Origin of the sequence: uncultured Pseudoteredinibacter sp., assembly GCF_947500695.1 — a bacterium.
Classification (GTDB): Bacteria; Pseudomonadota; Gammaproteobacteria; order Pseudomonadales; family Cellvibrionaceae; genus Pseudoteredinibacter.
The window spans coordinates 57,672-115,342 of record NZ_CANMSS010000001.1; the positions used below are offsets into that span (position 1 = coordinate 57,672).

Sequence of the window (57,671 nt, forward strand, 5' to 3'; positions counted from 1 at the left end):
AGTGCATCCCTGGGTGATTTTGTTTAAGTATACCTCTATTTACTATGGGAATATGTTATATAGGGCGTCAAATCCACCTTAATCGTTTAACGGCAAAATTGAACTGATAGTCGCATTGCGACTATCAGTTCAAAGTTAATCCAGGGTTCATTAAGCTTTCACCCAGCTCCTTTGAGGCCACTCTATTGAGCAAGTAGCGCGGCAGTTTTACGGTAATATGGTACCGGCAGGCTCGTTTGAAATTAGCTAACTATACCTGCCTATGCCTTGGAAGTTTCCGTAAAACAGCGACTTATACTGAGCGATAAGTGGAGCATTTAATTGGGGGCTGGAACATAGTCTGGAACTTTATCCCCCCAGACACCGCCCCAAAGACGACCGCCTTCATAATATAGAATGCGATTATCAAAAAGAATAGAGCGCCCCCGTAATACTGTATCTTGTGTTTTCCAGTGAACCTGTTGTTGATCCGTGTAGGGGAATAGTTCGCCAGCTCTTGCAAAGTCTGAATAATCGTCATTGAGTTCAAACTCAACTAGGCCGCTGGCTTGCCAATTTGTTTTAAGGTGGGGCAGGCCTATTGGTGCGTCATAAATCCGCATTGGGATTGCAAAGCGAGCCTCTCGATTTTCTCCCTTGGGAAGATAGCTAAAACCGTGATGGCTAAGTACAGTTGCATTATCACTGTTGGCTTTGCCAATAACGACCCTCTTAATTAAATAAGGTTCTGTAGGGTTGCTAATATCGAAAAGACTAACTTGGTTGCCATTAGTTCGGCCTTCCCTATCCGCTGCATAGCCTACGCCCACTAACTTGTCGTTGGGAAGCGGATGTAGATATTTGGAAAAGCCGGGTACTTCTAGGACACCTTCTATAAAAGGGTCGCTATGATCTTCTAAATTGACCACATATAGCGGGTCGCTCTGTTTAGACGTTACGGCATACATTTTATCGTTAATAAACCGTGTCGCTGCTAGTTTCTTATTGATTTCCCCCAAAGGTTCAGGGCGTCGCTCATTGGGTAAAACTGATTTATAGGTCAATATGCCTTTTCGTATTTCCGAAGGGCCGATAATAGAAAGCTTGTAGCGTAGATCTGAATTGTCACCGTATTGGGTAACAACGGCTAGGTTACCCTTGGATTCGCTGAATCGGAATGACGCTAGCTCTGAGCTATCTTCAATAAATCCGTCAACACTGCCGCTGCCCTCATAGTTCATTTCTTCTTGCAAACTAAACTTATGGATTTGGGTGCTATAAAAGTAGCGACTAAAACCAGAAGGAGAACCGTTGCGATAGGGTTGAGTGCTGGACGCGATATAGACAGCATTTGCTGACATATAAAATGCTTCGCTTTGGCCAGCTATCGCAATGGTTTTTACATTTTCGGGGTTGTTTAGATCGATTCGCGAAAGCAGTAAAAAGTTGCTTGCTGGATTGGCCTGCCCACCTAGTAGGTAGGTATTGTCTTTATTTAGCACGGGTTGCCAATAACCGCCACCCAAGCGAATATGGGGGACTAAGTCTCTAAGGGGGCGATTGGCCACGGCCTGTTGCAATTCTTCTTTAGTCGACGAGGTTAAGCGGACTCCTATATCAGGGACGCTGCGCCATAAAACATACAAAGCGTTATCGATACGCCGACTGTCAACGGTGTACCCACCTAATGAAACTAGTTCTGACGATTCAAGCTGGCACTCATTACGCTGGTGTATATCAATATAGCTTGTACCTCCTTGCCAGCTTTGGTCTTCATTCCAGCCATTTTCATAGTAGCGCAGGTAACGGGTACTTATTGTTGCTAGGTGAGACTCAGTTAGGTATAGCCCCAGATCATTGAGGTCGGTTAAGCGTGTATTATCAGCACTGAAATAGGAACGCTTGCCAAAATATGTTTTGCTATTGATATGCCCTTCTTTATCAATCTCAAAGCTAGCGACTGAGTTCCTACTGTCACTTGGAAAGGTGAAAGCGCAAGCGCCATCACTCTTGAGATAATCTATTTCATCTACACCTTTTTCTTGAATATTAGTATTAGAGATGGCTGGGCTCGACGACTGGGTTCCAGGCCCTGCTGAAAAGTCTAGCGTTCTGCCTACGGTCAAATTACTAAAACCGTCACGCAAATATTGCGTAAAGTTATCGCTATCTTTAAAACGGCTTAGTCTGATAAAAGAAGGTCGATCGCTTTCGGCTTGGCTAAGCATTTGAATCTCAATGTTTTGCAATGCCCATTGGCTTTCTTGCTCTAGGTCGATTTTGATCCGTGCCTGCTTTTGACTACTAAAATCGAAAGTCGCGGTACCAGTTTTAGAGGATAACCTACCTGTGAGTCTGTCTGGGCAGCTGAGGCAGTTTCCTTTATGGCGATCTAGCCTGATGTTCTCATTACTGCGGCCGCTGCCCCAATACCAGATAGGTTCACCTTTTTCGTTATAGAAATAGAACAAACCAAATTTCCAACGTTGCTGTTCAATATAGCTAAAGCCATAGCCTGGGTTTTTGGGGTTAAACCATAATCCTGTTCGAGGTAGTATATCTTCACTAACATTACTCTGAGCAAAAGGTTCTAAGTCCACCTGCACGGGGCCTGTTATCACCTGAATATTGGCGCTAATTGATAGTGGGCTGTTGATCTGAAATTGGATACTGCCTTCTTTAATATAGCCGTCGTGCTGATGGGTTTTTGTGTTCCAGCTGTGTTTAAGTAAATCAGCCGAAAATTGCCCATCAACAAGCGGGCCTTGAGCGGTATACCAGATAGGATCGTTGAATCGGTCGAAGGTATACAAGACAATAAAGACAATATCCTCTGCGAATTGGATATCCAAACCATTACCGCTGTGTTTTGGTGACCACCAAAGACCAGATTGAAACTCAGGTAGCTCTTCATAATGACTGGCTGCATCCTGAGGGCTTTGAGCGTGGAGCTTGTGACCGCATAAACTCGCCAGGACTATGCTTAGGCCTAGAAAAAGAGCATGGGATTGGCTTTTAAACTGGAGGCTAGACAGCATAATATCTTCCTTGGGCTGTATTGGTCGGACAGGAATTCAATGTTACCGTGGACTAATGGCTCGTTATTATACACTGCTTGATAAAACTTGTGAGGCACCTAGGAAGTATAAGGTGCCAGCTTGCGGCTATTCCACATGTAGATGCACGGCTGAATAATGCACAACCGTACTTGGGCTTTATACAGAGAGAAGTTTCTCTCGAAGCTCTTTTTTGGCGACTTTATTGAGCAAAGAGCGTGGTAACTCTTCGACGATATGAAACTCACGGGCCTGTTTAAAATCGGCTAGCTGACTAAGTTGGTGCTGCTGTAGCTTTTTGATCAGCTCTTGATCGCTTAGCTCGGTCCCGAGTAGTGGACTTCTTATGATAAAGGCGGCTGGAACTTCGTCCAACATATCGTGGGGTTTACCTACCACAGCCACCTCGTCTACCAAGCCGCTAGCCATAATAACGGCTTCAACTTCAGAGGCAGCGACATTCTCACCGCCGACTTTAAGCATATCTTTGGCTCTATCGGCAAAGAAATAGTTACCCGCGTCATCTAGAGTGATTCGGTCACCCGTTTCAAACCAACCATCCACAAAACTCTTGGCTGTAGCCTCCGGGTCGCCTAAATATTCTTTAAATAGATTAATACCGGCAATGCCACGAATAAACAAATCGCCAGTTTCACCTGCTTTAACCGGATCCCCATGCTCGTTGCGAACGCTAATCTCATAGCCATGGCAGGGGCGTCCAATACACATTTCAGGCCCTGGGTGGTTTAAATCTCCGGTGATTGCTTGGGTTATGGTTTCGGTCATGCCGTAAAGTCCGAAAGTCTTCACCTTAAAATGTTCTTCAATGCTGGGTAGGGCAACGGCGGGTGTCCAAAAACGGAAGTGATGCTCAGGAACCGCTTCTTCCATTAAGGCTTTAATGCAAAACGGGATCATCGATGCCCAGCTGGCTTTGTACTGCAGAGCGGGTCGCCAGAAGTGTGTTTTAGAAAAGCGTGGTTGTAAAATATAAGTACCACCCACCCATAAACTACCTAGTAAGGAATAGGACTGGTTATTGGTGTGAAAGAGCGGCAAAAAGGCTTGGCAAACATCATCGTGATGCAGGGCAAAGTTTCGAGCGTTGGTTTGAGCGCCCCAGATTGCATTGGCGTGGGTCCAGAGTACAGCTTTCGGGCGAGAAGTGGTGCCGGAGGTAAACTGGATAGACAGATTCTCATGAGTTTGCGGTTGAGCATTCAGCGGCAGCTCTTGATCTGCGATTAGCTCATCAAAGGCTAGCAGCTGATCGTTATCGACATTGTCAGTGCAGGCAATAAATTCTAACGATGGAGCATCTTTTGGAAGGCTATCAATGAGACTGGCTTGGCTAATGATCGCCTTGGCTGAGGTCTTCTCAATAAAATAGTCCATATCCGCTGCGACACTGCGGGTATTGGTCGTGACGGCTACAACACCCAGCAAAGCACAGGCGTACCAGCTAAACAGAAATTCCGGGCAGTTTTCCAAATGAATAACAACGCTATCCCCTGGCTTGATACCTTTATCGGCTAGGCCTTGGGCGAGACGCCCACCTTGTTGGCAGAAATCCTCGTAACTCCATTGTTTATCTTCACCTTCAAAGGCGGCCCAAATCAGAAAGGTTTTATCGGGGCACTGTTGACGCCAGTGCTGAAACAATCGCGGTAGATCTCGGCCAGCGACGGCCTGTTCGAGGGTTTGTGAGCTTTGGCTGTTTGTGTTCATTGTTATCATTATCCATCCAGTGAAGAAACCCTTGAAAGTATATCGGTATAGGGCTTGGCCTTACTTGCCAAATTCTTGGTTGTAAAGTGACAATTGCAGCATTTCTATAGGATGATATTGATCTGTGCTCTAACAAGCCATCGCTTTATTTAGTACAGTAAGTTGCTAATTTATCGGCTAGCACGGGTGGAGAGTGTAAATGACTGAGCATGAAGAGCTACTGCAGGAAGTTCGTGCTTGCCAGCGTTGTGAAGCTGAGTTACCAATGGGCCCCAGACCAGTAATTCAGCATCATCCAGATGCAAAAATCCTAATTGTCGGCCAGGCACCTGGGCGTAGAGTGCATGAAAGCGGTAAGCCATTTGATGACCCCAGTGGTGTGCGTTTGCGTCAGTGGATGAATATTAGCGCTGAGAAATTTTACGACCCAATACAACTGGCTATTTTGCCAATGGGCTTTTGTTATCCGGGAACGGGGCGTTCAGGAGATCTGCCACCGCGTAAAGAATGTCTGCCCTGGCGCGAGCCGTTGATGGGAATGCTACCTAACATCAAGTTAACAATATTGTTAGGTCAATACGCCCAGCGCTATCATTTTCCAGATCATAAAGGCAGCTTGACTGATTTGGTAAAACAAGCCGATGTGAAAAACGATCTGATGATTCCTTTACCGCACCCAAGCCCGAGAAATAACCGATGGTTAAAACAGCAGCCTTGGTTTGAAAGAGATTTTATTCCTTTATTCCAACAACGGTTGTCGAATATATCTCTCTAGTAAGTCTCCGGCACAGATTTTTTAAGGATATAAGCTAGCAATGGCTTCGGCAAAATTCGCGCTAGGCGAATTAAGCTCGCAGTAACAAAAGGGAACAGTACATCGCTCTTTTCTTTTTCAATGCCGCGAATCATATATTGGGCGGCCGCTTGTTCTGAGATTTCAAAAGGAGCAGGAATCCCATCATCAGCTACCCGTTCAGTCGCGACAAAGCCAGGGTAGAGCGAGATAAACTTTAAGCCCGCGTCGGCCAATTCGATACGACAACTGTCCATCAGGATTCGGCAAGCGGCTTTTGCGGCGCTGTAGGGTCCTTGCATGGGAAGCCCTATAAATCCGGCTAATGAGTTGGTGTGGGCAATGGTGCCATAGCCTTGGCTTTTCATGAGCGCAATAAGTGGAATGAGAAAGTTCACCAAGCTTTGATAGTTTAAGGCTAGGTTTTGCTGTACCTCATCAACACTGACATGGTTCATATTAAAAGATGGGCCATCTCCAACATTCAATAGGGCCAGGTCGAGAGCTTTTCCTCGTGAGGCAATTTTATCGATCAGCTCTTGAGCTTGCTGCTGATTTAGAGCGTCTATGATATGAAATTCGGCAGTGGAACCATTGCCTTCAATTTCCTGAACCAGCGATACAAGTAAATCTTCGCGGCGAGCGCAAATAATCAGGTGATTATTTCTCTTGCTTAACTCCACAGCGAATGCTCGCCCAATACCTGAGGAAGCGCCGACGACTAAAATATTTTTATTATTGAGCTGCATAGGAATTCCTTTGTGTTAATGCTAGTTATAACTAACATTGTGGTTTCAGGCAAGCTCGAATTGATGGTTGTGATAATGGATTCAAAGTCTAAGGTGATTTTGGAAGAGGTTTGGAAAGTGATTTAAAAAGCGAATCGGCGCAATCTTTATTGTAAAAGAAACCCAATTGCACATGCGCCCCTTCAAACTGAGATGGAGAAAAGCTTAGCTTTTCGTGGAGCTGATACTCTTCGAGTTTTAGATGAATACTGTAATTATCACCAAAGGCATAGTCCACGCGCTTGTTCAGAAGCATTAGCAAGCCCTGACGAATACTGTCTACCATAACAAGTTTAGCTCCTGCGTCTGTTAGGCTTTGATGGACTGGGCCCAATTCTAAGCTTCGTAAAATGGCAATTCTTTTATTATCGAGAATGCTAATTTTATCCCAAGAAAAATATTCTTCTTGCTTAAGCTGATAGAGACCAAGCTCTACTTTTTCATCAGAAAGTGATTGAAAGATGGCGTGGCTGTTGCTCGTTTTTGGTGGGTAAAAAGAGAGGCACCAATCTGTGCCTGCAATAATTCGCTGTGCTCTTGCTGGAGGAAGAAATACTGGCTTAATAGGCTGTTTGATTTTGAAGTGTTCTTTTGCGTAACGTCTAAAGAGCTGCATTAAATAGCCATTCTCAGGTATATCTTCACTGATTAGGGGCGGATACTCCATGGTCATGATAGTGTTGTTGGGCCCCTGTGCGAAAACTGTATTGTTGCCGGAGATTAGGCCAAAAAACACTAGGGCTGTGCGGGTTATAGATATAGCCATTTTAAAATGCCTAGGACGCAGAAAATTAGAATAACGTTACTCTAGAGTATATATGATCAAAAATGGCTATCTATATTTTTTACCTATAAAAAAAGAGGGCGATAGGCCCTCCTTATTATCGTAATCAAGAGATTGGTTTACTTGCTGGTCCAATCCTTAAAGGTTTTGCCTGATTCGGCTAGCTCTTTCAGTAGCTTGGAAGGTGCCCAGTACTGATCACCATGTTGCTTGGCAAACTCGCTAATGCGTGCATAGATTTTGTCTAAGCCGATATGATCGGCGTAGTGCATTGGGCCACCACGATAAGCTGGGAAGCCATAGCCAAAGCAGTATACGACATCAATATCACTTGGGCGTTGGGCAATGCCTTCTTCTAGGATCTTGGCGCCTTCGTTAATCCAAGCGTAGGTCAAGCGCTCTAGAATTTCTTCGTCGCTGATGGCTCGGCGTTCAATACCGTGAGCTTTGGCTTGCTCTTCAACAACTTTCATTACTTCTGGATCATTAATGCGAGCGCGGGTTTGGGCGTCGTATTTGTAATAACCTGAACCGGACTTCTGACCTAGGCGTCCCATCTCTACTAGAGCGTCGGCAATACAATAAGTCTTTGGCTCACCTTTTTGCTCGTCGCTCAAGGCTTGGCGCGCTTTATAGCCGATATCTAAGCCGGCTAAATCACCTACAGCAAGAGGCCCCATGGCCATGCCCCATGTTTGCATTACACTATCGATCTGCTCAGGGCTTGCGCCTTCAATCAAGCACAATTGAGCTTCGCGGCCATAAGGACGCAACATACGGTTGCCGATAAAGCCGTAACAGTTGCCTGCCAAAACCGGCACCTTGCCAATCTTCTTTGCTAGCTTCATAGAGGTTGCAATCACGTCATCAGCACTGTCACTGCCGCGCACAACTTCGAGCAGTTTCATTACATTGGCAGGGCTAAAGAAGTGCAAACCGATGACATCTTGTGGACGCTTGGTGGCATTGGCGATGGCATCGATATCTTGGTAAGAGGTGTTGGTCGCTAAAATAGCACCTTGCTTACAGACGCTGTCTAGCTTGGTGAAAACTTGTTTTTTGATATCGACGTTTTCGAAAACGGCTTCGATCACTAGGTCAACATCGCCTAGGTCTTCATAGTTCGTGGTGCCGCTGATCACGCTTAAGCATTTGGCCTTTTGGGCTTCGCTCATTTTGCCTTTGCTTACGGTAATACTGTAGTTTTTATCAATAATGGCCATGCCGCGATCTAGGCCTTCTTGGTTGATTTCCAGCATGGTGACTGGAATACCCACATTGGCGAAGTTCATAGCAATACCGCCGCCCATGGTGCCAGCGCCAATAATACCAACGCGCTTAATATCGCGAAGCTCAGTATCTTTAGCTAAACTGATTACCTTGGCCGCTTCACGCTCTGCGAAGAACATATGACGCATGGCGGATGATTGTGGGCCTTGCATCAATTCAACAAAAAGCTCGCGCTCGGTTGCCAAGCCTTTATCCATATCCTGGCCAACCGCGGCTTCAACACAGCGGATAATATTCTGCGGAGCTTGCTGACCGCGAAAACGCTTAGCCGCTTTTTTGCGTGCCGCTTCGAATACTTCTGGGCCTGCTTGGCTGGCTGGAATTTCGATGTCGCGCACGCGCTTAAGCTGTGCTTTATCGGCGGCAAGAGACTTGGCAAAGGCAATCGCGCCTAGTTCTAAATCGCCTTCAACGACGACATCGATGAGGTTCATCTTTTCGGCTTTTTTGGCCGCTACCGGGTTGCCGCTGGTGATCATATCCAGCGCCGCTTCAACACCGGCTAGGCGAGGGGTGCGCTGGGTGCCGCCAGCACCTGGTAACAAGCCCAGTTTAACTTCCGGTAAACCAACTTTGGCGCTGTCTAGTGCAACACGATAGTGGCAGGCTAGGGCAGTCTCAAAACCACCGCCTAGTGCGGTGCCATGAATGGCCGCCACCACAATCTTGTTAGAGCTCTCAATAACATTGAGCATATCTGGCAAAGAAGGCGCTTTTGGTGGCTTGCCAAATTCGGTGATGTCCGCGCCCGCAATAAAGGTGCGACCTTCGCAAATGATCACAATAGCCTTGCTGTCATCTTTTTGAGCTTTCTTGATGGCTTTGCAGATACCATCACGTAAGGCGTGTGATAGGGCGTTTACGGGTGGGTTATTGAGTCGAATAACACCAACACCGTCAATAATTTCATATTGGGTAACGGACATGAAAAACTCCTACTTGGGGGTTCTTGGGTAATGCCTGCCATTTTACTTTATGTGTAACCAAAATGGCATGCCTTTACGAGCAAATTTGTTCTAGAGGCACTAACAGTGGCTATCTTTCTTCTTGTATAGCGGCGCACAGAGGGCAGTTTGTCATTCCTGAGCTGTGTTTAGCAGCAACAAATCGAAGCGCTAAAGCGTGTAATGCTAAGAAGAATACCAGTGACGATAAATGCCGAGATCTACCGAAGTGTATAAATTCCAGGGTGATAATTTTATGACAAGCTGGAGATTACTCCAACTTGTCATAATGAGTTTTTCAGCATGAAACAATGATTTTTTCGGCGTCACGCTTGCGCTTAAAAAACCATCAAAACCACCCTGGTTTAAGCTCGCCTTATTTAATTGCGATGGTTAAGGCATAGCCTTGCAGTGCTTCCTCTAGATCTTTAACACGCGAGCTGTCGGCTACCTCTATACTAGTGGTTAATCCTTTCTCGGTATCATGGATACACTCAACGCGAGCTTGAATGCCCAGCTCGGCTAAACGCTCTAATAAAATCGTCTCCGTTGCCATACGGCGAAGCTCTGGCTTAAAGATTTTACCGACGGCGGTAAGTGGGATTTCTTCCAGCACGGTGATGCGTTTGGGGACGGCAGCTCGCTCAGAGATGGTGTCTGCCGCGAAGGCCATCATTTCATCTTCGTCATAGCTGGCACCAGGATGAAGGGTGATATAGACCACTGGCAACTCGCCAGCATAATCGTCGGGTTGGCCAACTGCTACAGCCTGCGCCACACTTGGGTGTTTAAGCAGTGGGTCTTCAATAATAACTGGGTCAATATTATGACCACCGCGGATAATAAGATCTTTTGCACGTCCGGTTAGATACAAAAAGCCATCTTCGTCCTCATAGCCCAAATCGCCAGTGTTAAACCAGCCGTCCACCCAAGCCTTCTCGTTATCACTATCTTCAAGATAACCGGCAAAAATATTCGGCCCGCGACTTAGCACCACGCCGACTTCACCGGCCTCGCAACGGCGGGTCAGCTTATTGCCATCAATATGGCCAATAATACGATCCGCATAAGGAATGCGCAGGCCGGTAGCTCCGATCGGAGGTGGCTTTTTATAGCTGGTTACAGACAGCATCACAGTGGTTTCTGTCATGCCATAGCCATTCAAAATGGTGCAGCCAAAACGCTCTTCAAAGTTTTTCTTGAGTTGTACGGGAAGTGGGGCAGCGCCACTGAGAACTTCGGTCAAGCAGCTGATATCGGCGTCGCCTACAGGGACTTCGTATATCAGAGACAAAATGGTCGGCACACAAGGGAAGGCGCTGAATTGGAAGCGCTCGATATGATGCCAAAAGTTTTCGATGACATTGGGGTTTCTAAATCCGCTCGGGGTCATGATGACAATATTAAGGCCTGCGGCGATGGCGCCAATACCGGAAACCATCAAGCCGTAAATATGGAACATCGGTAGCGCAGCAAAGACATTTTCACGCGGTCGGTCACTGACGCGATCTTTATAGAACTGCGCAATAAAGGCAAAGTTAGCGTGACTGATTTGGGCTACTTTTGGACGACCCGTGGTGCCGCCGGTGTGCATGTAGCAGGCGATATCTTCGCCTTTAAATTCACGCTCGCTGTCTAGGCTTTCAGCGTTTTGCAGCTCCAACTGTTCGTTGTAATCGCTTACCTGAACCGGCAAGTCATCGGGAATAGGATCGGTAATACCTGGTAGTGATATCAACACCAGGTGTTCAATTTGAGGGCTGAGTTCCAGTACCGCCTTGGTGGTTTCCCATAAATGTGGCGCTGATGGCATTGGCGCCATCGCCACGAACACTTTTGAGCCCGTTACTTCGATGATTTCCGCAATATGACGGGGCTCTAGCAGCGGGTTTAATGGGCTTGCGATGCCGGCACATTGAGCGCCCCAAATTGCGTAAACGGTGTGGGGTAGGGTGGGCAGCATGATGGAAACAGCATCGTTACTGCCAACCCCTAGCTTGTTGAATAGATTGGCGGTTTGATGCAAGCGAGCCAAAAACTGTTGGTAGGTGACTGGAATAGCCATGTCATCTTTAACGCCGGTGGGTAAAAACTCCATCACCTTATCTTCGGCGTAGTCGCGACAAGCCTGGGTGATGATGGCGTAGGTGTCGCGCCAAGGGTAGCGCTGCTCTACCGGTGTTTTTTCAAACTCAATGGTATCTGCCAGGGTCAGTACATCGGCTACAGATTGTAGCTTGCTCATAATGTCGCCTCTATTGTTTATTATTTGTACGCTTCAAGGTGCTATTTTCATAATAGGGAAGTTTTATACCACTCCTTGGTTTTTTGTTCCACTGTGCGGAACATTGTTTTATGATTATGCGGTAAAGGCATCATTTAAAAAAACAATATAAAAGACCATCGCAAGGAGTTTTGGGTGAGCAGCTATTCACCAACTTTGTACGAGTTTGATAGAGATACCGAGCTGACTCTGATAGAGCAGCAACTAAATCGCCGTATTTATTCATTGGAGGTCAGTGATCGCTGGTCATTTGGTAATGCGCCCAATGGTGGTTATATGGCCGCCTTATTGGCCAAGGCGGGCCGATTGGCTCTGCCTGATCACCCTGACCCAATCTCTGCCACGACTCAATTTATTCAACCAGCAAAACCTGCCAGGGCTGAAATTGAAGTGCGTTTATTGCGTGTGGGTGGGCGCTTAAGCCAAACCACAATCGAGTTGCAGCAAGATGGACAGATTTGTGCCCAGGCGACCGTAGTGTTTTCCAATCTTGGGAAGCTAAAAGGCGTTAGCCATTTTCAGGGGGACCGGCCAAGCTTGCCTGCGCTCGAAAGTTGCCAAGCTGTTACCGGTGCTAATGCAAGCTTTCGCGATCGGGTAGATGCGCGCTTTTTTCCAGATTGCGCACCATTTTGGCCGGGTGGTGGCAGTGATGCTATGAGCAATGCCGGTTGGATCCAGATGGCTGATGGGCGCCCGAATGATGCCTTAAGCTTGTTGGTGTTTGCGGATGCCTTTCCACGGGCTGTGGCAATGCGCAGTGGAAAAGTGGGGTGGATTCCAACCGTCGATATGACGGTGCAAATACTCCAAGCGCCGGCTGAGGGGCATGTCGCCTGTTTATTTAACACCCGCAAAATTCACGGCGGAATCTTAGAAGAGCAGGGTGAATTATGGGATAGCGAGGGCAATTTAGTGGCTTTGTGTCGACAATCAGCCGTGCCTAGAATTCCGCAGGAAGCGGCGCTTTGGGCAGATGATGCTGCAGACTTGGCGGCATCTTCTGCCAGCAAAACCTATTGATGCCCGGAGCTAGTTACTAATAGCGAATCAGGGTCGCCTCAACATTACGAACCATACGTTTTAGTTGAGGCGCAACTTCTTGCTCTAAAAACTCTTTCGATAATCGATACGCCGGGCCGCCGGCATTAAAGCTATAAATTTGATTGCCAACCAGTAAAGGTACTGAAACACCATTAATGTCTTTGTCCCAAGAACCGAAGCCTGTGCAATAGCCTTTTTGTTCATAACTATCGATAGCGGCTTGGATTCCGTCGCGTAATTCTGGCCAATTTTCAGGGTTTCGTTTTTCGATATAGTGCAAAAAGTACTCACGCTCATTATGTGGCAATAGGGTGAGGTAGGCTTTACCGAGAGCCGAATTAGCAAGTGGCACACGATCACCAACTTCATTGCGAAAAGTCATCACGTTAGCTGGCGCGCAGTATTCAAGGTAAATCATTTTGAGTCGGTCGCGATCTGCTAGGCCAACCGCTGTGCCGGTATTATTGGCCAGCTCCTGCATGAGGGGTTTGGCTAACTGGCGAATAGCTAAGTTAGCGGTAAAGGCATAGCCCAGTGCCAATACGCCGCTGCCCAACTGGTATTTCTCTAGGCGTTCAGAATAAACCAGATAGCCTAACTTGGTTAGAGTATAGGTTAATCGAGAAACGCTGGATTTTGGTAAGCCTGTTCTTTGCGCTATATCTTGGTTGCCTAAAAAACCGTCGCCGGGCTGAAAGGCTCGTAATACATCCAGGCCGCGCGCTAGGGCGTTGATAAATTTTCGATCGGGCTCCTCGTCGTGCAATACATCACTGGGAAGGCTGTAAATATTATCGGCGCTTGGCTTGTCCACTTTTTAATCTTCTTTGTTGTGGCTTGGATATGATCGGAGTAGGGCTTATCGTTTCACTGTGCTAATGGAGTGTTAGCTGCCTAATTCCGAAAGGGGATTATAGGGGACTATAAATAATGATTATAGTCCCGGACTGCAATTGGGCTACAATAGGATTGCATTTACTCTATCCTCTATCCTATTCACCGTCAGTTTGCTCGAAGCACGGATGATCCTTGTTTTCTAAAAGTCCAAGTTTTATGTCTAGCCCCAAACCCTTTGCTCAATTAAATCCGGAAGTCGCATCCGATATACAGCTCATTTTCTTTGATGTAGATGGTACTTTGCTGGATAGCTTTGGGCATTATAGCGCTGAGCTACAACAGTCCTTAGCTATGCTGCGAGCGAGGGGCTTTAAATTAGCTATTGCTTCGGGGCGCCCTCCTTTCGCCTGTCAGTTTTTGATCGATGAATTGGGCCTACACGATACAGGCTTATTTTATACTGGTGGCTTGCTGTATCGAGCGGCAAATAAACAGTCAATTGCTCAGCATAGTCTAGCCCTCAATGACGCCCGAGCCTTGTTTGCTGCAGCCCAAGAGCTGGGGCTTTATTTCGAACTCTACGATGACCGGCAGTTTATCGTCGACCCCAAACACATCACCGCGCCTGAAATACTGGCTGAGCACAGCAAGCAGTTGCGGGTGCAGCCGCATCAAACGGATATTCAGGCTTTATTGGATTCGAGTGCTGAAATGGAAGTGCATTCATCACCCTGGTTAAAAGTCCTACTGGGGGAGGATGCCATGCAGAGCAGTTTGCTAGCGGATCTAGAAAGACGCTTCCCACATTTGCATTTTGCTTATGCCAAGTTGCCAGCTTACCCAAGTTGGCGCTTTGCCAGTGTTATCCCGAAGGCGGCTGATAAGCAATTGGCTTTTGATGCCTTGCTGAAGCACTATGGCCTGACAGCCCAAAATGTTATGGCTTTTGGTGATGCGGGCTCCGATAAAGTCTTTTTGCAGCGTGCGGGCTTGGGGGTGGCTATGGGGAACGCGGCTGTCGATGTGCAGGCCTGTGCTGATGTTGTTTGTCCAAGTTCCGATGAAAACGGTGTCGCCTTGGCGCTAGGCCATTTTTTCGGCGAACCTTGCTAGCCGCCGACGGGCCAGAATTACATTATCCTTAATTCAGTCCAAGCTTAGCCCTTGCCTACCTATAGGTAGGCAAGGGCTGCGATATTTAATGGCTCTTTCAACGCTTACTCATTGGCAGGAAGTGGCCTATAATGCGCAGCTTATTGGCGCTGAAAATGATAGCGCCAGCAGCTTGTTTGCAAGCTGCCCTTAGTAGGTTCTAAAGTGAGACTATGATTAAAGTCGGTTTTAAAAAGCGTTCCCTGTTTGTTTCTTTATTGTTGGGCTCTTTGGCGTTTATCGCCGCTGCGATATTTGGTTGGGACCTTCCAGTAGATAAAGCGCTAAACTTTTTAATAATGACTGTGCTGTTGTTGGCCATTGTTGTAGCAGCAGCCTTTTGTACTATTGTTGTGATTAAGCTGATTCGACGTTTATTTTAAGTAGAGTATTTAAGGAATATTAAGCTTGAGAAGCCCAGATACAACCTGTGTACCAACAGCCTACGCGAGATCATTGTTGCAGGCTGCTGAAGAAAAAGGCTGCGATATCGATCGGTTGCTGAATGATCTAGCGATTGACCGACAAGAGTTGGAAGATGCTTTGTATTTTTCCGCCGTAAAATATGGCCAGCTTTATCAGCAGGTCATGATTGTTATGCAAGATGAGCTGTTTGGTATGATCAGCTCTGGCAAAGTGCGCTTGGGGTCATTTCGCATGCTTTGCTATGCTGTTCTATCTTGTAATACCTTGCGACAGGCAATTAGTCGTGCCGCCGAATTCAGTGAAGTTGCCCGCGGATTTATTGTTCGGGGTGAGCTGCAAGAAGACGGAGACAAGGCCCAAGTCGTTATGCGACGAATCAATGGGCCTGAAGGAGAAGGGGCCGCAGATCTCATTGCCAACTCTAGCCCTGATAAGATTCGTACTACTATGGCAGTGTGGCATCGCTTTAACTGTTGGTTAATCGGCCAAGAAATTCCTCTTAGTGCATTGTGTTTTACTTTTAATTGCCCGGAAGAATTTCAAGTGCTTGCAGAAAGCTATCCGGCAGAATTATATTTTGACCAATCCGAAAACTTGCTGGAATTCCCTGCGGAGTATTTGGATTACCCGCTGGTACAAAATCGTGAGACATTGTTTGATTTTTTACGATCCGGCCCCTACCACTTAGTAATTAATGACAGTGCTCAGCGAAGTTTAAAGGCTAAAGTACGCGCTATTCTTTCGAAAGATGTAAGTGATGCAATGCCGAGTGCGGAAGAGGTAGCCTCACGTTTAAATCTGTCCGTGACAACGTTACGCCGCAAACTTCAAGCTGAAGATACTTCTTATCAAAAACTCAAAGATGAGTGTCGAATGGAAGCGGCTTTCCACTATCTAAGTTGTCCAGATTTAAACAACGCTTGTATTGCCGAACGTTTAGGCTTTGACGAAAGCAGCGCATTTTTCCGTGCCTTCAAAAAGTGGACCGGCGTTACCCCGGGCGATTACCGAAAGCAGCTTGCGAATCACAAACCGGCCAAATAGCAGCCGTTAAAAGCCCCATATTTCCTGGGGCTTGATATTTCTTACAGTTTTTATCAATGAACTTTTTATAGCGGCTAATTATTGAGTCATCTAAGTAAGGCGCTTTGTCCGATTACTTGGGTTAATCACTTTGTCAAAAGCCAGTCCACCTCGTCATTCGAAATGACATCGATATCTCAGCTGAGGGGAAGTGGGTGCCCAGTGCAGCCCTTTTGTAGAGCTTTTGTATCGTACTGGGCAGATGCCAGACTGTCACTTCTGGCCCGATTTGTCAGCCAAACTGGTCAGTCTGGCTATTGTTGGAAATCGGGCTTTCGGCGATTCTCACTTACCATAGAAACCCTATAAATTCTTAACCGAGGTTAACATGGCCGATTATAAAGCCCCGATGCGTGAAATACAGTTTGTAATGAACGAACTGTTGGACTTTCCAGCTCACTATCAGTCTCTACCAGGCTGCGAGGATGCCACTGCCGATGTGGTTACAGCAATCATTGAAGAGTCCGCGAAGTTTTGTGAAAACGTATTGGCGCCGCTAAATAAAGTAGGTGATGAAGAAGGTTGTAAGTGGGAAGACGGTGTTGTGACCACGCCTACAGGCTTTAAAGAAGCTTACCAGCAATTCGTTGAGGCCGGTTGGCCTTCGATGACCGCTGATGTTAACTACGGTGGTCAAGGTTTACCTGGCTCTCTAGGTATTGTCCTTTCAGAAATGCAAGGTTGTGCCAACTGGGCTTGGGGTATGTATCCTGGTCTTTCTCACGGTGCGATTAACACCGTTGAAGAGCATGGTAGTGAAGAGCAGAAGCAAGTTTATTTGACCAAGATGATCGAAGGTCGTTGGACTGGCACCATGTGTCTGACAGAGCCTCATTGTGGTACTGATCTTGGTATGTTGCGTACTAAAGCCGAGCCAAATGCCGATGGCAGCTACGCGGTAAGCGGTACTAAGATTTTCATCTCAGCCGGTGAGCATGATATGGCTGAGAATATTGTACACATTGTTTTGGCACGCCTCCCGGATGCACCAGCAGGTACTAAAGGCATCTCGCTATTTATCGTTCCTAAAATGAATGTTGATGCCAATGGCGAAGTTGCTGATCGCAACGGTGTGCACTGTGGTTCTATTGAGCACAAAATGGGTATTCATGGTAATGCCACCTGTGTGATGAACTTTGACAATGCTAAGGGTTACTTGATTGGCGAGCCAAACAAAGGCTTGATGGCCATGTTCACCTTTATGAATACAGCACGCTTGGGTACTGCGGTACAGGGCTTGGCCCACGCCGAAGTTGGTTATCAGAAGTCTCTAGATTACGCTCGTGAGCGTTTACAGATGCGTTCTCTATCAGGTGTTAAAAACCCTGATGGTCCAGCTGATCCAATTATTGTTCACCCAGATGTTCGTCGTATGTTGTTGACTCAGAAGGCCTTCGCTGAAGGTGGCCGTATGATGATTTACTACGGTGCGCACCTAGTCGACATCATGCATCACTCTGAAGATGAAGAAGCTCGTAAAGCGGCTGATGACATGTTGTCTTTCATCACTCCAATTGCTAAAGCCTTCTTAACCGAAACCGGTTTTGAGTCAGCTAACCTTGGCTTGCAGTGTTTTGGTGGTCATGGCTTTATTTCCGAGTGGGGTATGGAGCAAAACGTTCGCGACTGTCGTATCTCCATGTTGTACGAAGGTACCACAGGTATTCAGGCTCTAGATCTATTGGGTCGTAAGGTTCTGGGTTCTGGTGGTGAGCTGCTGAAGGGCTACACCAAAATGGTTCACAAATTCTGCCAGGCCAATGCTGACGTTGAAGGCATGCAAGAGTTTATCGCACCATTACAGCAAGCCAATAATGAGTTGGGTGAGCTAACCATGCACATTGGTGGCAAAGCAATGGAGAATGCCGATGAGGTTGGCGCTGCTTCGGTCGATTACCTAATGTACTCAGGCTATGCCATGTTGGGTTATTTCTGGGCTTTGGCCGCTAAAAAAGCGCAAGATAATTTGGCTGCGGGCACCACTGATGAAGAGTTCTACAAAGCGAAAATCGCAACGGCGCGTTTCTACTTTGAACGTATTTTGCCACGCACCAGCAGCTTAGCGATTACTGTTAAGTCTGGCTTGAATAACTTGATGGAGTTGGACCAAGAGCACTTCGCCTTTTAAATTTCAATGGGTTTGAAAGAGTTTGAAGTAAATCTGAAGTGAGTTTGGAGTAGACATGAGCCCATTTGATGGCTTACGAGAAGAACTGATCGCAAATTTCAATCGAGAAGCGGCCGCCGATTTAACTGAGGTGGTACAGTTTGAAATTTCTGATGCAGGGAATTACTTTTTGGTCATGGATAAGGGCGAGTGTCACATACAAGGAGGGGAGCATGAATCCCCTTCAGTTTGTATCAGTATGGACTCCGAAACCTTGTTGGCTATATTGTCAGGCAAATTCAGTGGCATGCAGGCCTTTATGTTTGGCAAGGTAAAAGCCGAAGGCGATCAACGTTTGGCTGCAATGATTGATAGCTTGTTTGTGCCCACGCGCGCGGCAAAGCGATCTTCGCAGAGTTAGTTGGCGTTTGAATTTAAAGGATCACTTCGGTGGTCCTTTTTTGCTATGTGGCTAGGCAAATTTTCCATGTGGCTGAGCTAAATACGAATGCTGCAATAATAAAAATTAACAAACAGCACAATAAAAATAGAATAAAGTTAAGGCATTAAAACAACATATTTAAATGCCTTTAGTACGGAATAGAGGACGCGATTGTGAACCAAGATAAACGCACGATTATTGATGTGCTAGACGACGTATTTAAGAAGTACGCCGCAAATAAAGCTTTTAGTTGTATGGGGCAGACACTGACCTATGGCGATCTCGATCGTTTAAGTGCTCAGTTTGCAAGCTACTTACAGAATCATACCAATCTCGAAGAAGGCGATAGAATCGCTATTCAACTGCCGAATGTGCTGCAATATCCCGTAGTTGTTTATGGTGCAATTCGTGCGGGTCTAGTGGTTGTGAACACCAACCCATTGTATACCGCTCGTGAAGTAAAGCATCAGTTTAACGATTCTGGCGCAAAAGCCTTAGTGGTTTTATCCAACATTGCAGATGTAGCGGCCAAGGTGATTGACGAAACTCAGGTTGAGCAGGTTATCGTTACTGATATTGCCGATATGCACCCGCCGCTTAAACGTACCATTATGAATTTTGCGGTGAAGCATCTTAAGAAGATGGTGCCTGAATTCCGTTTCCCTAATCAGCTAAGCATGCGTGATGCTTTGGCCAAAGGTTCTGCCCCTTATAAGCCAGTGGTAAAAGACATTAACGATGTTGCAGTACTGCAATATACTGGTGGTACTACTGGTGTGGCCAAAGGTGCCATGCTAACCCACAACAACCTTGTGGCGAATATGGAGCAGCTGTTGGCCCATGTAGGTGATGATATTCAAGAAGGGGTTGAATGTGCTATCGCACCCTTACCGCTTTATCATATCTATGCCTTCACCTCGAACTGTATGGCTTTAGCCATGACCGGTAACCACAGCGTTTTAATTCCTAATCCGCGTGATATACCTGCCTTTATCAATGAAGTTAAAAAGCATAAATTTACTTCATTGGTGGGTATCAATACCTTGTTTACTGCTCTGGCGCGTAATCCGGAATTTAGAAAAATTGATTTGTCTTCCCTACGCCATACCGCCTCTGGTGGCATGGCCTTGACTGAAGATGCTGCAAATCAATGGCAGGAACTTACTGGTGTAATGCCTGCGGAAGGCTATGGTCTTACGGAAACGAGCCCTGTCGTTTCTTCTAATCCTTCGCACGCTATTCAGCGCGGAACGGTTGGCACGCCTGTTCCCGGTACCGAAGTGAAAGTAGTTGATGCCGATGGTAACAGTCAACCTACAGGTGAGCCTGGAGAGCTTTGTGTTAAAGGGCCGCAGGTAATGAAAGGTTACTGGCAGCGTCCTGAAGCTACTGCGGAAGTGCTCAGTGAAGAAGGCTGGTTACGCACAGGTGATATGGCGGTTATTCAAGAAGATGGCTACATCCGTATTGTAGATCGCAAGAAGGATATGATTATTGTTTCGGGCTTTAATGTATTCCCGAATGAGATTGAAGATGTTATCTGTCAGCATCCGCAGGTCGTTGAAGCCGCCGCTATTGGTGTAGAAGACGAAAAGTCAGGCGAGGTTGTGAAATTGTTCTTGGTTCGTGATGGTGATCTGAGTGAGAAACAAGTGATTGACTATTGTCGCGAAAACCTCACGGGCTATAAAGTACCTAAGCACATTGAGTTTCGTGATGAGTTGCCAAAAACAGCCGTAGGTAAGATTTTGCGCAAAGATTTACGTTAGCAGGTTATTTTAAATCGGTCGCAATCATCTATCGATTGCGACCACAATTTTCTAAAGTTACTACTAATCCAAAAGTGCTCTTATCAAGCTTTAAATTTCAAGTTTATTTCTTAAACTTTACAAAGTAATCCATCAGATCTTTCATGGCCGCTTGTGAGTCTTGATCTACTTTTTGAGAGATCGGATCTTCTCTCATTACCTTGTTCCAGGCCTTAAGAGCCGGGTATTCGTCTAGGGGCTTCCAGTCGTAGATCTTAGCAGCTACCATATTTCCAACTACCAATGCGTAACGCACGAAAATATCAGCGGCAGTCATTTTGTCACCCATTAAAAAGGGTGAACACTGACATAGTGTGTCTAGCGCTTTAAAACCTTTTTCCATGAGCGGGCGTGCTTCTTGGTAAGCGGTTTCACAGCGTGGATTTCCAATCAGTACTTCTGGGTTGTTGCGGCGTGCAGGCAACTCAATATAAAGCTCTGCTACCTTCATTATTTCGCGGCACTTTGCCTTTTCAAAAGCATCTTCCGGAAAAAACTTGGGGCCTTCCAAGCCGTCGACATAATCCATAATAATGTCGGTCTCTGAAATGGCACCTTGCTCTGTACCAAGCGCAGGCACTTTACCAAGAGGGTGGATCTCTAAATAGGCCGGATCTTGGCTAGGAAATTCTTTAACTTCTTCGAACGTTAAACCTTTGGCAAGTAGCAAGTGTTTCACAGCGTTGTAATAATTACTTGCACAAAATCCATACAGTTTCATATCGCGCCTTCTTTTAGTAAAGGGAGTGTGATTTAGCTGATAGTGACAGCTTATGCCGCTTTACTGGCATCATTGGCCAGAAAGCTGAGGTCATAAAAAAGACCTCAGCTTTTATAAAGGATTTGAGGGGGATTTGCTAGCGCTACTGTGCTAGCTCTAACTTAGGACAGTGAAATTCTTGTAGTGGGATGGGGCAAACCGAATCGTTTTGTGGTTCTACCGATATGAGTTTTACAGGGAAACCCCACAGGCGATGAACATGTTTAAGCACTTCATCGGCGCTTTCGTCGAGTGGTTTACGCTCATGGCGAATGTGATGCAAGGTCAGTGATCTATCACCACGAATATTCGCATTATAGACTTGTATATTGGGCTCGCGATTTTGCAGATTGTATTGGTTGCCCATGGCTTCGCGCAGAGATTGATAACCGGACTCGTCGTGTATAGCAGAGATTTCCAGCTCTGAGTCCTTATCATCGTCCACTAAGCTAAAGAGTTTAAAGTCACGCATTAGCTTTGGTGATAAGTACTGCAAAATAAAGCTTTCGTCTTTAAAGTCTCTCATTGCTGCGTGTAGATTCTCAAGCCAATCCTTACCCGCTAGCTCTGGGAACCAATGGCGATCTTCATCAGTGGGGCTCTCACTAATCCTGCGAATATCAGACATCATCGCAAAGCCCAAGGCATATGGGTTGATACCATTGTAATAGGGGGTATCGAAGCCGGGCTGCATAATGACTCCGCTATGGGACTGCAAGAATTCCAGCATAAAGCCGTCGTTGACTAGGCCTCTATCGTATAAGGTGTTCAATAGAGTGTAATGCCAGTAGGTGGCCCAGCCTTCATTCATAACCTGAGTTTGGCGTTGAGGGTAAAAATACTGGGCGGTCTTGCGAACGATGCGCACTATTTCTCGTTGCCAGGGCTCTAATAAAGGTGCGTTCTTTTCAATAAAGTACAACAAATTTTCTTGTGGCTCACTAGGAAAGAGAGGCTCTTCTTGGTAGTTGCTATTTTTCTCTGACTCTGGAATGGTGCGCCACAACTCATTTACCTGTTGCTGTAATAGGGCTTCACGTTCTTTTTGGCGATTAGCTTCTTCAGCAGCCGAAATGGGGTAGGGGCGACGATATCGGTCAACTCCATAATTCATTAAAGCGTGGCAAGAATCCAATAGTTCTTCCACTTGGCTTACGCCATAGCGCTGCTCGCACTCGGCAATGTAGTTTTTGGAGAACAACAAGTAATCAATAATGGAATCCGCATCAGTCCAACTGCGGAACATGTAGTTACCTTTAAAAAAAGAGTTATGCCCATAGCTTGCGTGAGCAATAACCAAAGCCTGCATGGTCATGCTGTTCTCTTCCATAAGATAGGCAATACAAGGATTGGAATTAATTACGATCTCGTAGGCCAAGCCCATTTGGCCACGACGGTAGGATTGTTCGACATTTATAAACTGTTTACCGTAGCTCCAATGATGGTAGCCCAAGGGCATGCCGGCACTGGCATAGGCATCCATCATCTGCTCAGAGCTGATGATCTCGATTTGATTGGGGTAAGTATCCAGTTGAAATTCTTTCGCTATTTTACCGATTTCCTGGTCATAGCGCTCTATGAGCTCAAAAGTCCACTCTGAGCTGGTCGAAATATAGTTGCTGTTTTTCATGATGCGGCCCCCATATTTTCTTGACCTAGCTTACGCTGAAATAACTCACGAAAAACCGGGTAGATATCAGCGGCGGTACGAATGTTTTGCATGGAGAAAACATCGTTGAATTGACCTTGAATTTGCTGATACTCGTGCCATAAAGACTGGTGATCTTGCTCGGTAATCTCGATGTAGGAAAAGTGTTGTACTTTTTCGAGCAGGCCGTTAGCCAATATTCTGGAGCAATTGCTGGAGTCGTCGTTCCAGTTGTCGCCATCTGAAGCTTGGGCACCATAGATATTCCATTGTGCAGGAGGGTAGCGCTTGTCGACGATTTCCTGCATGAGCTTAAGAGCGCTAGATACGATGGTGCCGCCAGTTTCTCTGGAGTAGAAAAACTCTTGTTCATCGACTTCTTTAGCGCTGGTGTGATGGCGTATAAAAACGACGTCAGTGTGCTCGTAATTTCTTTGCAAAAACAGGTATAGCAATATAAAAAAGCGTTTCGCAATATCTTTAATGCCTTGGGTCATCGAGCCCGAAACATCCATTAGGCAAAACATAACGGCCTGGGAGCGTGGCACCGGCTGCTTAACATGCAGGTTGTACTTGATATCAAAGTCATCAAGCCAAGGGATACGCTTTAGGCGGCCTTTGAGATGTTGGATTTCGTCTTCGAGTTGTTGCTGACGTTCGCTGTCGGGAACAGGGGCCAGCATGAGTTGCTGTAACTCGGCTTCTAAAGCTCTTAATCGCCTTCTGTCTTTACCACCTAGCGCCATACGCCTTGCCGAGGCTGAGCGCATACTGCGAACAATATTGATCTGGCCTGGATTACCGACATCGGCAACCCCGGCCCGATGAGTTTTGTATTCTACATCGCCCATTAAATGGCGTTTTACCAGATTAGGCAATTCTAGATCTTCGAACATGAAATCGAGAAATTCGCTTTGGCTGATTTCAAATACAAAGTCATCCATGCCTTCGCCGCTATTACTGGCCTGGCCTGGACCTGAGCCTTGACCAGCACCGCCTTCTGGGCGCTTAAAGCGGTCGCCGCTGATAAACTCCTTGTTACCAGGCAGTACCTGTTCTTGGAAGCCGCCCTTGCCATGACGAAATACGGGCTCATCAGTATCTTTTCTAGGGATGCTGATTTTTTCACCTTTATTAATGTCCGTTATCGAGCGATCGCCCACGGCTTTTTCTACCGATTGTTTGATCTGCTTGCGGTAGCGCTCTAAAAACCGCTGGCGATTTACCAGACTTTTTTGCTTGCCGTTTAAGCGACGATCGATAACATAATTCATAAAAGATCCTTATGACATTGCTAAACCCTATATTTCTTGAGCTGTATCTATCACTGCGACTTTCTAACCCTCAAATACCATTCTGATAGCAAACGAACTTGTTTCTCGGTATAGCCGCGATCAGTCATACGAGCAACAAAGTCTTGGTGCTTCTTCTGATCATTGGCCGAGGCCTTGGTGTTAAATGAAATAACAGGGAGCAAGTCTTCGGTATTTGAGAACATTTTCTTCTCGATTACCCGACGAAGCTTCTCGTAGCTGTTCCACAATGGGTTTTGTCCGTTATTGTTAGCTCTTGCGCGCAGCACAAAGTTAACAATCTCGTTACGGAAATCTTTAGGGTTACTAATTCCGGCCGGCTTCTCGATTTTTTCAAGCTCTTCATTGAGTGAGGCTCGATCAAGTATTTCGCCAGTTTCTGGGTCGCGATATTCTTGATCCTGTATCCAGAAATCGGCATAGGTGACATATCGATCAAAAATATTTTGACCATATTCGGTATAGGATTCCAGGTAAGCGGTTTGAATCTCTTTGCCAATAAATTCTACGTATTTCGGCGCTAAGAACTCCTTAATAAATGAAAGGTATTTTGCCTGGATTTCCTCTGGGAATTGTTCCTGCTCAATTTGTTGCTCCAGTACATAAAGTAGGTGTACAGGGTTGGCCGCGACTTCGGTAGCGTCAAAGTTGAAGACCTTGGAGAGAATTTTAAAGGCAAAGCGGGTAGATAGACCGTCCATGCCTTCATTCACACCGGCAATGTCGCGATATTCCTGAATAGATTTCGCCTTAGGGTCCGTATCTTTCAAGTTTTGGCCATCATAAACCTTCATTTTTGAATACAGGTTGGAGTTTTCTGGCTCTTTTAAACGAGATAGTACGGAGAATTGCGCCAGCATCTTCAGGGTATCTGGTGCGCAAGGGGCTTCCGATAGTGAGCTGTTTTCAATCAACTTATGATAAATTTCAATTTCTTCGGTAAGGCGTAAGCAATAGGGCACCTTAACGATATAGATCCGATCTAAAAATGCTTCATTGTTTTTATTATTGCGGAAGGTCTGCCATTCTGATTCGTTTGAGTGCGCTAGTATTACGCCTTCATAGGGGATTGCCCCTAGACCTTCGGTGCTGTTGTAGTTGCCTTCTTGGGTGGCGGTCAATAGTGGGTGCAAAACCTTAATAGGGGCTTTGAACATTTCCACAAATTCCATAAGCCCTTGATTGGCGCGACATAAGCCACCTGAATAGCTATAAGCATCGGTGTCATTTTGAGGGAAATCTTCAAGCTTTCGAATATCGACTTTGCCCACTAACGATGAAATATCCTGATTATTCTCATCGCCGGGCTCAGTTTTTGAAATGGCTATTTGATTTAAGATCGAAGGTTTGAGCTTTACGACCTTAAATTGGCTGATATCGCCATTATATTCTCGCAGGCGCTTTGCTGCCCATGGTGACATGATGGTACCTAAGTAACGCTTAGGTATACCGTATTCTTCTTGCAGTATGTCGGCATCTTCACTTGGGTCAAACAACCCCAACGGTGATTCAAATACGGGAGAGCCTTTTAAGCAGTATATTGGTTCTTTTTCCATAAGGGCTTTTAGGCGCTCAGCCAGTGAAGACTTACCACCGCCCACAGGACCTAGCAGATAGAGTATTTGTTTCTTTTCTTCTAGGCCTTGGGCGGAGTGTCGAAAGAAGGCGACGATTTGTTCGATGCATTCTTCCATTCCGAAGAATTCTTCAAAAGCACTATAGCGCTTGATGACTTTGTTGGAGAAGATTCGACTTAGCCTTGGATCAAGAGATGTGTCAATCAATTCTGGCTCGCCGACGGCATTGAGCAAACGCTCAGCAGCTGTGGCGTAGACGCTTTTGTCTTGCTTACATAAGTCTAGGTATTCTTGAATGCTTAGCTCTTCTTCTTGGCCTGCATCGTAACGGTCTTGAAAGTGGTTGAAAATGCCCATCTTACTGTCCTCCGCTCTGAGGGGAGTTTTGGCAAATCACCCGAGAGCAAAATTAGTGTAAAGAAACAAAAAACATACTTTTTAAAACACTCTTTCCAATAAAGATTACTACGTGAAAAAACATCCGAAAATGCCGTTCATAAGTTTCAGCATTTACTACTAACAGTCATGATTAAACGCCTTTTTATTTGCAAAGGCAATTACCACTGGTAAAAATATTGTTAAGCGAACTACTAACTAAGACCACTTAATAAGAAAAAAAGTTGCTTAGTAATTAATGTAGTTGAAGTTTTTTGCATCTGTAAAGCTCGCTTAAAGATCCATGCTAAATAATTGACGCTAATTAGTATCATAGTTTGATATGTAGCATAGTTCGTGCCATAGAATGTAAAGTTTTTGTTTTATTATAATCTTTACAGAATTTTGATATTTTTTAGAGGCTATATCGAATTTGCTTGATATAGCCTTTGAATTATCCGCCTGTCGATATCTTTTAATGATGTATAAACTAAATGCGAGTTTGGGGCTTTAAGTTGGAGTATACAATGTCGTTTGTAGTGCCAGAGATTAATGTTCATTGCATCAAATCAATTGCAAAAAGATACCGAAGAAGGCTGTCGGTATACAAATCGATATTTTCAGGTTGATTGAGTGCGGCGATTAGTAATAGCCCTAAGCCTGTAAGGGTTAGTTCACAAAGTCTTTGATAGGGTTTGTTAAACATCGTTTGCCTCCTGAAGATTCGTTGCGTGGTCGTCCTTCGAGTTGTCGTTTTCCGAATTGTCGTTTGCCGAATATTTGTTTGCCAAGAATTCTGAACTAGAAAAACAATTACTGTTTGATTGGCTATGTGCTAGAAAATCTTCAAGTTTAATATCACCGTAGCTCTTGGTTGCCATGTCTGTGGATGAGGCTTCTAAGATGAACTCAGCACTTCCAGTCCAGCGCTCAGGTGCAAGCCTGCATATGAATTTTGCAGCGGCTTGCAAATGCTCTCCTAGCTGAAATATTCTTGTTGGCTTTTTGCAGTGTTTTTGAATAAGCTGGGCTAATTCCTTTTGGGTATAGGTAAGCGGGCCGCCGATATTTAGCTCACGCTCTTTTTCTCTGAGTGCCTCTGCGCAAAACTGGGCTAGGTCCTGGCCGTGAATTGGGTTTAGCGAATTTTGGCCGTTGCCTAGGATAGGTAAGCACTTGCCGTCGCATTGCTGTAGCATGTTGTGGATGTCACTAAAAAAGCCGCTGGGTCGAATAATTCGATAGTCAATATTTGAGCTTTTTAACTGACGAGTAAACTTTGTCTTTGCCTGGCACAGGCGGTTTTGCATTTTCTCGGCGTGCAGTACGCTGATGTACATGAACTGTTTGGCTTGCGAATTTTTGGCAAAATCAAGCAGGCGAGCATTCATAGCATAATCGACATCATCGTAGCTTAAGCCGTCCTGCTGCTTGGTTATTCCTAGGCAAGAAACCACAATGTTGCAGCTTGGGATCTCATGCAGCAGGTGATCGCTATTTCCAAAGTCTGTTTTGACGACATAATGGTTCGGAATTTGTAAGCGCTCTAGTTTTTTCTCGTCTCTAAGAAGCAAACCTAGCTGATGACCATCCCGATAAAACTGCTGGGCTAGGTAGCGCCCTAAGTATCCTGTTGCGCCTGCTAAAACAATATGTGCCATGTTGGCCTCCTTGTTCAAAGTTATGAGGCCTATCTTGCGGTTTTGTTTTAGCTTGAGCGTTCAGTATAGGGATTTTGTACGTACAGAATCATGATTCTGATCTTATATGGCTTTGGGCTGGGCATTTACTCGAGGGCTTCTTTTTGAAATTGACTTGGGGTCTTGCCGGTCATTCGCTTGAATACGGTGTTAAAGCTAGATTTCGAATTAAAACCTGACGCTAAAGCAAGATCGAGCAGGCTCCGATTGTTGTTGTGTCGAATTTCTTCGCAAATTTCATCAATACGAAGGCGATTAATATAGTCCGCAAAACTCTGTCCACCACCTTGATTGATTGCCCAAGAGATATCCTTTTCAGTGAGGCCTGTGTGCTCAGATAAATCAGATAGACTTAGCCTGGGTGTGCGATAGAGTTTTTGCTCAAGCAGTTGCCGGTGAATCTGTTCAAATAGGCTATTTGCTGTCGCATCTAATGGTGGGTCTAGGGCCTCTACGGCCTCTTTTTGGTATTGCTCTAAGCCATCAAAGAGCTCGGGTTGATGTACGCCCTTAAAAATCAAAAAGCAGCAGAGCCCTAAATAGACTAATAGTGTGAAAATATACCAGGGCTCCAGTATCGAAATGGGCAGCTCAGTTTGTAGGTTTTGTCGAATGGCATCCACGGCAATGGCACTGATATAGAGTATGAGAACCAATCTCAGCCAGTGTAGAGTAAGATTTTCCGCATCCGAGCGCCTGTCACGGCTGGCTTGTTCGTAATTGCGTATCAACTTCCAGCAAAGACTTAGATAGACCACCAAACTGATGGTGCCAAGAGCAATGATAAGCTGTGGCATTGCGGCAAAGGGAAATGCCATCAACATAGGCAAAAAGTGTATGGCTTGATCGAAGGCTAGCCCTTTGTTTGAAAACACCAGGCCTCGTGTAAATAAAAATAGCGCTGGCCCAAAGCCCAAGCCAAAGATGGGAGTAATCAGAGTTTCGCCCCATAGTTGCCGGCTTAAGCCGCTTTCCTCAGCGAAATTGCACAGCATTAATGAGGCTTCCATCAATAGCGCAAGACTTAGTGGGCGAAAGCGGGTGCTAGGCCAGACCAGAATGATTCCAAACATGGCCGTAAAGGCAAAGATTAATTGAATGGTATTGGCTGCATCTATCATCGCTTATCTCATCAGAGGTCGACATTTACGGCGTATTCTAGCCCCATATTTATTCTGAACCGTTCACAATCACGATTCTGCACGCAACATTTTGCTTTAGTGGATAAATTTAGGCTTTCAAACTCTTAGAGGGCCAGATGGTGTTGCTTATAACTTTTCAAATTATGCATAGATTGTTAAAGGCTTTACTCATAGTAGTGCCTGTTACTGTGCTGGCGATATTGCTCTTACTGGTTAGTGCTGTGCAATGGCAGCGTATGGTCGACGGGCAAAGGTGGGAGTTGGGTGAGGCTCAAGCCATTGTCATTAATGATGTAGCGATACTCGATTTATCGAATATGCGAGTGATTGCCAGGCAGAATGTTTACCTAGCAGACGGGCAAATAAAGGCTGTAGAGAATGTGAGCCAAGCCCTTAAGCTTGGCTATAAAGTTGTGCCAGCGTCTGGGCGCTACTTAAGCCCGGGTTTAATCGATAGTCATGTGCACGTTTATAGCCCGAGTGAGCTGGCGCTTAATCTTAGTTATGGGGTAACAACGGTCCGAAACCTGCGTGGCTTTCCTGTGCATTTGCGCTGGCGTGATCAACAGAAGGTAGTGGCCTTTGGTGAGGCCAGCTTGCTGACTTCTTCGCCAGTGCTGGATGGCCCAAAATACGCACATCTTATGCAAGAAGTCGTAAGCAGCTCAGAGCAGGCAAGGCAGCGCGTTCGACTGTACAAAGAGCAAGGCTTTGATTCACTAAAGGTCTACAGTTATCTCGACCAGCAAGTTCAGGAAGCGATTTTTGATGAGGCGAGAAAGGTCGGCTTGCCCGTGGCTAAGCACGGTCCCCATGCGGGGCAGTCACCATTGAAAATGTTGGCAGGTGCTGAGTCCTTAGAGCATCTAGAAGATATTGTGCAGGGGCCGCTGGCTTATAAGTTGGATATTGAAAGGGCTCGAGAGTATTTGCAACAGCTTAGTGAATTGGACCCTTATCTTACGCCGACCCTAGCCTCGATAGATCATTTCACCCGGCTGGCTCGAGATAAACAAAATTATGTGGACAGCTTGCCCTTAGCTGCCATAAATCCTTTTTTTCGATTTCTAAATACCGAGTTTTCCGTGAACCGTTGGCTCGCAGTGGGCCTTGAGGATCAGAAGTGGAATGAGCAGTTGCGAGCCTTCTTGTTGTTGGTGCTGCAAGAGGCCGACAGGCAGGGTATCACTTTACTGCTTGGCTCCGATGCGGGCACTTTGTATTTAACTGCGGGTTACTCAGCTCATCAAGAGATGGCGATTTGGGAAGAAGCTGGGCTTGATAAATGGACTATTTTACAGGCTGCTACCGTGAATCCTGCCAGGGCTTTTGGTTTGGCTAATGAAATAGGGCAGCTAAAGGTGGGTTTAAGGGCGGATTTATTGTTGCTAGAGGCTAACCCCTTGGAAGATCTTGGTGTAATGCAGAACCCGGTAGCTGTGATTAAAGCAGGGCGCGTCATTGAAGGGGAAGATCTGCTGGCCTTGCGGCAGCGGGGGATGGAGTCGCTTTCTTGGTTTTATGGTTTGGGTGTTTTTGTTGAAGATTTGTGGTGTCGTTGGTTGGGTGGTTTAAATTGAAGTGTCGGAATGGATAGGTTCCGCCTAAAGCAAAGGCTATTCCATCAACATAGTGCAGGCCCCAGGGGTCAGGACCCTAGGGTTCTGACCCCACTTCGGAGCCGAGTTGGTGGGTTTGTTGTGGGTGCATGATTTGAGGGAGAGATCATTTGTTTCTGCAAATCATTATAAGGGGAGATATCTGGTAACTATGCGGCAGCGGGGGATGGAGTCGTTTTCTTGGTTTTATGGTTTAGGTGTCTTTGCTTGGGCGGTTTAAATAGAAGTTCTGGAATGGACAGGTTCCGCCTAAAGCAAAGGCTATTCCACCAACATAGTGCAGGAACCCGGGGTCAGAACCCTAGGGTTCTGACCCCGCTTCGCAAAACTGCTTCCTGCGATTTTGTCGAACCCGGTACGCGGGGTCTCGCCCATCCGGTCCCCATGCTTTCTTTCAGGCAATAAAAAAGGCTGCAATTGCTTGCAGCCTTTTTGGAATAGTGGCGGACCGGACGGGACTGATCATTTGCTCCTGCAAATGCCCCTTCGGGTTGCTCCTTACGTCGCAATCCAAAATCGCTCCAAGCGATTTTGTCGAACCCGATACGCGGCTCCTCGCCCATCCGGTCCCCATGCTTTCTTTCAGGCAATAAAAAAGGCTGCAATTGCTTGCAGCCTTTTTGGAATAGTGGCGGACCGGACGGGACTCGAACCCGCGACCCCCGGCGTGACAGGCCGGTATTCTAACCAACTGAACTACCGGTCCGCTATATCTGACAGTTACTCACTTTCGTGTCACGCTTGAAAGTGGTGGGTGGTACAGGGATCGAACCTGTGACCCTCGCCTTGTAAGGGCGATGCTCTCCCAGCTGAGCTAACCACCCGCTGTCAGGAGCGGCGTATAATAATGATTAATCTTTTCGCGTCAACCGTTTTTTAATAAAAACTTCACCTTTCTTGCGAAAAGCTGAAATTTGCATAAAAACTCAACAAAAGCAGTGGCTTAGGCTCAGAAATAGCCGCAAGCTATGGGTTACTGCTGCCGGCATTGATATACTGCGGGCAATTCGGAGCTCTCTGTTGATTCTGGGGTATATGCCTAGAGAGCGACTTCCTCAACAGTGTGTGAATAACATGATGTTAATTAACCGCCTATTTATTTCTTTACTGCTCGCTTTAGTGGCGACAACAGCCAGCGCAGTAGTTGATCTTTATGAATTTGATGATCCGCAGTTGCGCGATCGCTACTTAGTCTTAGTAGATGAGTTGCGCTGCCCTAAGTGTCAAAATCAAAACCTGTCGGGTTCCGACTCGCCCATCGCGGCTGATTTGCGCCGTGAGTTGCATCGTTTATTGCAAGAGGGGCAAAACGATACCGAGATTAAAGATTATATGGTTGCCCGCTATGGTGACTATGTCTTGTATCGCCCACGTTTGAGTATGAAGACAATCATGCTTTGGGGTGGCCCTATTGCCTTGCTATTGGTAGGGCTGGTGATTGCTTTGTTGATTTTCCGTCGCCAGCAACCGATAGAGAAAACGGTAGAAATTGATAAAGACCGCCTTGAAGAAATTTTGCGACAAGCCCGTGAAGAAAAGACTAAGGATCAAAACTAAATGTTATCTATCTGGTTGGCGGCCGCCACGCTGTCTCTATTGGCTCTATTGTTTGTTTTTTGGCCGCTGTTGTTTCAGGGGCGGGAGCAGCTAAAAGAGCAGCAGCGCCAGTCACTGAATGTTGATTTGTACGATCAGCGTTGTGCTGAGCTCGCTGAGCAGCGTAGCAATGGTGATTTGGACGAGGCTCAATACGAAGCCCTAAAAACGGAACTGGATCTGGAATTGCTTGGTGCTGATGGGCTGGAAGGCGGTGAGTCAAGCGCAGCTCAACAGGCGCCAGGCTCTGGGCGAATCATCTTTCTAGCTTCAGCCGCAATCTTGGTGGTGTTTGTTTTTGCTTTCTACCAATACAACGGTGCCAGCCAAGACATTATTCTGACCAAAGCCATACAAGAGAAATTTGCCGCCGACACCATGGCGGTACAGTCAGGGCAAAACCCAGACCCGGCACTGGCAAGACGCTTGATGTCACAGCTCGAAGAGCGCTTGGAAAAGGACCCTGAAAATGTTCAGTATCGTTATCTATTGGCTAGAAACGCCACTGATTTGCAGGAATATCCAACGGCTATTAACGCCTATCGCGCCATTCTAGAGATAGATAAATCACCGTTAGTGATGGGGGAGTTAGCGCAGCTGCTGTTCGTCGTGGCGGGTAATCGTGTAACGCCTGATATTGAGATTTTGATCGACCAGACCTTGGCGCAAGACCCTAATAGCCATGTTGCACTTGGCCTGGACGGTATTCGTTACTTTCAGGCGGAAGATTACCAGCAGGCTATCGCCCAGTGGGAGAAAGCCATCAAGCTATTGGGACCTCAAAGTGCAGGTGCTCAGTCTTTAGCGGCGGGCGTTTTGCGGGCGCGAGCCTTAATGAATGAACAGGGTGGGGCTAAACAAGGTGACGCGCAATTGCTCGCCAATTCTGCCTCTGTTGAAGCTGGCTCAGAAGAAAAAGCGCCTGCGGAAGCTAACGGACAGCTAAGTCTTAAACTCAAGGTAGAGCTGGCAGATGGGCTTAGCTTAAACCCTGAGCATGCGGTGTTCATTTATGCCAGAGCATGGCAGGGGGCGCCAATGCCATTGGCTATTGCGCGCATCAAGGTTAAAGACCTGCCGGCGGAGATCGAGCTCAGTGAGGCCATGGCGATGGCACCAGGCATGTCGATTGCTACCTTCCCTCAGTTAGAGTTAGTGGCAAGGGTTTCGGCCAGTGGCCAAGCGATACCTCAAGCAGGCGATTGGCAGTCAACCTTAGGTCCGGTGGCTAATAGCAGCACTGAGCAGCATCGCATAGAGATCAATACGCAAATCTAGTCACTGTTCAGCCAGTGGTAGGTTAAAGGGCGCTAATATAGGCGTCGATTGCCACCGGCTGTGTCTTTCCAGGGTGCCAAAACTCAGCCAAACGTGTAGAATGGCGGGTTTTAGGTTGTGTCTCTGAAAACTGCTTGGTTGTTCAGAAAACTACAATAAAATCAATATATTGCAAGACTATTGAGTGAAAAGGATTTATGCGGCTAAAGTGCATTAAGCTAGCAGGTTTTAAATCGTTCGTAGATCCGACGACGGTTTCCTTTCCATCGAACCTGTGTGCCATTGTTGGTCCCAACGGTTGTGGTAAATCCAATACCATCGACGCTGTGCGCTGGGTAATGGGTGAATCTTCCGCGAAGAACCTTCGTGGTGAATCCATGACTGACGTTATCTTTAACGGCTCTGGCGGTCGTAAGCCTGTTGGTCAGGCATCAATCGAGCTGATCTTTGATAACAGTGACGGCACCCTGGTGGGTGAATATGCCGGTTACAGTGAGATTTCTGTAAAGCGAAAAGTGACCCGCGATGCCACCAATACCTACTATTTGAACGGCAATAAATGTCGCCGCCGTGACATTACCGATATCTTCCTAGGCACCGGCCTTGGCCCTCGCAGCTACGCCATCATTGAGCAGGGTATGATCTCCCGCTTGATTGAGGCGAAACCTGAAGAGCTGCGAGTCTATATCGAAGAAGCCGCTGGTATTTCCAAATATAAAGAGCGTCGACGCGATACCGAAAACCGTATGCGCCGCACCATGGAAAACCTAGAGCGTTTAACCGATATTCGCGATGAGCTTGAGCGCCAGCTTTCACGCTTAGAGCGTCAGTCTGTCGCCGCTGAAAAATATACCGAATTCAAAAAAGAAGAGCGCTTACTCAAAGCGCAACTGCAAGCACTGCGTTTCCAGTTGTTGGATGAGCAGGCTAAGTCTAAGCAGGGGATTATCACTGAGCTGGAACTTAAAGTTGAATCCTTTGTAACTGACCAGGTGGGTAAAGATACTGAAATTGAAGAATACCGCCTGCAGCACACTGAAATGGGCGATAAATTCAATGAAGTGCAAGGCCGTTTTTATGCACTAGGTTCTGAGATCGCTCGTATTGAACAAAATATTCAGCATGCTCAATCTCGTTCGCAAGAGTTGCAACGTGATTTAGAGCAAACTGAGCGCGACTGCAAAGAAGCAGAGCAGCATCTTCTTACCGATACAGAGAAAACCAAGCAGTGGGAAGAAGAACTGCTTGAGATCGAGCCCGAATTGGAAATGATTAAAGCCGCCGAAGAAGACTCTGGCGACTTTTTGCAAACCGCCGAAGATGCCATGCAAGATTGGCAGATTGAGTGGGACAGTTTTAACCAAACAGCGGCCGAACCCCGTCAACGTGCAGAAGTTGAGCAATCCAAAATTCAGCACCTTGAGCAAGTTCAAAGCCGCTTGCTGGATCGTATTAAACGCTTAGATGAAGAGCGCGGCAATTTACAATCCTCAGAAGTGGATGAAGAGATTGCCGAGTTAAGCGAGCGTATGGCTGAGCTCGATATTGATGCCGATGCTAAACGTGCTGCCGTTGAAGAAATGGGCGAGAGCATTAATGAACAGCGTGAGCAAAGTAATAGCGACAATGAAACCTTGGATCAGTTGCGCAATCAGTTATCCAGCATGCGCGGTCGCCACGCGTCTTTAGAAGCTTTACAGCAAGCTGCCATGGGGCAGCAGAATGAAGCAGTTAGTGATTGGTTGAGCGAGCAAGGCCTGGCCGATAAACCTCGCCTAGCCGAGCAGCTGCAAGTAGAAGCTGGCTGGGAAATGGCGGTAGAAACCGCTTTGGGTAATCATTTACAAGCTGTTTGTACCGATGGCATTGAAGATATCGCGGATGTATTTGCCAAACTCGATCAAGGCGAGCTTGTTCTTCTTGATGCGAATAGCAGCAAAGCTACAGTCGATGCAAAAAGCCTAGCTAACTTTGTCAGCGGCAGTGCTGATGTTAGTCACTTCTTGGCGAATGTTTTAGCGGCTGAGACTATCAGCGAAGCCTTGGCTATGCGTAGTAGCTTGTCGGCTGGCCAATCTGTGATGACCAAAGAGGGTATCTGGATTGGTGCCAACTGGATGCGCGTTGCCAAAGATAACGATGCTGCCTCCGGTGTTTTGGCTCGCAAACAAGAGCTAGAAGAATTGACCGCCGCGATAGCGGAGCTGGAAGAACAAGTAGAGCAGCTTAGCGATGCTATGGAGCAGCGCCGCGATAATATTAAAGATTTAGAACAACAGCGCGAAGCGAAACGCCGTGAAGCGGAAGATTTAAATCGCCGCTATGGCGAAATGCGCTCGCAAGTGAGTGCCAAGCAAGTGCAGGTTGAACAAACCAGCATGCGCCGCCAGCGCTTGGATAGTGAAATCACTGAAGCCAAAGAGCAAATGGATGCCGAGGCCGAGGCGCTATCTGAATCGCGTATGATCCTGCAAGAAGCCATCGATGCGATGGAGCAGGATACTGATAAGCGCGAAGAGTTATTGAGTAAGCGTGACGAGCTGCGCGAGAAATTAGATCAGGCCCGCCAGCGCGCGCGTCATGATAAAGATCGCGGCCACGAATTAGCGATACGCTACCAATCATTGCGCACTCAGTTAGACAGCATGCGCTCTGGTATCGAGCGTTTGCGTGATCAAGTGCAGCGCTCCCAAGATCGCCGTGAGCAATTGCAAGCTACCCTTGGTGAAAACCGCGATCCGATTGAAGAATACAAAATGGAGCTCGAAGAGCGCCTAGAGGATCGTCTAAGTGTTGAAGGCGAGCTAGCGGATGCTCGCCGAGCGGTTGATGATGTTGAAGCAAAACTGCGCCAGATTGAACAAGATCGCAGCAAGGCTGAGCACGAAATTCAATCGGTTCGTACTCGTCTAGAACAAGAACGTTTATTTACTCGCGAAGTAGAAGTTCAGCGCAGTACGGTAGAAACGCAGTTGGTCGATGATGGTTTCCACTTGCCAACTCTTTTAGAGCAGCTACCAGAAGACGCCGAAGAAAAAGCCATGGAAGAAGAACTAGAGCGAATTGGTAATCGCATTAGCCGTCTTGGCCCGATTAACTTGGCGGCGATCGACGAATACAAAATAGAGTCTGAGCGTAAAACCTATTTGGATACCCAGAATAAAGATCTGGAAGACGCCTTGGAAACTCTGGAAAACGCCATCAAAAAGATTGATAAGGAGACACGCTCTCGTTTTAAAGAGACCTTTGATCAGGTAAATGAAAGTTTGCAGGAGCTGTTCCCGAAAGTGTTTGGTGGCGGTCATGCTTATCTTGAGTTAACCGGCGATGATTTGTTGGATACCGGTATCGCCATTATGGCGCGCCCTCCAGGTAAACGTAACAGTACCATCCATCTGCTTTCCGGTGGTGAGAAAGCGCTAACGGCGATTGCTTTGGTATTCTCGATCTTCCGTTTGAACCCAGCACCTTTCTGTATTCTGGATGAGGTTGACGCGCCATTGGATGACGCCAACGTGGGTCGTTATGCGCGTATGGTTGAAGAGATGTCCAAGCACGTACAGTTTATTTATATTACCCACAACAAGATCGCTATGGAAATGGCCCATCAGTTGTTGGGTGTAACCATGCACGAGCCGGGTGTTTCCCGCCTAGTAAGCGTGGATGTTGATGAGGCCGCCGAACTGGCCGCCATGTAAGAGATTGAACTTTTGCCCTTGAGTTTTTTCTATTGAACAGAGGGTAAAGTTGATTCCCGCTAGCTGCCAGGGGGGTGGCTGAAAGGGAAGAGATTGAGAGGCAAGAATAAGGATGAATTTCGATTTTGAAATGCAGCACGTACTGACCATTATTATCGTGTTGTTAATTGTTGGTGTGGTGTTAGACGGTATTCGACGCATGCGTCAGAATCGCCGGGATTCCATTCGCATGTCTTTAAACATGCAGCACAACCTCGATAAAGACGAAGAGTATGGCAGTGAGCTTCCCAATGGGGGTGCACGAGTTGTAAATCGTGATCTGTCTGAGGCGGAAGATTTGAATACCGAAGTGCGTAAAGCCTTTGTTGCACCGGGTGAAAAACCCCGCCCAGTGACCGAGCAGGTTAGCTTGAATCTCGACGAGCAGGTTCCCATGTTGATGGATTCTGTGAGTGAGCAGGCAGAAGACTCAGTGCAGGAGCTAGAGGCGGATTACCACTCTGATCGTTTAGAGCCGGTTTTCAATGAGGCTGACTCAGGCGCGCTATTGGATGAAGGTGTAGCCTCTGCAACTCGCACTGTGCGTCGCGAAGCTGAAGCAGCTGCAAGCCCTCGCCATCAAGTCAGTGCTGATCATGAAAGCTCAGCGGCACAAACGGGCCAAGACCCAGAAGAAGTGATCATTATTAATGTTATGGCGCCAGCTGGAGCACGCTTTCAAGGTGAAGATCTTCTGCAGGTTCTGCTTGCCAAAGGTATGCGTTTTGGCACCATGAATATTTTTCATCGCCACAGTGAATCCGATGGCTCGGGTGAGATTCTATTCAGTATGGCCAATATGGTGGTGCCGGGTACTTTTGATCTAGATTCTATGAGCAGCTTTGAAACCCCAGGGGTTAGCTTCTTTCTTACCTTGCCAATTAATGGTGACAGCTTGAACGCCTTTGAGGCGATGGTGGAAACGACTCAGACACTTTGCGATAGCTTGGGTGGCGAACTAAAAGATGAGAATCGCAGTGTAATGACGCAGCAAACCATTGAGCATTGCCGCCAGCGTGTGCGCGAATTTGCACGTCGACAACTATCTCGCCAGTAGTCGATTTACTTTTATTTTGGCGCGCCTTACATTCGCGAAGGCGGGCCTGATTTCTTTTGCGATCCCGCATCGCGAGTCTAAGCCTAAAGGCTTCTTAAATAATCACAGAGAATTATGAGCCAGCAGAATATAGAACCCTGTGCCAGCCGTGAAGAATATTTGGCTTTAGTAGCAACGCTACAGCGCTACAGCCATGAATATTATGTGCAGGATGCGCCAAGCATCCCTGATGCCGAATACGATCGGCTATTTCGTCAGCTGCAAGCCACTGAGCAAAGTCAAAAAGAATGGATCGTTGCTGATTCACCTTCTCAACGCGTGGGTGGTAAGCCTCTGGCGGCCTTTAGCCAGGTGGATCACCGGATTCCAATGCTGTCTTTAGATAATGCGTTTAATGATGAAGATTTAGAAGATTTTAATCGACGTAATCAAGAGCGCTTAGCAACTGGCGCTGATTTAGAATACGGCTGTGAACCAAAGCTTGATGGTATTGCGGTGAGCTTGATGTATCACAATGGAGTGCTGCAGCAGGGCGCTACACGCGGGGATGGTAGCACGGGCGAGGATATTACCCTGAACGTTAAAACCATTGGCTCTATACCATTGCGTTTACAGGGCGATGACTTTCCAGAAATACTGGAAGTGCGCGGCGAGATTTATATGCCCAAAGAGGGTTTTGCGCGTTTAAATCAGAAGGCCCGAGATAAAGGTGAAAAGGAATTTGCCAACCCACGAAATGCTGCAGCCGGTAGCCTAAGGCAGCTGGATTCTAAGATTACAGCTTCTCGTCCGCTTGAAATGTGCGCTTATAGTGTAGGCTTTGTTGAATTAGGTAGTGCTCCTGAGTTACCTCAAAAGCATACTGATATTCTCTACAAGCTCAGGGATTGGGGCTTTTTAATTAATGCCCAAATGAAAGTGGCGGCCAATATTCAAGAGTGCATTGCCTACTATCAGTATATTGCAGAGATCCGTGATGAGCTTGCCTACGATATCGATGGCATTGTGTTTAAGGTTAATAGTAGCGAACAACAGCAGCGTTTGGGTTTTGTATCGCGGGCTCCGCGCTGGGCTATAGCTTATAAATTCCCGGCTCAGGAAGAAATTACGGTTCTGCAAGATGTTGAGTTTCAGGTAGGTCGTACTGGAGCAATTACTCCCGTGGCGCGATTGGAGCCGGTTTTTGTGGGTGGTGTTACTGTGTCTAACGCTACCTTACATAATCGCGATGAAGTAGCTCGTTTAGGGGTTAAAGTCGGCGATACCGTTATTGTGCGAAGAGCAGGCGACGTTATTCCACAAATTGTTTCGGTTGTGGAAGACCGCCGACCTAATGATGCCGCGGATATTGTCTTTCCTGAGCAGTGTCCGGTCTGTGATTCGCCGGTAGTAAGTAAAGAGGGTGAGGTTGTTGCCCGTTGTACTGGTGGTTTGATATGTGCGGCCCAGCGCAAAGAAGCTCTCAAACATTTTGTTTCTCGCAAGGCCATGGATGTTGATGGGCTGGGCGATAAACTTATTGATCAGTTGGTTGAGAATGGCCTTGTTGAATCGATGGCTGATTTGTTTCATCTCGAATTGGATGCTGTCAGCGCTTTGGAGCGTATGGCTGAAAAGTCAGCTCAAAACTTGTTGCAGGCTTTAGAGCAGGCCAAGCAAACAAGCTTGCCTCGCTTCTTATTTGCTTTGGGTATCCGCGAGGTCGGTGAAGCTACGGCTCGGAACTTGGCACAACACTTTGGTAACCTCAATGATTTAATGTGTGCTGATGCAGACAAGCTATTAGAAGTTAGTGATGTTGGGCCGATTATGGCTGAATTTATTTTGGGCTTTTTTGCTGATGCTCGTAATCGACAAGAGATCGAACGACTGCAAAGCGCAGGGGTTCAGTGGCCAGATATCGAGGTAAAAGCGGCTGATGAGATGCCCTTAAATGATTTAACCTATGTGTTAACAGGCACTTTAGAGCAGATGTCTAGGAATGAAGCCAAGGTCGCTTTGCAAGAGTTAGGTGCTAAAGTAGCCGGTAGTGTATCGGCGAAAACCAGTGTGCTGGTAGCTGGCCCTGGTGCTGGCTCAAAGTTGAAAAAAGCCCAGGATTTAGGTGTTGAGATTATTGATGAAGATGCTTTAATAGCTTTATTGCAGCAGTATCAATAGCGAATTTATTTTAAAAGCCAATCATATAACGACTATAGCATGTGCGAATTTGAGTATTCGAAGAAAGTTTTACTACGCTTAAGGCGCGGCTTACGCTTTGCCGCCTTGTCGTTTGTACTATTGTCTCTATTCGCTTGCGCGAGCTCACCTCCTTCAAATACTTCAAATATTTGTGATATCTTCGACGAAAAAGACGATTGGTACGATGATGCCGCAGAATCAAAGAAGCGCTGGGGCAGTCCTATTGAAGTGATGATGGCCATCATGAAACAGGAATCGAGTTTTAAAGATGATGCGGCACCGCCGCGTACTAAAATCCTCTGGGTGATACCGGGTCCAAGAAAAAGTAGTGCTTATGGTTATGCGCAGGCAAAAGACGGCACTTGGGATTGGTATATGAAATCAGCTGGACGCTGGAGTGCCGATCGAGATGATTTTGATGATGCGGTTGATTTCATCGGCTGGTATAACCACCAAAGCTATAAGCGCTTAGGTATCAAGAAAACAGATACGTATCGATTGTATTTGGCCTATCACGAAGGGCATGGTGGCTTTGAGCGCAAAACCTATCGCAAAAAATCTTGGTTGATCAATGTCGCCAAAAAAGTGGATCGACAATCAAAACGTTATGGCCAACAACTAAAAAAATGTGAAAAACGTTTACAGTCTGGCGGTTGGTGGATTTTTTAGTTTAGTTAATAACTGTACTGGTGAGGCGGGGCGTATCTCACTATGTCGTATTCATTGGGTATTTATTATGTCTGCTGATTCAGAATCCATTGTGTATGGCTGCATAAAAGATGCGGTGGGCCTAAGCTCTGACCAAGAGCGCCGCCGCATTAACCGCTCGGCTATGTTGGCTTTGCCCAGCGCTGAACAATGGCCATTTTTAAGTCAGGAAATGTTTGCTATTCCCAGAATCGAAACCAGCATGACAGGTTATCAAACCGAGGTGATGCACTTCGGTGCTTCCTATCAGGCTATCGAATACGAGTGGGAAGAGTGGCTAAAGGCTTTCGAAGAGCTGCTAGCGAAGATGTATTGGGTGGATGCGACTGTGCATCTGGAGACCGAGTTATCAGGTAATCACACATTCAGTTGGAGTTGTGATGGTGATTTTCATATCCCAGGTAGCAAGGTTTCCCGTATACGCTGTCAATGGCAGCATGAAACCGGTCTCTGATCGCCATTGTTCTCGCTTTGGCTTTCGTTGAAACTGTTCTGTCTACAACGGCGAGAGTTTAAGTAATGAATCACTGGGAAGGGAAAAAACAGCCTCCATTTAATGATCACCTCGGTGTAAATGTGGAAGAATGGCGAGACGGTTTTGTAAGAATCTCAGCTGAGGTATTGCCACACTTTCAGAACAGTCAGGGGGCTCCCCATGGCGGTTTTATCATGAGCTTGGCCGATATCGCGGCTTCTTTTCCTGGCGTTTATTGTCCGCATCCAGATCGCCGCCGTTTTGCTTCCACACTTTCCCTAAACACCAGCTTTCTTGGTTTAGCCAAAACATCGGTGATTTACGCTGAGGGACGAGTCAGTAACTCGGGTCGCAAGATTTTTTATTCTGAAGTAAAAATCTTTGATGCGGAGGATAATCCCGTGGCCAGCTGCCAAGGGGTGTTCCGGTATCGTGGTGGATCTGAGAGTATTGATGGTGTCCCGATCGAATAATCGCCAAGTTTGACCGCTGTTTTTCGTCTGTAGTTTTCGTGGCTGACGTTTTCTTAACTGAAGCTTTCTTGCTTGCTGTCGTATTGAAAGTGGATTGGCAATTTCGGTTGGATGCCTTCAGTTGCGAGCTTTCAGTTTGGCGTTTTGCTTTTCTTCTCGGGCTGATTGCCAAACGGTTATAAGTCCGGCGCAAATAACTACCGCAATACCGATAAAGGCAATGGCATCTGGTAGATGATCCCAGATCAACCAGCCTAAAATACCGGCGTTGACTACGGAAAAATATCCGATAGGCGATACCACGCTGGCTTTGGCGTAGCTATAAGCTTTGGTATAAAGCCACATTGCCACAAAGATAGACAGGCTGTTATACAGCAGGTATGGCCAAGCCCAAGCGGGGATTCCTTGCCAAGTGTAAAGCGCCAACGGAAGACTTAATATTAAGGCAATGATGTGATAGTAAAATAGGATTTTAGAGCTGCTTTCGTCATGGGATAGTAAGCGAGTGCCTACCATGGAGATTGCCAAGCTGAGCCCAGAGCCTAGACCGGCAAGGTGCCAAACGTTAACGGTGCTGCTCGGACGTAATATAAGCGCAATACCTAAAAAGCCGATAATCATGGGCAGCCAGCGACTTTTGGGTACTTTTGCACCAACCCATAGATAGGCCACCAAAGCTACGAACAGTGGGGCGCTATGACGTAATAAGCTGCTATCCACCAAGGGAATATGCTGCAGGGCAAGATAGAAAAAACAAAACCCCGCAAAGCCTGCTAAACCACGAATAATATGACGTTGCCAATGCTCGCTGGCTAGTCCGCTCAGCCCTTGGCGATACATCCAGGGTGATAATACTAATAGGCCGACTACAAACTGAATTAGCACAATACTACCCAGTGGAACTTCACTGGAAATATATTTGGTGGCGGCAGATGCACTAGCGCCGACAATGGTGGTGGCAAAGGCGAAAGCCATTCCTAATAGGGGCTTGTCGTTACTGCTGTTTGCCACATTGCTCACCGGCTTGTTTAATGGGAAGGAGCGGAAAAAGTCATAAAAATAATTGCACAATATTGTAACCTAAAACGTCTACTCAATAGAGTGCTGAAATTGTCATTGGCAGGCCACTAGGCTGCATAGTTATCACCTATTTGTTCAGCGTTGTATTGGCACAAGTGCGGCGATTTGATTTGATTCATAACTACAATAGATAAAGGTCCATACATGCAGGAACTGGGATTTACGGTTTTATTACCATCGTTATTGGCCATTGTTTTGGCGGTATGGACCCGCAAGGTGTTTGCTGCGCTTATTGCAGGTATCTGGTTGGGTTGTTATTTATTAGGTGCCAACCCATTGGCCGCTATAGGCCAGAGTATTGATCGAGTGGTAATGGTTTTATCCTCGGCGGGCGATGCTAGGGTGGTTCTGTTTACTCTTTGTGTTGGTGGTTTGATCGCTTTACTTGAAGCCAGTGGGGCGGTAAGAGCATTTGTGGCTTGGCTTGAATCAAAGCGTTGGGGGCAGTCTCGCAAACAAGCACAAACTGTCGCTTGGTTAAGTGGCGTGCTGATTTTTATTGAATCAAACATCACGGTACTGGTTTCCGCGACTACCGCCAAGCCGCTCTTCGATCGTTTTAAAATTTCTAGGGCTAAGTTGGCCTATATAATTGATTCAACGTCTGCGCCTATTTGTATTTTAATTCCCTTTAACGCTTGGGGTGCATTTAATTTAGGTTTGTTGTCAGGTGCTGGGGTTGAAGATCCTCTAAGCGTTTTCTTTCAGGCTGTATTGCTGAACTTCTATGCTATTTTTGCGGTGCTACTGGTAGCGGCTGTCATTGCCTTTGATTTGAATTGGGGGCCAATGAAAGGCTCGGAGGCGCAGGCTAAGGCAAACTCTAATAATTCACAGGCTGCAGAAGATGATACCCCGAGAGCAAAAATAGAAGTAAATGAAAGCGCCAATCCTCTAGCGATGATATTGCCCATACTTACTTTGGTTTTAGTGATGCCCTTAGGCTTATGGATTACTGGTGACGGTGATTTAAGGCAGGGCTCTGGCTCTACAAGTGTACTGTGGGCTGTGTTGTCGGCTTCTGCGGTTGCTGCCAGCTTTATGTGGCGTGAGCAGCAGAGCATAGCTGAGCCGTACTTTACAGGTGCCGGTAAAATGGTCCCAGTGGCGCTGGTATTAATGTTGGCGTTGGCTTTAGGTGCGGTTTCCCGCGAGTTACAAGCAGGCGATTATTTAGCGCAGATACTGCAGGGCGCTATGCCTAAAATGCTATTGCTACCCGTGATTTTTCTCTTAGCTTCAGCTGTGGCCTTTGCAATTGGTTCTAGTTGGGGGACTTTCTCTTTGCTAATTCCTCTGGCGGTGCCCTTGGCAGGTTCCATGGAGCTGCCTTTGGCTGCGCTTGTTGCAGCTGTATTGTCAGGTGGTGTCTTTGGTGATCACGCCTCGCCGATTAGTGATACTACCGTAATATCCAGCATGGCGGCTGAAGTTGATCATATTGAGCACGTAAGAACGCAGTTGCCATACGCTTTGGTAGCGGCGGCGGCAGCGACTGTAGGATTTATGATTATCGGGGCAGTGAGTTAAATATGGTTTTGTTTGGTTGGAGCGCAGAATAGGGCGAGCGTTATGAGCTCGCCTGGGCGGCAGGGATGCCATCTTCACATATCGCTTGTATGGTACGGCGAAACTGAGGTGTTAGTGGCTGCTGAGTCTGATAGTCAATCGCTGAAGCCTGCAAAAGCTTAGCAATGTCAGTATTGCTTTCAGAGCCATCTAATTGCTTGATGGTATCGATAAAAGCGTTAACCTCATTCCAGCTCATCGCCTCTTCACGGCTACGCATAATGCGAGGGTGGCGAGTGCGTTCGCATTCCTCTTTGACCAGCAGCTCTTCGTAAAGTTTTTCGCCTGCGCGCAAGCCGGTGTAGTGAATCTCTACATCGCCGTCAGGGTTATGTTCGTCTTTCAGTTGCAATCCAGACAATAAAATCATTTCTTTGGCTAGATCTGAAATTTTAACCGGCTCGCCCATATCCAAAACAAAGACATCGCCACCCGAGCCCATGGCGCCAGCTTGAATGACTAGCTGCACGGCTTCACTGGTGACCATAAAGTAACGGGTGATATCAGGGTGGGTCACTGTAATAGGGCCGCCCGAGGCGATCTGTTCTTTAAAGTGTGGAACAACAGAGCCAGAGGAGCCTAGAACGTTACCAAAGCGCACCATGCAAAAACGCGTATGTTGCTGCTTGGCATCCATCGCTTGCAAGATTAGCTCTGCAATGCGTTTTGAGGCGCCCATAATATTAGTAGGGCGCACGGCTTTATCTGAAGAAATTAAAACGAAGCTATCAACACGGTATTCTACGGCCGCTTTGGCGGTATACCATGTGGAGAGAACGTTGTTACGCAAGCCTTCAACCTTGTTGTCTTCGAGTAGCGGCACATGCTTGTAGGCCGCAGCATGATAGACCGTATCGATGTCGTAGTTTCTAAAGATACGTGAAACCAGTTGCTCATCGGCTGCCGAGCCAAGCAAAGTTTTTACTCGCAGAGGTGCTTCTTGGTCCTCTTTAAATTCTCGTAATTGTTCGTTAATTCGATAGAGGTTGTATTCATTCTGTTCGAGTAGCAGCAATGTCTTTGGCTTTAACAAAGCAATCTGTTGGCAAAGTTCCGAGCCAATTGAGCCGCCGGCGCCAGTTACCAGCACAACTTTATTGTTGATATTAGCGGCCATTAGCTTGTGATCTGGTAGGCTGGGGTCGCGGCCTAAGAGATCTTCAATTTCGATATCTTTAATATCATTCAAATTTGCCCGCCCCGATAAAATCTCGGCCATATTGGGAACGGTTTGGATCTGCACTGGCATGGTTTCAAGGTTTTTAACCACTTCATGGCGTTTGGCGCGTGGAGTTCTACCCAGAGCTAGCAATATTTTATCGGTCTGATAACGCTCCATGAGTTTTTCTAGCTCAGCCGGAGCGGACACATAAATACCGCGTACAGTGCTGTTATGCAGGCGCTTGTTGTCGTCGATAAAAGCGACCGGCTGATAATCGGGCGAGAGTTGCAATGCAGCTGCTAGTTGACTGCCACTGACACCAGCACCATAAATGATCACCTTTTCACCCTGCATAACATCGCTAATTTGGACTAGATTGCGAATGAGTAAGCGTGGCAGGCCGACAAGAATCAGGGCGGCGAAAACATAGATTACCGGCACTGACCTAGGCATAAAGCTGTCGGTAAAGAAGCTGCTGGCAATTAAGGCGACAGCTGAAATCACAATACCAAGTACGATGGTGTAGATTGCTTGGAAAGTCATATAGCGGAGCACAGCCCGGTAGAGGCCCAAGCGTATAAAAGAAGCAACTGAAATGATCGTTGTTAAGGCATAGGTATTTAGGTCACTGGCAAGAGAAAACTCATAGCTTTCACCCAAACGAATAGCAAAGGCAATATACAAAGCAGTAGCAATCGCTAGTACATCGTATAGCACCGATAGGCCCCTTTTTAGGGCGCGTGGCGTCTTTGCCAGTTGTTTATGTAATAGATCCAATGACTTCTTCGCTGTATTGTTTTGGCTCTTGGGCCTTATTTTTGCCTTTTACTCTATCTTTGCGCTATCCAGGCACTTTAGGCTTTTCTAATAACATACTAGCTAATTAGATTGTCTAGATGCACGTTCTAATCTAGCGACGTGCCTGTTTTCAATCATTCACCGGTCTCTCAATCGCGCTAAAGCAATCGCCTATTCTAACTTTGATCAGCAGTATGCGCCACAGTTTGTCTGGGCTATAGCTGTGATTTATGACCGGCTTTTAAACTGTGACCAATGGTCGCAAGTGGTACGCAAGCAGCAGCAAAAATTATTGCTCCCCAAGCAGGGAAATAGGCCGCTACTATCGCTAAAGGCAGTAACCATAAGATGTTAATTGCAAGCATAGCACAGACTACCTTATTGTGACTTTCCCACCTTCTACTTAGAATTTGGTAGCTGTGGCTGCGATGGGGCTCATTCCAAGCCTGTTTGCTGAGTATTCGGTATAGCAATGTCCAACTAGCGTCGTAGATAAAGGTTGCTAGTAGAATAATGGCTGACCATAGGGAGATTTGATAATACACGCTGCAATAGCAGGCAACAGCGGCTAAAGCTAAACCCAAAAAGCAGCTGCCAATATCCCCCATAAAGATCTTTGCAGGTGCCCAATTGATGAAGAGAAAACCACTAATTATCGCAGCCAGCCCCATAAGAATTTGATCAAAGCCAGCGCCGTTGGCAGTAATGATGACTTGCAGGCCAAGCAGGAGGCTAATGGCCTCAGTGGCCGCTATGCCATCAATGCCATCCATAAAGTTATAGAGGTTTATCAACCAGCTTATGGCAATAAGGCTAAAGGGTAATGCCCAGAAGCTATTTATGGCGATACTGTATGGGCCAAGCTGCAAGTTGCTGGCATTTGGCAGCAGGTATAAAAATAGGGCGGCGCAGGCCATATGGACTAGCATTCTTAGCCGGCGAGACAGTGGCCGGTGATCATCTATAAAACTGAAGAGCCCCAATAGGCTGGCCGGCAAAAAGATGGCCAATAGCCAAGCCATCAATGAAGGCGTTTGCACGGCCAAATAGATAGCATAAAAGGCGGCACAAATAACAATAGCCAAGCCGCCACCGCGGGGCGTTACTTGGCTGTGAGAGCTGCGTTCGCCAGGTATATCTACCACCTGAGCTTTTAATGCATAACATCGCACAGCGTGGCTAAGTCCCCAGCCACTAGCGGCAAGTAGGGCTAATTCAAGTAGCATTGTTAACATCACTGCGCCCCATTGTGCTTGTGTTCGTTTGTTGGGGTGTTTGCAGTTCTTGCAGCTGTTTCGGAAAAGCTGTGCTCCAACAAGCTTTGCTTCGGAGAAAAGGGTGCCTGCCAGTTGAGCTGTTTTTTGCACTCCCGGTTATCCAGAGCGAATTCGCTGCTGAGTTTTTGCCATTGCTGTTTAAATGGAGAAAACGTCATTAGCAGTTTTAATAGCCAATTGGGTAAGCGAAACAAACGTGCTTTTTTGCCTTCCGCTATCGCCAGTAGAGTAATCAATTCACTGGTGCTTAAGGAGGCGCCGTCAGCTGCAACAAATGTATGTCTTGCTGGAGTGGGGCAGCTGATACAGTGGCCAATAAGATGGCATAGATTGACCAGCGAAATCATGTCTCGGCGCTTATTTAGACCTGCAAACGGTAATGGAAGACCACTATTGACAAGGGCTTGTAGCTTGGCAATATTACCTTTTGCGTGTCGGTCATAGATGAGGCCAGGGCGCAGAATAATAAGTTCTAAACCATGGCGAGTGCAGTATTCTTCAAGCCATTGCTCGGTATTCCATTTCGCCCTGCTATAGGGATCTTCAGGCTTGGGTTCGATTGCTTGGGTAAAAGCCTGCGCATGCCCCTCGCTATTTTCAGCAAATACCTTCGCGCTACTAATATAGATAAAGCGTTTGGCGCCTTTTGCTTTGGCCGCTTTAGCCAGCTTTTGGCTGAGCGTTAAATGAGACTGTTCCTGTAATCTTGCTTCTTCACCAGGGCACTTGTGCCCTTGGTGAGCTCGACCGGCAAGGTGGACAATACTGTCGCCCGTATTGATGGTGGCGCTTAAATGCTTGCCGCTCCAATCGTCAATGACTTGGTATTGAACGCCATCAGCTGCTGCCTTTGGAGCTTGGCGGCACAAAGCGACGATATCAGTTTCAAATTTTCCACTTTCAGAACTGTCACTTTCAGGGCAAGCAGCTTGTTTCTGAAGATATTGAATTAGGGCCTGGCCGACAAAACCACTGCTTCCGCTGATGACAATGGCCATTGTATTGATCAGACTCCTAAGAACTTGGGGATAATGGGTAGCAATTCGCAGCTAGAACCTAGCTTAAAAAGCGTCGGTGGCAGCTAAGTATTTGCTGTAAAAGGGTATTTTACGCAATTGCCTTGGGAATGATATGACTTTTTTCACCGTTTAGGCCTTGCCAGCTATTATTCTCACTGGTAGAGTACGCGCCTCGATTGCCAAGGCGTCCGCCGGGTAATCCATTGTACGACCGTAGCTCAGCTGGTTAGAGCACCACCTTGACATGGTGGGGGTCGGTGGTTCGAGTCCACTCGGTCGTACCAATTTCTAGTATTTGCCTTGGTTCTAAGCGTTTCGTTATTTTCTTTCTCCCTCTGAAGATACCCGTTCTGTGGGATAATTGGACGATCAGGAGTGCCTAGCTTTTTTAGGTAATACAACCAGTCACACTTTATACATTTAGCGAAGGACTTGTTGAGCGGGGCTATTGTTTCCCTGTTTTTAGTAATAGGCTGGCTCTCTATAAAGCCAGCCCCATGGTGTACGATCGAACTTTTAACAATCAGCCTTTGTTGCTTTTAGAATTTGATCTTCTGAGGCCAACAAACCCAAGCAATCCAGCTAATAATCCTAGTCCCACTAAAGGGAGGCTTGGTACCGGTTTGGCTGGTGGCTGCGGAAGACTAAATAGAAGAACTGAGCCGCTTACTAAGCTTGTTGCTCCACGAGTTAGAGTGCCATTAATAGTGACTTCGGTTGAGTTCCATGGATTGGTGAAACTGAAGTCCACACCTTGCCCTGCTATTGTTTGCCCAGAGAGTATCGTGCCAATACACATACCGGGGTCAGAAGCACTACCCGAAAAAACCTGCCCACCAAGACTTGCGGCGTTATCAACGGTAAAGGATACGCTCTGCTGTCCATTTGCGTCGGCTGGTGATTGAGAAGCAAAGGTAATATTGCCATTACCGGCGCCTCCAACCGCTAGTTCCAAAGACATTGTAGATGAAGCGAATCTCGCATCGTCTGATAGGGTAAGTGTTATTTCATCATTATCTTGTAATGGCCCGTTGATAGCACCAAGACAGAATACAATTGCATCACCCGAAATATTTTCGGTGAATCCTGGAGTGGTAATATTTGCATTGCTTATAGTTTCTGAGGTGAGGGCTTCGAAGTCGGCGAAACTTGCTGAACTGAAAAGCACAGGAATTAACGCTAGTTTAAGGTACTTCATTTGTTTTCCTTATAAATAACGGTCTTGGTTTAAAGGCTGTACGTGTTGCGTGAGCAAGTATAGGTCAGATTGTGGCATTGGCCATAAAGTGTATTAAGCGCGTACTATCGCTTTTAGGCATATTGGTGAAGTTTTTGTGTCAGGGGCTTTTCAAATCACAGTGTTTATTGAACAATAGTGCGCTTACCCAAATAAATAAATTAAAAGGATTTTCGGATGGACCAGTATTGTTCCGAATGCGGTGGCGCATTGGATGAAAAAAAGTTTCGTTGTACTCAGTGTGGCTTGATTCAAGATAGCTTCAGCTACAAAAGCCGAGTGGCGGCATCGGTGATGGCAATTTCATTTGGCATGTTTGGGGCCCATCGTTTCTACTTAGGGCAGTGGTGGGGAATCATCTATCTGCTATTCTTTTGGACTTATATTCCTGCAATTATTGGCTGGGTTGAAGGAATCGTCTTTCTTTCTACGAATCAAAAGAATTGGAATAAAAAGTACAATCATGGATTATCGGCGGGCTCAGAAAGCGGTCGTGCCTTGCTTGTGTTATTTGTCTTTGTATTTATCGCGATTGTTGGAATTCTAGCGGCCGTGGCACTTCCTGCATATCAGGATTATACCCACCGAACAAAGGTGACATCGGCATTACAGGTGGCAAAATCCACTATGCCGTTGGTAGAGGATTATGCCTATGAAAATCAGCGTTGGCCAAATACAGAAGATTTATCCTTGGACCCCGTAAGCGACCCCTTGGTAGGTAAACTTTCTGTGCAAGAGGGGGCGATAGTTGTCACTATGAGCGAGAAAACCAATATAGAAGGCTACATCGCATATGTGCCAACGAGCGATGAGCGTGGCATCGAATGGTCGTGTAAAGAATCAACTATTGCTAAACGCTTATTGCCTGCGGAGTGTAGGGCTGATTAATCTTAATTATTTCGTTGCCTTAAAGATAATTTAGCAGCCAGCTTTAATGCGGCTGTTGATTATTTAAGTGTATAAATTTAAGGCAGGCCCAATATTATTTAAATTGAATACTCCGCTAAGCTTAAGTGTTAGGATTGCTTGTTTAATTTCAGGGCAAGTCGTGAATTTTAAAAAGGCCGCATATAGCGGCCTTCAATTATTCTTATTATGGCGATTGGGCTTTACTGGGAAAGGCCAGTTATGCCGAGAAGCAAAAACAAAAGCAGTGTTTATATGTGCTCAGCGCACAGTAACAATACACTTTCCAGCTTCTATATCGTGTGTCACCTTAGTGACATAGTAGTGAACGTCTTCCATGACCAAGCTTTCTCCCCTTGATGGTACAGCGGGCATTAATACGTCTTTCAACGCTAGCCCTGAGAGTTCCACCTCAATCGTTATGGGTACCATAATGTTTCCTAAATCAAACGTTGCCACTTTGCCAACCGCTTTGCATCCAGCTCGGCGTGGGCTGGGTTGGCAGGGCGCGCATTCTACAAGAAAAAACTGACTAAAAACCAAACAATTTAGTACAAATGTAGAGTTTGACGACAAAAATGTGTTTTTTGACGTGCAATTCAAAGTGCTGGGCATTCTAAGTGAAAACACTTAGCTTCTACGCTTCACTTTAACTTGAATTCTACTCGTCTCGTCATAAGCCTAATTGGCAGCTGAATAGGCTTGCCGTAGCGTTTGTATTGCCTGTGTAACATTCATGTTGTTCCTGAATAGCTTCATGTGTAAGCAAAAATTTATCGTTAAAATTTACACTTATTTTTTACTCTGCGCGCTAGAATAAAACGTTAAAAGCTCTGGTGGCCGCATGTAATGCCCCTAATTTATAAAAAAGCGATATAGCCTGATGATAACTCTTACTGTAAACCAGCAAACTCAAACCTTTGATGCCGATGGTGACATGCCATTGCTGTGGGCATTGCGCGATATTCTAAAATTAAGCGGTACCAAATATGGTTGTGGGCAGGGGCTATGTGGCGCCTGCACCGTGCACCTAGATGGTGCTCCGATACGATCCTGTTCTATACCTTTATCAGCTGTAGCGGGTAAATCAATCACCACTATTGAAGGTTTATCTGATGATGGATCACACCCTGTGCAGCAGGCGTGGAAAGAAATTAATGTGCCCCAATGCGGCTATTGTCAGCCTGGCCAGATGATGAGTGCGGCGGCATTGCTGGCTTACAATGCAATGCCTAATGACGACGATATCGATAATGCTATGAGTGGCAATATTTGTCGTTGCGGTACTTATCCGCGTATTAAACAAGCCATTAAAAATGCGGCTAAATCTGGGCAGGAGCAGTAATCATGAGTGAACAAAAACGAAACGATGTTAGCCTGCTAAATCGACGCCAGTTTTTACAAGCCAGTGGTGTTGCCGGTAGTGGTTTGTTATTGGGTGCACCTTTGTTGCAAGCAAAACCCTCAGCAGTTCCTATGGATGTGCTCAGCGGCGCAAAAAGTAATAGCGAAGACTTTTTACGTTTGAATTTATTTGTCGAGCTTGCTTTAGATGGCACGGTCAGAATTGTGTGCCACCGATCTGAGATGGGACAGGGTATTCGCACCGGTTTGCCGCAGGTTTTAGCGGATGAAATGGGAGCAGATTGGAACAAGGTTCAAGTGATTCAAGGGCAGGCGAACCGCGAATACGGCTCGCAAAACACGGATGGCTCGCGCAGCGTGCGCGATTTCTATTTGCCTATGCGCAAAATGGGTGCGGCAGCTCGCGAGATGCTGCGCCAAGCCGCCGCTAAGAAATGGGCTGTTGATGCTGGCCAAATCAATGTTGCAAACCATCAGTTAAGCGACGGCAAAAATACGGCAACATTTGCTGAGATGGCAACGCTAGCTGCTCAGCAAAGTTTGCCTAATTTGGATTCGCTTAAACTCAAGGCAAAGAAAGATTTTAACTATATTGGTAAACCTATAGACGGTATAGATATGCCGGCCTTTATTCAGGGCAAAGCTGAATTTGGGGTTGACGTAGAGCTTCCCGATATGGTGCACGCCAGTATAGAGCGCAGCCCGGTTCTCGGTGGTAAATTGCTTTCGCTAGATGACAAAGAAGCCTTGGCGGTGCCAGGTGTTATTCGTGTAGAAAAGATCCAAGGCCGTCCTTTACCTGCGGCCTTTAATGCCATTGAAGGTGTGGCTGTTATTGCCAGTAATACTTGGGCCGCACAGCAGGGGCGTAAAAAGCTCAAATTAAAATGGGATCTGGGTGCAAATCAAACACATGGCTCCGAAGGCTACAACAAAACCTTAGCTGCAAGCCATGATATTGAAGAAGGTAGTTTGAAATTATTTGAGCAGGGTAATGTTCAAAAAGCGTTTAAAACAGCGGAGCATATTGTTGAGGCGAATTATTTTGTGCCGTATTTGGCTCATGCTTCTATGGAGCCGCCAGCGGCCACTGCTATTTTTAAAGATGGCCATTGTGAGGTTTGGGCCTGCAGCCAAACCCCGCAGTCTGCTCAACGTCAGGTAGCGGGCAGCCTTGGTATAAAGCCGGAAAACGTGACAGTGCATGTTACCTATTTAGGTGGCGGTTTTGGTCGTAAGTCGAAGCCGGATTTTGTGGCCGAGGCGGCTTTGCTTGCCAAGCAAATTGGCAAGCCAGTAAAAGTTATCTGGAGCCGTGAAGACGATATCCGACATGATTACTTACATGCGGTTTGTGATACCCAGCTAAAAGCGGCCTTGGATAAAAATGGCAAAATCACCGCCTGGCAGGGCAGTGCTGCTTTACCATCTATTGGCTCGACATTTGGCCCTGCCGATAGCATGGCGGGCTGGGAATTGGATCAGGGGTTTACGGATTTTCCATTCGAGGTTGCCAATGTTGAACTGCATCGCCGTAAAATAAATGCCCATATGCGTATTGGTTGGTTACGTTCTGTAATCAATATTCCTATGGCTTTTGCCAATGGTAGCTTGATGGGCGAGCTTGCGGCCGCGGCTAAAATAGATGCTAAGGCCTTTTGGCTGCAGTCGATCGGTGAAGATCGCTCGATCAAGCCTCGTTTATCCAGTTACAGTAATTACGGCAAAAATATTGCTGAGTACCCGAACGATACAGCTCGAGCCAAAGCCGTGATCGAAAAAGCTTGTGCAAATGCGGGCTGGAATGATCCTCGAGAGGCTGGAGTGGGCTTTGGCCTGTCTTATCACTATAGCTTTTTAGCGCATGTGGCTGTAGTGGCCAAAGTAGTAATGGATGGTAAGTCCCCGAAGATATTATCTTTGCATTGCGTGGCGGATGCGGGGCAGGTGGTGAATCCAGACCGTGTTAAATCTCAACTAGAAGGCGCGATGATCTTTGGTACTAGCATTGCCATGTACAGTGAGATCACCACTAAAGATGGCGTGGTGGAGCAGGGCAATTTTGATGGTTATCGTTTGGCGCGTATGAGCGAGTGTCCTGATATCCATATTGATATTATCGAGGCTGATGATGCTCCGCGTGGTGTTGGAGAGCCGGGAGTACCGCCAGTGGCTCCTGCTATTACTAATGCCATAGCCGATGCTGGTGGGCCGAGAATTCGTCGTTTGCCTGTGGCGAAGACTTTGCCGGTTTGATTTTATGTAGACGGTAAAAGCGTTTAGGTAAGCGGCTTCGATGCGGGGTCAGATCCCTTGGGATCTGACCCCTGGTTTTGGGCCCCTTTATTTGCAGGCTTTACGGTGGTAAAGTTTGCGCCCGAAATTAGCCCGCTATTTGCGGGCTTTTTCGTGTGAATTTTTAATATTCTTCTACACTGGTGGCTAACTTCTATACAAATAGCTTATAGATGAGCTTTAGAAAGCTACCCAAATTAATTCATGTGGCCTTTGGTAGGGGTCACCACTGAAAGGATTTAATAATGCCTGTAATTACACTTCCTGATGGTTCTAAACGCGAATTCGATAAACCTGTAAGCATCTACGATGTTGCTGCTGATATTGGCCCTGGTTTGGCTAAGGCAACATTAGGTGGCCGAGTAAACGGTCTGCGCATGGATGCCTGCGACATCATTGAAGAAGACGCCGATCTAACCATTTTCACCACCCGCGACGATGACGGCCTCGAGATCATCCGCCACTCTTGTGCACACCTATTGGGGCATGCTTTAAAGCAGCTGTACCCAGATGCCAAGATGGCAATCGGCCCAACCATCGAGCATGGCTTTTACTACGATATCGATATGGAGCATGCCCTCACCGATGAGGATGTGCAGGCCATTGAAAAGCGTATGTTGGAGTTGGCCAAGACCAACTACACCGTGGTGAAGAAGAAAGTAAGCTGGCAAGAGGCTCGCGATGTGTTTGAGCAGCGCGGCGAGCCTTACAAAATGGAAATCTTGGATAACGATATCCAAAAAGATGATCGTCCAGGCCTATACCACCACGAAGAATACGTGGATATGTGCCGTGGTCCCCACGTGCCAAATATGAGCTTCTGCCATCACTTTAAATTGATGCGTACCTCTGGTGCCTACTGGCGTGGTGATTCCGACAATAAAATGCTGCAGCGTATTTACGGCATTGCCTTTGCGGATAAGAAAGCCCTTAAAGCCCACTTGCGCTTTTTAGAAGAAGCGGTAAAACGTGATCACCGTAAGCTGGGTAAGAAGTTTGATCTGTTCCATCTGCAAGAAGAAGCCCCTGGTATGGTCTTTTGGCATCCGAAAGGTTGGGCGGTTTACACGGCGGTAGAAGAGTATATGCGCCAAGTGCAGCGTAATAACGGCTACCAGGAAGTGAAAACCCCGCAAGTGGTTGATCGCAGCCTATGGGAAAAGTCAGGTCACTGGGACAAATTCCGCGAAGATATGTTTACCGTGAAATCTGAAGACAAAGATTTCGCCATCAAGCCAATGAATTGCCCATGTCACGTACAGGTATTCAATCAGGGTTTGAAGAGTCACAAAGATCTACCCTTGCGTCTGGCTGAGTTTGGTTCCTGTCACCGTAATGAAGCTTCTGGTTCACTGCAGGGTATTATGCGAGTTCGCGGCTTCGTACAGGATGATGGCCACATCTTCTGTGAAGAAAGCGCTATTCAAGATGAGGTATCCACCTTTACCGATCTGCTTTATGCCGTATACGCCGATTTCGGTTTCTCTGATGTGATTATTCGCCTATCGACCCGCCCAGAGAAGCGCGTAGGTAGTGACGAAGATTGGGATCGTGCCGAGAAGGCTTTGGCCGATGCTCTAAACGCCAAAGGCTTGGAGTTCGAATACCTACCAGGTGAAGGTGCCTTCTATGGCCCTAAGATTGAATTCTCCTTGAAGGATTGCCTGGGCCGTATCTGGCAGTGTGGCACCATGCAGGTGGATTTCTCCATGCCAGGTCGCCTAGATGCGCAATATGTAGCCGAAGATGGCTCTCGCCAGGTGCCCGTTATGCTGCACCGCGCAATCTTGGGTTCTTTCGAGCGTTTTATCGGTATTTTGATCGAGCATTACGAAGGTGCATTCCCAACTTGGTTGGCGCCTGAACAGGTGGTTGTCATGAATATTACCGACAATCAGTCAGAATATTGCCAAAAAGTAGAAGAAACCTTGCGAAACAAGGGCTTTAGAGCGAAATCGGACTTGAGAAATGAGAAGATCGGCTTTAAAATCCGCGAGCACACGATTCAGAAGACCCCTTATCTTGTGGTAATCGGAGATAAAGAGGTGGAATCGCAAGCAGTGGCCGTGCGTACCCGCACAGGTGAAGACCTCGGCAGTATGAGCCTTGAGGCCTTTGTGGAACTGCTTGAAAAAGACGTGGCGCAACGTAGCCGAGCTGCTTCCTAAGGTTACCGCATAGACGGTATAACATGGGAAGTGCCTCGGCATTCGCGCTTGAAGGGCCCTAACTCACCCACCGGGGGAGAGCAGGCCCATATTTAGGAGAAAAGAGCAATTAAAAGAGATAATGCAAAAGGCCGTAGCAAAAAGGCCAACATCAATGATGCCATCGTTGCGGACAAGGTTCGACTGATTGGTGCGGATGGAGAGCAAGCAGGTATTGTGAGCCTGGATGAGGCTTTGCAGGTTGCACGCGCAGCAAGCCTAGATTTGGTACAGATCGCGGGTGATTCCGATCCCGTTGTTTGTAAGGTCATGGACTACGGCAAACATCTCTTTGATATTAAGAAAACCAAAGCCGCTGCTAAAAAGAAGCAAAAGCAGCAGCAGGTTAAAGAAATGAAATTTCGTCCGGGAACGGATATTGGCGATTACAACATTAAGTTGCGTAACGTTAGCCGTTTCCTCGAAGCAGGGGACAAGGTCAAGATATCTTTGCGATATCGTGGCCGAGAAATGGCTCACCAGGAATTGGGTATGGAGATGCTGAAACGTATCGAAGTCGACCTGGAAGAGATTGGTACCGTCGAGCAGCATCCTAAAATGGAAGGACGCCA

The 57,671-nt window shown here is 46.7% G+C and carries 42 protein-coding genes and 3 tRNA genes (1 of these 45 only partly in view); 24 read left to right on the top strand and 21 right to left on the bottom strand.

Annotated elements, in window-relative coordinates; genetic code table 11:
• Nucleotides 1-317: 317 nt before the first annotated feature.
• Together Q1A08_RS00225 and Q1A08_RS00230 are read right to left on the bottom strand one after the other, a co-directional pair.
• Nucleotides 318-3,017, bottom strand: coding sequence for a beta-propeller domain-containing protein (locus Q1A08_RS00225; protein ID WP_299767983.1), 2,700 nt, complete (start codon nucleotides 3,015-3,017; stop codon nucleotides 318-320).
• Between the two features lie 177 nt (nucleotides 3,018-3,194).
• Entirely contained in the window at nucleotides 3,195-4,763 is a 1,569-nt protein-coding gene (locus Q1A08_RS00230) for an AMP-binding protein (protein ID WP_299767986.1), read from the bottom strand.
• A gap of 199 nt (nucleotides 4,764-4,962) precedes the next feature.
• Between Q1A08_RS00230 and Q1A08_RS00235 the strand changes: the two genes are divergently transcribed.
• A complete protein-coding gene (locus Q1A08_RS00235; RefSeq protein ID WP_299767988.1) occupies nucleotides 4,963-5,538 on the top strand; it encodes a uracil-DNA glycosylase family protein in 576 nt (191 codons plus the stop codon).
• Here the strand turns inward: Q1A08_RS00235 and Q1A08_RS00240 are convergent.
• From Q1A08_RS00240 to Q1A08_RS00255, 4 genes are all read right to left on the bottom strand, one after another.
• The gene (locus Q1A08_RS00240; protein ID WP_299767990.1) at nucleotides 5,535-6,305 is read right to left on the bottom strand and encodes an SDR family NAD(P)-dependent oxidoreductase; all 771 of its coding nucleotides are present in this window, start codon (nucleotides 6,303-6,305) and stop codon (nucleotides 5,535-5,537) included. The genes Q1A08_RS00235 and Q1A08_RS00240 overlap by 4 nt on opposite strands.
• 88 nt (nucleotides 6,306-6,393) lie before the next feature.
• Nucleotides 6,394-7,110, bottom strand: coding sequence for a hypothetical protein (locus Q1A08_RS00245; RefSeq protein ID WP_299767993.1), 717 nt, complete (start codon nucleotides 7,108-7,110; stop codon nucleotides 6,394-6,396).
• Nucleotides 7,111-7,247: 137 nt separating this feature from the next.
• A complete protein-coding gene (locus tag Q1A08_RS00250) occupies nucleotides 7,248-9,344 on the bottom strand; it encodes a 3-hydroxyacyl-CoA dehydrogenase NAD-binding domain-containing protein (protein ID WP_299767996.1) in 2,097 nt (698 codons plus the stop codon).
• Nucleotides 9,345-9,738: 394 nt separating this feature from the next.
• Nucleotides 9,739-11,607 (bottom strand): acyl-CoA synthetase, encoded by a 1,869-nt coding sequence (locus tag Q1A08_RS00255; RefSeq protein ID WP_299767998.1) that lies wholly within the window; start codon nucleotides 11,605-11,607, stop codon nucleotides 9,739-9,741.
• Nucleotides 11,608-11,781: 174 nt separating this feature from the next.
• Here Q1A08_RS00255 and Q1A08_RS00260 point away from each other — a divergent pair, with 174 nt between their 5' ends.
• Nucleotides 11,782-12,669 carry a thioesterase family protein gene (locus Q1A08_RS00260; RefSeq protein WP_299768001.1) on the top strand — a complete coding sequence of 296 codons (888 nt, stop codon included), beginning with the start codon at nucleotides 11,782-11,784 and terminating at the stop codon, nucleotides 12,667-12,669.
• Nucleotides 12,670-12,685: 16 nt separating this feature from the next.
• On the opposite strand, the gene Q1A08_RS00265 is transcribed toward Q1A08_RS00260, so the two are convergent.
• Nucleotides 12,686-13,504 carry an IclR family transcriptional regulator gene (locus tag Q1A08_RS00265; RefSeq protein WP_299768004.1) on the bottom strand — a complete coding sequence of 273 codons (819 nt, stop codon included), beginning with the start codon at nucleotides 13,502-13,504 and terminating at the stop codon, nucleotides 12,686-12,688.
• Between the two features lie 239 nt (nucleotides 13,505-13,743).
• On the opposite strand from Q1A08_RS00265, the gene Q1A08_RS00270 reads away from it, so the two are divergent.
• The 6 genes from Q1A08_RS00270 (at nucleotide 13,744) to Q1A08_RS00295 (ending at nucleotide 20,506) form a co-directional block, all read left to right on the top strand.
• A complete protein-coding gene (locus Q1A08_RS00270; protein ID WP_299768007.1) occupies nucleotides 13,744-14,640 on the top strand; it encodes an HAD family hydrolase in 897 nt (298 codons plus the stop codon).
• A gap of 212 nt (nucleotides 14,641-14,852) precedes the next feature.
• The gene (locus Q1A08_RS00275; RefSeq protein WP_299768010.1) at nucleotides 14,853-15,062 is read left to right on the top strand and encodes a hypothetical protein; all 210 of its coding nucleotides are present in this window, start codon (nucleotides 14,853-14,855) and stop codon (nucleotides 15,060-15,062) included.
• A gap of 25 nt (nucleotides 15,063-15,087) precedes the next feature.
• Nucleotides 15,088-16,149 carry an AraC family transcriptional regulator gene (locus Q1A08_RS00280; protein WP_299768013.1) on the top strand — a complete coding sequence of 354 codons (1,062 nt, stop codon included), beginning with the start codon at nucleotides 15,088-15,090 and terminating at the stop codon, nucleotides 16,147-16,149.
• Nucleotides 16,150-16,516: 367 nt separating this feature from the next.
• Entirely contained in the window at nucleotides 16,517-18,316 is a 1,800-nt protein-coding gene (locus Q1A08_RS00285) for an acyl-CoA dehydrogenase C-terminal domain-containing protein (RefSeq protein ID WP_299768015.1), read from the top strand.
• 55 nt (nucleotides 18,317-18,371) lie between these two features.
• A complete protein-coding gene (locus Q1A08_RS00290) occupies nucleotides 18,372-18,716 on the top strand; it encodes an SCP2 sterol-binding domain-containing protein (protein WP_299768018.1) in 345 nt (114 codons plus the stop codon).
• A 194-nt stretch (nucleotides 18,717-18,910) separates the two neighbouring features.
• Nucleotides 18,911-20,506 carry an AMP-binding protein gene (locus Q1A08_RS00295; RefSeq protein WP_299768021.1) on the top strand — a complete coding sequence of 532 codons (1,596 nt, stop codon included), beginning with the start codon at nucleotides 18,911-18,913 and terminating at the stop codon, nucleotides 20,504-20,506.
• A 103-nt stretch (nucleotides 20,507-20,609) separates the two neighbouring features.
• On the opposite strand, the gene Q1A08_RS00300 is transcribed toward Q1A08_RS00295, so the two are convergent.
• The 6 genes from Q1A08_RS00300 to Q1A08_RS00325 all read right to left on the bottom strand — a co-directional run bounded on the left by Q1A08_RS00300 (nucleotide 20,610) and on the right by Q1A08_RS00325 (nucleotide 29,039).
• Nucleotides 20,610-21,266 carry a glutathione S-transferase family protein gene (locus Q1A08_RS00300; protein WP_299768024.1) on the bottom strand — a complete coding sequence of 219 codons (657 nt, stop codon included), beginning with the start codon at nucleotides 21,264-21,266 and terminating at the stop codon, nucleotides 20,610-20,612.
• Between the two features lie 142 nt (nucleotides 21,267-21,408).
• Nucleotides 21,409-22,935 carry a SpoVR family protein gene (locus Q1A08_RS00305; protein ID WP_299768027.1) on the bottom strand — a complete coding sequence of 509 codons (1,527 nt, stop codon included), beginning with the start codon at nucleotides 22,933-22,935 and terminating at the stop codon, nucleotides 21,409-21,411.
• Nucleotides 22,932-24,227, bottom strand: a complete 1,296-nt coding sequence (locus Q1A08_RS00310) for a YeaH/YhbH family protein (RefSeq protein ID WP_299768030.1) — start codon at nucleotides 24,225-24,227, stop codon at nucleotides 22,932-22,934. Before Q1A08_RS00310 ends, Q1A08_RS00305 begins: the two co-directional genes overlap by 4 nt.
• Nucleotides 24,228-24,277: 50 nt before the next feature.
• Nucleotides 24,278-26,200, bottom strand: coding sequence for a PrkA family serine protein kinase (locus Q1A08_RS00315; RefSeq protein ID WP_299768033.1), 1,923 nt, complete (start codon nucleotides 26,198-26,200; stop codon nucleotides 24,278-24,280).
• Nucleotides 26,201-26,916: 716 nt separating this feature from the next.
• Complete coding sequence (locus tag Q1A08_RS00320; protein ID WP_299768036.1) at nucleotides 26,917-27,879, bottom strand: NAD(P)H-binding protein; 963 nt, start codon at nucleotides 27,877-27,879, stop codon at nucleotides 26,917-26,919.
• 125 nt (nucleotides 27,880-28,004) lie between these two features.
• Nucleotides 28,005-29,039 (bottom strand): helix-turn-helix domain-containing protein, encoded by a 1,035-nt coding sequence (locus Q1A08_RS00325; RefSeq protein WP_299768039.1) that lies wholly within the window; start codon nucleotides 29,037-29,039, stop codon nucleotides 28,005-28,007.
• A 137-nt stretch (nucleotides 29,040-29,176) separates the two neighbouring features.
• Between Q1A08_RS00325 and Q1A08_RS00330 the strand changes: the two genes are divergently transcribed.
• On the top strand, nucleotides 29,177-30,640 hold the full coding sequence (locus Q1A08_RS00330) for an amidohydrolase family protein (RefSeq protein ID WP_299768042.1): 1,464 nt from the start codon (nucleotides 29,177-29,179) through the stop codon (nucleotides 30,638-30,640).
• A 668-nt stretch (nucleotides 30,641-31,308) separates the two neighbouring features.
• On the opposite strand, the gene Q1A08_RS00335 is transcribed toward Q1A08_RS00330, so the two are convergent.
• Together Q1A08_RS00335 and Q1A08_RS00340 are read right to left on the bottom strand one after the other, a co-directional pair.
• Nucleotides 31,309-31,385 (bottom strand) — tRNA-Asp (locus tag Q1A08_RS00335).
• 42 nt (nucleotides 31,386-31,427) lie between these two features.
• Nucleotides 31,428-31,503 (bottom strand) — tRNA-Val (locus Q1A08_RS00340).
• A 250-nt stretch (nucleotides 31,504-31,753) separates the two neighbouring features.
• On the opposite strand from Q1A08_RS00340, the gene Q1A08_RS00345 reads away from it, so the two are divergent.
• The 8 genes from Q1A08_RS00345 to Q1A08_RS00380 all read left to right on the top strand — a co-directional run bounded on the left by Q1A08_RS00345 (nucleotide 31,754) and on the right by Q1A08_RS00380 (nucleotide 42,184).
• Nucleotides 31,754-32,236 carry a cytochrome c-type biogenesis protein gene (locus Q1A08_RS00345; RefSeq protein WP_299768045.1) on the top strand — a complete coding sequence of 161 codons (483 nt, stop codon included), beginning with the start codon at nucleotides 31,754-31,756 and terminating at the stop codon, nucleotides 32,234-32,236.
• Entirely contained in the window at nucleotides 32,237-33,553 is a 1,317-nt protein-coding gene (gene ccmI, locus Q1A08_RS00350) for a c-type cytochrome biogenesis protein CcmI (protein WP_299768047.1), read from the top strand.
• Between the two features lie 197 nt (nucleotides 33,554-33,750).
• On the top strand, nucleotides 33,751-37,251 hold the full coding sequence (gene smc / locus Q1A08_RS00355) for a chromosome segregation protein SMC (RefSeq protein ID WP_299768049.1): 3,501 nt from the start codon (nucleotides 33,751-33,753) through the stop codon (nucleotides 37,249-37,251).
• 112 nt (nucleotides 37,252-37,363) lie between these two features.
• Nucleotides 37,364-38,347, top strand: coding sequence for a cell division protein ZipA (gene zipA, locus Q1A08_RS00360; protein ID WP_299768051.1), 984 nt, complete (start codon nucleotides 37,364-37,366; stop codon nucleotides 38,345-38,347).
• A gap of 114 nt (nucleotides 38,348-38,461) precedes the next feature.
• On the top strand, nucleotides 38,462-40,507 hold the full coding sequence (gene ligA / locus Q1A08_RS00365; protein WP_299768054.1) for an NAD-dependent DNA ligase LigA: 2,046 nt from the start codon (nucleotides 38,462-38,464) through the stop codon (nucleotides 40,505-40,507).
• A gap of 39 nt (nucleotides 40,508-40,546) precedes the next feature.
• On the top strand, nucleotides 40,547-41,197 hold the full coding sequence (locus tag Q1A08_RS00370) for a transglycosylase SLT domain-containing protein (RefSeq protein ID WP_299768057.1): 651 nt from the start codon (nucleotides 40,547-40,549) through the stop codon (nucleotides 41,195-41,197).
• Between the two features lie 67 nt (nucleotides 41,198-41,264).
• Nucleotides 41,265-41,690 carry a hypothetical protein gene (locus Q1A08_RS00375; RefSeq protein ID WP_299768060.1) on the top strand — a complete coding sequence of 142 codons (426 nt, stop codon included), beginning with the start codon at nucleotides 41,265-41,267 and terminating at the stop codon, nucleotides 41,688-41,690.
• A 65-nt stretch (nucleotides 41,691-41,755) separates the two neighbouring features.
• Complete coding sequence (locus Q1A08_RS00380) at nucleotides 41,756-42,184, top strand: PaaI family thioesterase (protein WP_299768062.1); 429 nt, start codon at nucleotides 41,756-41,758, stop codon at nucleotides 42,182-42,184.
• A gap of 117 nt (nucleotides 42,185-42,301) precedes the next feature.
• Here the strand turns inward: Q1A08_RS00380 and Q1A08_RS00385 are convergent, their stop codons facing one another.
• Nucleotides 42,302-43,195 (bottom strand): DMT family transporter, encoded by an 894-nt coding sequence (locus tag Q1A08_RS00385; protein ID WP_299768065.1) that lies wholly within the window; start codon nucleotides 43,193-43,195, stop codon nucleotides 42,302-42,304.
• 213 nt (nucleotides 43,196-43,408) lie between these two features.
• Here Q1A08_RS00385 and Q1A08_RS00390 point away from each other — a divergent pair, with 213 nt between their 5' ends.
• Complete coding sequence (locus Q1A08_RS00390) at nucleotides 43,409-44,794, top strand: Na+/H+ antiporter NhaC family protein (protein ID WP_299768067.1); 1,386 nt, start codon at nucleotides 43,409-43,411, stop codon at nucleotides 44,792-44,794.
• A gap of 40 nt (nucleotides 44,795-44,834) precedes the next feature.
• Here Q1A08_RS00390 and Q1A08_RS00395 read toward each other — a convergent pair whose 3' ends face one another.
• From Q1A08_RS00395 to Q1A08_RS00405, 3 genes are all read right to left on the bottom strand, one after another.
• Nucleotides 44,835-46,712, bottom strand: coding sequence for a nucleoside-diphosphate sugar epimerase/dehydratase (locus tag Q1A08_RS00395; RefSeq protein WP_299768070.1), 1,878 nt, complete (start codon nucleotides 46,710-46,712; stop codon nucleotides 44,835-44,837).
• 296 nt (nucleotides 46,713-47,008) lie between these two features.
• Nucleotides 47,009-48,028, bottom strand: a complete 1,020-nt coding sequence (locus tag Q1A08_RS00400) for a glycosyltransferase family 4 protein (RefSeq protein WP_299768072.1) — start codon at nucleotides 48,026-48,028, stop codon at nucleotides 47,009-47,011.
• Complete coding sequence (locus Q1A08_RS00405; protein ID WP_299768075.1) at nucleotides 48,028-49,068, bottom strand: NAD-dependent epimerase/dehydratase family protein; 1,041 nt, start codon at nucleotides 49,066-49,068, stop codon at nucleotides 48,028-48,030. Before Q1A08_RS00405 ends, Q1A08_RS00400 begins: the two co-directional genes overlap by 1 nt.
• A gap of 228 nt (nucleotides 49,069-49,296) precedes the next feature.
• On the opposite strand from Q1A08_RS00405, the gene Q1A08_RS00410 reads away from it, so the two are divergent.
• Nucleotides 49,297-49,373, top strand: a tRNA-Val gene (locus Q1A08_RS00410).
• 239 nt (nucleotides 49,374-49,612) lie between these two features.
• On the opposite strand, the gene Q1A08_RS00415 is transcribed toward Q1A08_RS00410, so the two are convergent.
• Entirely contained in the window at nucleotides 49,613-50,287 is a 675-nt protein-coding gene (locus tag Q1A08_RS00415; RefSeq protein ID WP_299768078.1) for a hypothetical protein, read from the bottom strand.
• Between the two features lie 216 nt (nucleotides 50,288-50,503).
• Between Q1A08_RS00415 and Q1A08_RS00420 the strand changes: the two genes are divergently transcribed.
• Nucleotides 50,504-51,214 carry an NINE protein gene (locus tag Q1A08_RS00420; protein WP_299768079.1) on the top strand — a complete coding sequence of 237 codons (711 nt, stop codon included), beginning with the start codon at nucleotides 50,504-50,506 and terminating at the stop codon, nucleotides 51,212-51,214.
• Between the two features lie 279 nt (nucleotides 51,215-51,493).
• Here the strand turns inward: Q1A08_RS00420 and Q1A08_RS00425 are convergent, their stop codons facing one another.
• A complete protein-coding gene (locus tag Q1A08_RS00425) occupies nucleotides 51,494-51,664 on the bottom strand; it encodes a hypothetical protein (RefSeq protein WP_299768081.1) in 171 nt (56 codons plus the stop codon).
• Nucleotides 51,665-52,115: 451 nt separating this feature from the next.
• Between Q1A08_RS00425 and Q1A08_RS00430 the strand changes: the two genes are divergently transcribed.
• From Q1A08_RS00430 to infC, 4 genes are all read left to right on the top strand, one after another.
• Entirely contained in the window at nucleotides 52,116-52,577 is a 462-nt protein-coding gene (locus Q1A08_RS00430; protein ID WP_299768083.1) for a (2Fe-2S)-binding protein, read from the top strand.
• A 2-nt stretch (nucleotides 52,578-52,579) separates the two neighbouring features.
• Nucleotides 52,580-54,853 carry a molybdopterin cofactor-binding domain-containing protein gene (locus Q1A08_RS00435; protein WP_299768085.1) on the top strand — a complete coding sequence of 758 codons (2,274 nt, stop codon included), beginning with the start codon at nucleotides 52,580-52,582 and terminating at the stop codon, nucleotides 54,851-54,853.
• Between the two features lie 284 nt (nucleotides 54,854-55,137).
• Entirely contained in the window at nucleotides 55,138-57,060 is a 1,923-nt protein-coding gene (thrS, locus tag Q1A08_RS00440; protein ID WP_299768087.1) for a threonine--tRNA ligase, read from the top strand.
• A gap of 108 nt (nucleotides 57,061-57,168) precedes the next feature.
• A protein-coding gene (gene infC, locus Q1A08_RS00445) for a translation initiation factor IF-3 (protein WP_299769891.1) crosses the window boundary here: on the top strand, nucleotides 57,169-57,671 show its 5' portion. It continues 37 nt past the right edge of the window; 503 of the gene's 540 nt are visible here — the first part of the coding sequence; it begins with the start codon at nucleotides 57,169-57,171; its stop codon lies off the right edge, out of view.

Coding starts and splice junctions, on each gene's coding strand:
- Q1A08_RS00225 (WP_299767983.1), bottom strand. CDS start 3,017: ATGCTGTCTAGCCTCCAGTTTAAAAGCCAATCCCATGCTCTTTTTCTA.
- Q1A08_RS00230 (WP_299767986.1), bottom strand. CDS start 4,763: ATGAACACAAACAGCCAAAGCTCACAAACCCTCGAACAGGCCGTCGCT.
- Q1A08_RS00235 (WP_299767988.1), top strand. CDS start 4,963: ATGACTGAGCATGAAGAGCTACTGCAGGAAGTTCGTGCTTGCCAGCGT.
- Q1A08_RS00240 (WP_299767990.1), bottom strand. CDS start 6,305: ATGCAGCTCAATAATAAAAATATTTTAGTCGTCGGCGCTTCCTCAGGT.
- Q1A08_RS00245 (WP_299767993.1), bottom strand. CDS start 7,110: ATGGCTATATCTATAACCCGCACAGCCCTAGTGTTTTTTGGCCTAATC.
- Q1A08_RS00250 (WP_299767996.1), bottom strand. CDS start 9,344: ATGTCCGTTACCCAATATGAAATTATTGACGGTGTTGGTGTTATTCGA.
- Q1A08_RS00255 (WP_299767998.1), bottom strand. CDS start 11,607: ATGAGCAAGCTACAATCTGTAGCCGATGTACTGACCCTGGCAGATACC.
- Q1A08_RS00270 (WP_299768007.1), top strand. CDS start 13,744: ATGTCTAGCCCCAAACCCTTTGCTCAATTAAATCCGGAAGTCGCATCC.
- Q1A08_RS00275 (WP_299768010.1), top strand. CDS start 14,853: ATGATTAAAGTCGGTTTTAAAAAGCGTTCCCTGTTTGTTTCTTTATTG.
- Q1A08_RS00285 (WP_299768015.1), top strand. CDS start 16,517: ATGGCCGATTATAAAGCCCCGATGCGTGAAATACAGTTTGTAATGAAC.
- Q1A08_RS00290 (WP_299768018.1), top strand. CDS start 18,372: ATGAGCCCATTTGATGGCTTACGAGAAGAACTGATCGCAAATTTCAAT.
- Q1A08_RS00300 (WP_299768024.1), bottom strand. CDS start 21,266: ATGAAACTGTATGGATTTTGTGCAAGTAATTATTACAACGCTGTGAAA.
- Q1A08_RS00305 (WP_299768027.1), bottom strand. CDS start 22,935: ATGAAAAACAGCAACTATATTTCGACCAGCTCAGAGTGGACTTTTGAG.
- Q1A08_RS00310 (WP_299768030.1), bottom strand. CDS start 24,227: ATGAATTATGTTATCGATCGTCGCTTAAACGGCAAGCAAAAAAGTCTG.
- Q1A08_RS00315 (WP_299768033.1), bottom strand. CDS start 26,200: ATGGGCATTTTCAACCACTTTCAAGACCGTTACGATGCAGGCCAAGAA.
- Q1A08_RS00320 (WP_299768036.1), bottom strand. CDS start 27,879: ATGGCACATATTGTTTTAGCAGGCGCAACAGGATACTTAGGGCGCTAC.
- Q1A08_RS00325 (WP_299768039.1), bottom strand. CDS start 29,039: ATGATAGATGCAGCCAATACCATTCAATTAATCTTTGCCTTTACGGCC.
- Q1A08_RS00330 (WP_299768042.1), top strand. CDS start 29,177: ATGGTGTTGCTTATAACTTTTCAAATTATGCATAGATTGTTAAAGGCT.
- Q1A08_RS00345 (WP_299768045.1), top strand. CDS start 31,754: ATGATGTTAATTAACCGCCTATTTATTTCTTTACTGCTCGCTTTAGTG.
- ccmI (WP_299768047.1), top strand. CDS start 32,237: ATGTTATCTATCTGGTTGGCGGCCGCCACGCTGTCTCTATTGGCTCTA.
- smc (WP_299768049.1), top strand. CDS start 33,751: ATGCGGCTAAAGTGCATTAAGCTAGCAGGTTTTAAATCGTTCGTAGAT.
- zipA (WP_299768051.1), top strand. CDS start 37,364: ATGAATTTCGATTTTGAAATGCAGCACGTACTGACCATTATTATCGTG.
- ligA (WP_299768054.1), top strand. CDS start 38,462: ATGAGCCAGCAGAATATAGAACCCTGTGCCAGCCGTGAAGAATATTTG.
- Q1A08_RS00370 (WP_299768057.1), top strand. CDS start 40,547: ATGTGCGAATTTGAGTATTCGAAGAAAGTTTTACTACGCTTAAGGCGC.
- Q1A08_RS00375 (WP_299768060.1), top strand. CDS start 41,265: ATGTCTGCTGATTCAGAATCCATTGTGTATGGCTGCATAAAAGATGCG.
- Q1A08_RS00380 (WP_299768062.1), top strand. CDS start 41,756: ATGAATCACTGGGAAGGGAAAAAACAGCCTCCATTTAATGATCACCTC.
- Q1A08_RS00390 (WP_299768067.1), top strand. CDS start 43,409: ATGCAGGAACTGGGATTTACGGTTTTATTACCATCGTTATTGGCCATT.
- Q1A08_RS00400 (WP_299768072.1), bottom strand. CDS start 48,028: ATGTTAACAATGCTACTTGAATTAGCCCTACTTGCCGCTAGTGGCTGG.
- Q1A08_RS00405 (WP_299768075.1), bottom strand. CDS start 49,068: ATGGCCATTGTCATCAGCGGAAGCAGTGGTTTTGTCGGCCAGGCCCTA.
- Q1A08_RS00415 (WP_299768078.1), bottom strand. CDS start 50,287: ATGAAGTACCTTAAACTAGCGTTAATTCCTGTGCTTTTCAGTTCAGCA.
- Q1A08_RS00420 (WP_299768079.1), top strand. CDS start 50,504: ATGGACCAGTATTGTTCCGAATGCGGTGGCGCATTGGATGAAAAAAAG.
- Q1A08_RS00425 (WP_299768081.1), bottom strand. CDS start 51,664: ATGGTACCCATAACGATTGAGGTGGAACTCTCAGGGCTAGCGTTGAAA.
- Q1A08_RS00430 (WP_299768083.1), top strand. CDS start 52,116: ATGATAACTCTTACTGTAAACCAGCAAACTCAAACCTTTGATGCCGAT.
- Q1A08_RS00435 (WP_299768085.1), top strand. CDS start 52,580: ATGAGTGAACAAAAACGAAACGATGTTAGCCTGCTAAATCGACGCCAG.
- thrS (WP_299768087.1), top strand. CDS start 55,138: ATGCCTGTAATTACACTTCCTGATGGTTCTAAACGCGAATTCGATAAA.